Here is a 57,671-nt window from a genome sequence, read left to right on the forward strand (position 1 = left end):
ATTAAGCATGTGAAACGCCCCTTCACTTATAGTTATTTAATCAATGTTGCAGTCGATACTGCGACCTAAGGTCTCGCTGCAGCGATATAATTGCCTGTTGAAAGCGGGGCTTATACTAGGGAGCGGTTATTGCAAAGTGATGGACAAAAGAAGACCTTTTTGTGGTACTTATAATACACTAATGTGACTTTATAACGTTTTTGTAGAGAGGTATCCGCATCCGCTATATCAAAATAGAGGCGCTGAGTTTAGCTAAATATCAGCCATAGCAACGGCATTTTTTTGCTGGTTTTTTACCTTGTACATGGCTTGATCGGCGGCAATCACTAGATCTTGTAAGGTGGTACCGTGTCCAGGGGAAGTGGCGATACCTATGCTGGCGCCGACACTTACTCGCTCGCCACTGTCCAACTGTGTGGCTTGGCTGAGCGCCTCTCGGAGTTTGTCGGCAAGGTGCAGCGCTGGTGTTTGTTCAAGCGCATCGAGAATGATGACAAACTCATCACCACCCCAACGAATACATACATCCTCTTTGCGCACATGGTGTTGTAGTTGTGTTGCCACATGGCAAAGGATGTCGTCGCCTGCGTCGTGGCCATACACATCATTGATCGGTTTAAAGCCGTCAAGATCAATCAACATCAAGGTAATGTCTTGGTCGTTATCAAGGCGTTGTTGCGCCGCCTGTTCGCCTCCTAGGCGGTTAAATAAGCCTGTTAAACGGTCTGTGGTGGCTGCTTCGTTAAGCTCAGCGACCATTTTTTTGTGGCGAGTAATATCATTAATAAAAATCTGTAGGTAGGTATCTTGTTCCTTACCATAGCTGCGAGTAACAAGAATATGAGCCCAAATGCAATCTTGTTGGCAGTCAGTGCATAGCTGGTACTCACCGGTGGCAATATCATGCTGATCTAAGGAGTTGCGAATAGAGCGGATAATTTTTTCAGGCTCATTAAAAGTACGCGCCACAAGTTGATACAAATCCTTTTCCAAAGGAATACCGAGGCGGTTAAACAGCCGCTCTGTGGACGCGTTATAAAGGATGATATTGCCTTCGCGGCGGGCGAGGATCATTGCTGACGCCGCATGCTCGAATAATAAGCGTAGCCGACCTTCTAGCTTTTGTACCTCAGAACGCAGTGCCCGCTCTTGGTTAAAGAGCCGCTCCGTTTGCGCAAGCATAGCGTTAATACTGTGGGTAATTTCGCCTATTTCACTGGCGTTGTGCGCGAATGGGGTGTGCAAGCGATTATCGCCGCCGGGGGTGATGCCCTTAAGCTGAGTGTTAAGTCGCGCCATTGGCTTGGTAATTATAAAATAAGCCAAAATCGTAAAGGTGAGTAATACCGCGAGGGTTTGAAAGACCAATAGTTGCGCACTGGATTGCGCTATCGACCGTGCTCGCTGTTCTATCATGGACCAGGCCGGTAATAGACGCATTTGTCCGACCGCCTCATTGGCAAAAAAGGGATTATACAAGGTGAAAGTTTTTGCTTGCTGCCAATCACCTTCGCCTTGACTGGCTAATGGCTGAGTGCCTTGGATTTGCGCGGCAAGAATACTGTCGTTCTTTAACAGGCCACTGATAACTTCGATTGCTAAGTCTTCGTCTTGCAAGTAAGCGGCAATAGAGGCAGTGCTCGAGACTGTCATATGCAGCTGAGCAATAGCAAGGTTGGCTTTCTCTACCTCCTGCTGGTAGACGCTACGGTAATAGTATTTCACTGCGATAACGCCAACGATTAACGAAGTGAGTACAAGCGCAATGGCTAAGCGCAGGATCAGGCTATGTTTATTGAACAAGAGTATAAACTACCTTCACGTCGTTAGTGACTTCTTTAAGCTTTACATAGCCGATGGCATTGTCAATTTCTCGGACCCTTTTTATTACCTCAGCGCTGCTTGCCATAGTTAAAGGCGGTTTTGCATGGCCACTGAACTTGACCCGTGACCAATAAGCATTAATGCTGCCAATCGGACGCTTAGTTAGACCTTGATAGAACTGCTCACGCAGCAACGAATCCGGTTGCATGTCCAAAGGTGCGGCATGTTCCCCAGAGGGAAAAGCGATAAGTCGACCCATATACAAGTCAACTAACTGCTTGGTGGTTAAACTTTGCGTAGGGTTTGCCTTATTAACTATAACGGCTATTTTTTCTTGTCCGTACGCAACAGCGCTCAATAAAGCGTAAAGTGCGCACGTGATGATGAAGGCTCTCATACTAGAACACCCAATCAATCGTCGCGCTTACAACGGTGAACGATTCTGGCGTAGAAAACACCTCGCGGCGCAGCATAAATTGGTTATCGCTGCTGTCTAAATCAATGTACTCGAGCTGCAGTTTAGCCGCCATATCAGCGCGAAAATCATAGCGAGTGCTGAGCGAAGTTGTTGACTGATCGTTGACGTAATAGTTAAAGCCGCGCTCAAGCTGAAAATGCAGTTCATCGGCGAGGGGGTTTGTTAGTCGTGGTTTATCAATCTGCTGGCGCTTGCCATGCGTCACTGAGTAACCCAGTTGCACCGTGAAATCTTGCCACCTTGTGCCGAACACGACATAACCGTTGTGCAAATGTGAGAGAATGTCTGAATCAGCACTGACACGGGCAATTTCCGATTGCACATAGTACTGACCGTTATCGTACTTTGCGCCTAAGGTCACGTACTGCAACCGTGTATCCACCGTTTTTAAACGCTTGGCAATATCTTGTGCTTGAGGCCAGATTTGTTCAGGCACACTTTGCGCCAGCTCGCGTAGTTGGGCGTAATGGTCGGGCTCATTATCGATATAGGCTTGGGTATAATTGGCTCGCCAAAGCCAGTTACCTTGCTCTAGTGTGAGCGTAGCGCCAGCGATATCATCAAGAGCTATTCGCCATTGAAAATCGAAATTTGTAAGGTAATCCTTTGACTTGCCGTAATACCAGCGTGTGGAGAACATTCCCTGATCGGTGGCGTGGGCTGAAGATAGTTCGATACCATCAATGCTGCGATGGGGAATAAGGCCATAAAACTCAATGGGTGCGTGGGTCGCTGTATAGGCATAGCCTATGTTGCGATAAGGACTCATCATAAACAAATCAAACGCAGTACGCCCGGCTTTGATGGTCCAGTTTGGCTTTGGTGAGTAACTTAAAAAGGCCAGTTGGGTAACATCGCCAAGGCTATAGTCGGGGTGGCTTTTCAGTACCCATTGGCCGGTAAAGCCCCACTGAGTATTAAACTGCTTGTGTAACTGAATGCCTAATCGCGACAACGAGGAAAAGTCTAATTCAGAGTTTGTTTTACCATCGGTTACCGATACATCAGTACGAAACCCGTATTGCTCGGATTCATTATAGCTTACGCCGACAGTGGCAAAGCCGCTAAGTTGAGCGGGCTGTGCCAGTGCTGCCGCGCTACTAATAAGCAATGAAAAACCACTAAGTGAACGAAATAAGCGCATGATGCCTCTGAAATTTAGCCATAAAAAAAGGAGCCTGATGTGGGCTCCTTGCTTACGAATCGCGGCGAATTATAAGAAGGTTAGCTGCAACTGGCAACTAAGTGGTCAGTCCTGTTTGCTATTTGAGCACCTAAGTTGATTAAAAATAATGCACTATGTACTTGAATTGAATGATGATTCCACCTAGCCTGAGAGCCTAGAAAAAAATATAAGAAAAACCCATGCAGTTAGTCAATTATGCGCAGTATGTAAAGGCTTTAGGGCCGGGAATATTAATGGCGACTGCCGCCATCGGCGGCTCACACCTGGTTGCTTCGACCCAAGCCGGGGCGTTATTTGGGTGGCCGTTGTTATGGCTGATCATCGCCGTGAATGCGCTTAAATACCCTTTTTTTCGTTTCGGCGTGCATTACACCTTGGCGACCAACGACAACCTAGTCGAGGGTTACAAAAAGCAGGGGCCTGGGTTTTTCTATAGCTTTGTAGCCTTGAACCTGATTGCTGCCATCGTTAATACTGCCGGGGTACTGCTATTAACGGCGGCGCTGGCCCATTATATGCTCGGTGGAGCGCTTGGGTTAACGGCGTTATCAGCCCTGATACTGTTGTTTTGTCTGATATTGCTATTGTTAGGCCATTATCGCGCCTTAGACAGCGTGGCTAAAGTAATTATGGCGGTACTGGCGTTGAGCACGCTAGGTGCATTGGCCATTGCCTGGGTGCAAAGCGGCGGTGCACCGATGGCGATGAGCGCAGAGTTTCAAGCGCCCGATATATTCTCGCTGGCGGCGCTGAGCTTTATTGTAGTGATGATGGGGTGGATGCCCGCACCTATCGAAATCTCTGCGCTTAACTCATTGTGGCTGCAAGCAAAGCGGCGCAATACCACGATAACTATAAACACTGGTTTATTCGACTTTAACTTGGGGTATGTGGTCACCGCGCTCTTGGCAGTGGTATTTTTTGCCTTAGGGGTGTTGATACAATACGGCAGCAGCAGTGAGATTGCTTTGGCTGGGGTCGCGTTTGCACAGCAGCTCATTGATATGTATACGCAAACCATAGGTGAGTGGTCGCGTTGGCTGATTGCCGCCGTGGCGTTCTTATGTATGTTGGGGACCACGCTTACGGTGCTAGATGGGTATGCCCGCACGCTGTTTACCAGTGCCAAGCTAATGAATCGTCAGTTGCTACCACGTCATCTCCACTCCTGGCTGATACTGCAAGCGGGTGCCGGGATGGCAGTGATCTTATTTTTTAAAAGCAACTTAAAAGAAATGCTTACCTTTGCCATGACCCTTGCCTTTTTAACCACACCGGTATTTGCATGGCTTAATATGCGTTTGGTCAAACAGGCAAACATCAATCAGCCAACTTGGTTAAAGGCGTTAAGCTGGTTGGGCATGGCCTATTTAATTAGCTTTAGCCTGGGTTTTGTCGCCCTACAGTTTTGGTCGAGTTAAACACTGATGGATTTGCGGAAAAAATAACGTGCTTTTTCTAATCTAGATGTTATTCCATGTTGCCACAGCTAAGTGAGCGCTTTAATTGCTGCACTAATACCATCAAGGGTGAGCGGAAACATGCGGCTTTGCTCGTTACTTGCCATGAGTTGGTCTATCATCTCGATGGAGTGGTAATAACGCCAATGCGATTGTGGCTGTGGGTTGAGCCAAACCACTTTGTCAAAATGTTGGGTAATACGCTGTAGCCATAACGCGCCAGGCTCTTCATTCCAGTGCTCAACACTGCCACCGGGGTAGGCTATCTCATATGGACCCATGGTGGCATCACCGACAAAGATGACTTTGTAATCGCTGCCAAAGCGCTGCATCAGGTTGTGGGTATCAATGACTTGGTCGTGACGACGGTCATTGTCTTGCCATAGGTGTTCATACACGCAGTTGTGGAAGTAAAAGAACTCCAGGTGTTTAAACTCACCATGAGCGGCGCTGAACAACTGTTCGCATAGGTGAATATGGTCATCCATGGAGCCGCCAATATCGAACAGCATAATGACATTTACGGCGTTATGTCGCTCGGGTGCCATTTTTACATCCAACATGCCCCCTTGTTTCGCCGTTGCCCGAATAGTCTCAGGTAAATCTAAGGTATCGCTGGCTCCGGTACGGGCAAACTTACGCAGTTTTTTCAATGCCAGCTTCATGGTCCGAGAGCTGATATCTGCGCTACTATCGAGGTTACGATACTGGCGTTTATCCCACACTTTTACCGCGCGGCGCTGCCGTGACCCTGGTTGGCCAATGCGAATACCCTCGGGGTTATAGCCAAAAGCACCAAAGGGCGAGGTGCCGCCGGTGCCTATCCATTTATTACCACCGGCATGGCGTTTTTGTTGTTCTTCAAAGCGTTTCTTTAATTCTTCCATGAGCTTATCTAAACCGCCCATGGCCTCTATTTGTTCTTTTTCTGCTGCGCTTAAGTGTTTTTCAAACTCTTTGCGTAGCCACTCATCTGGAAGCGTATGCTGGGCTTTCAGCGCCTCAAGTAAATCGACATCTTCTATGCCTTCGAAATAGTCGGCAAAGGCTTTATCAAAACGGTCGAAATGAGTTTCATCCTTGACCATAACAGTGCGAGCAAGGTGATAAAAACCTTCGGTATCGGCAAATACCACGCCCGCTTTGAGGGCCGCTAACAAATCCAGCAACTCGCGCAGGCTGACTGGCAAGCGATACTTACGTAGCGTGAAGAAGAACTCAATTAACATTAGCGGCGGCTCATAAACGCAAGCTTTTCAATTAACGACACATCCTGCTCGTTTTTAAGCAGGGCACCAAATAATGGCATTAACCCGCCTTTATCTGCGCTTTGTTGCAGCACCTCGGGGCTGATGTCTTCAGCCATTAACAGTTTAAGCCAGTCGAGAAGCTCGCTGGTGGAAGGTTTTTTCTTTAAGCCATCGACTTGGCGCAAACCAAAAAACACCTCTAGCGCCTCACGCAATAGCGTTTGCTTAATGTTGGGGTAGTGAACATCGACAATTTGCTGCATTTCATCAGGACTTGGAAAGTCGATGTAGTGGAAAAAGCAACGGCGTAAAAAGGCATCGGGAAGTTCTTTTTCGTTGTTGGAGGTGATAATGACAATGGGGCGTTGTTTAGCGACTACGCGCTCACCGGTTTCATAGACAAAGAACTCCATCTTATCGAGCTCCAGCAGTAAATCGTTCGGAAACTCGATGTCGGCTTTGTCGATTTCATCAATTAACAGCACCGGACGCGGACCTTGTTCATCGCTTGCAAACGCTTGCCATAACTTCCCTTTAACTATGTAATTGCCGATATCATGGACACGCTCATCACCTAGTTGCGAGTCACGTAGGCGAGATACCGCATCATATTCGTAGAGCCCTTGCTGCGCTTTGGTGGTGGACTTTATATGCCACTGAATCAGTTCACTGCCTACGCTTTTAGCGAGCTCTTCAGCCAATAAGGTTTTTCCTGTTCCGGGTTCGCCTTTGATCAGCAGCGGTTTTTGTAGGGCAATAGCCGCGTTGACAGCTTGTTTTAAGGCGCTACTGGCAATGTAGTGGTCGGTAGAATCGAAATGCACGGAATAATCCTGTTACTGGTCTGACATCAATGTACTTAGTCTGCCATAGTTCGATTTGTACACCAAGTCATGCTGTGACAGCGCTCGCTAACACAGGTATAATGGCCGATATTGTTTCGCGCTGCGATAAGTTGCCATATTGAATGAATTACTTGTGTTTGGATGAATACGCAAAGGCTTGGGTGTTTAAGCACCAAGAGCTATTGATAGCCCCACAACAGTTGGCGCAGATAAAACCGATGACGCCAACCCGTTCTGCGGTGCTGTGGTCGACCTTTATCAGTCGGGATAAGGACCACCCGGATTTCTTTAGCGAAGATGATTGGCTATGCCAAGCGCAGCACTGGCAAGCGCAAGAGGTGTTTTGGGAGCAGGCATTCGAAGATGAAACAGCAATCCCTGAGCAGATTCTTAGTCATTTAGATTGGCAAGACAACACCACAGTCTATTTTTGTAATAGCCGCGATGAAGTTATCGAAACTCGGTTTGATGTGTTTAAACAACATTGGCAAAACTTTATGTTTTTAGCTGATGGCAGCATTTTGATCGGCAAAAAACGCCCTCAAGTGGTGCAATTCATGGAAACAGGTTTTGCCCGCCTAGGTGAGCAACCTAAATAGCGCGAGTATCTTGAAGCATCGGACAGATATCATGCTTCTCAAATTTTGCACAACTATGGTATAAACTTAACCTCTACGACTAGGAGGTATTGTGCAGCAACCGTCATCGCAGCAGGCCGATTTATTTGCGCTGGATCAGCAGCGGGTGCTCTATGCTGAGTTGTGTAATGCCTTTTATGCTCGAGAACTACAGCGCTTAAGCCAGCACCTTGAACCCAGCGGTGATGCGGCTCGTGTGGCGCGTATGCTAGCCAGCTTACCTTATTATGTCGAGCGCGCGGCGTTTCACATCGTTCGTGGTCATAGCCCGTTAACCTTAGATGGGCAAAATGGCAGTTGGATTGCCAAGCAGGCCACTAAGGCGCCAGTACCAGATAGCGAGAAAAATCATGCGTTTTATAGCCGCTTTGCGCAAATTGGCATGTTAGTCCCGGTATTGGTGGCGCAACAAGGGATGCAGTATGTAATGCTCGATACGCTTGATCAAGTCAGTAGTAACCGAGTGCATTGCAATCAAAGCGGATGGTTTGATTTGCAGGGTCAGTATCAAGATAGCCGCATACAACATCAAAAAGTGACGCTGTTATGGCCTGGCAAGAAGCATTTTACGCCGGCCTGCTGTGGCCATCGTTGGCAGCAATATAAGGTCACATCGCCGCGCACATTAAGCTTGCGGGAAATGCTGTTAACAACACGAATAAACTGGAAAAACTTCAGGCAACCATTGCCTGTAAAGGATACATAATGCGCCTATTTCAATTAGGCCTCGTGGCTTTGTTTTTTTACTTACAGTATCTGTTATGGTTTGGTCATAATGGCATTGAGGATTACACCCGACTGCGTAAAGCGGTCGCCAGCCATGAGCTTACTAATCAACAATTAAGTAAACGTAATAAACTGCTTGAGGCAGATATCCAGGACCTGAAGTTGGATTTGGAGGGGGTAGAAGAGCGGGCCCGCCACGAACTGGGGATGATCAAACCCGGTGAGGTGTTTTACCGCGTTTTACCGAGCAAGCAATCGCTTAGAAAAGAATAATAGTTACTGAATTCATATGACGACACAACCTCGCATTGTTGCCATCGTTCCCGCTGCGGGAGTGGGCTCCCGAATGCAATCAAGCACACCCAAGCAATACATCGAACTGCAGGGCAAAACAGTCTTAGAGCACACCCTGAATAAGCTTATGAAAGTAGGCGAGATCAGCGCCATTAAAGTGGCCATCAGTGCAGCTGATGATTACTTTTCCACGCTCGCCATCAATAAACAGGTTATTAGTACCGTCGCCGGAGGCCGTGAGCGCGCAGACTCGGTGTTGGCGGCGCTGGATGCCATAGAGCAACAAAGCCCTGATTGGGTCTTGGTGCATGATGCGGCACGTCCTTTAGTGTGTGCACATGACATCGAGAATCTGATAGCGCAATGCTGCGCTGCAAAGCAAGGTGGCATTTTGGCCGCCAAGGTGCGCGATACGATAAAGCGCGGCTGCAATAGTGAAGATGATGGCGAGTTTATCGACATGACCATACCGCGAGAGCATTTATACCAAGCGTTGACGCCGCAATTCTTTCCTTATGAGCTTTTGCGCCAAGCGCTGCGCGATGCGCTTGCTGCGGGTGCAAACATTACTGACGAAGCATCAGCCATGGAGTGGGCTGGACATCCGGTACGCTTAATCACCGGACGCAGTGATAATTTCAAAATAACCACGCCAGAAGACTTACAGTTAGCAAACTTTCTTTTGGCTCAACAAGTAACGGAGTTTGTATGATCCGCATTGGTCATGGCTATGATGTACACCGCTTTGGTGGTGAAGGGCCACTCGTTATTGCCGGCGTGAGCATCGATTATGAGCAAGGCTTTATTGCCCACTCCGATGGCGATGTTGCCATTCATGCCTTATGTGACGCCTTACTCGGGGCGTTGGCATTGGGGGATATCGGCAAACATTTTCCTGATACCAGTGCCGAATTTGCTGGTATTGATAGCCGTATACTGCTGCGTCGGGTGATGCAGGAAGTGAATAAAAAGGGCTATGCGGTGGGCAATGTTGATGTCACTATTGTCGCTCAAGCACCGAAAATGCGCTCTCATATTGATGCTATGCGCCAATGTTTAGCCGATGATTTACAGGTGCGCATGGATCAAGTCAATGTTAAGGCAACGACCACTGAAAAGCTCGGTTTCGCAGGGCGCAAAGAAGGGATAGCCAGTCATGCGGTGGCACTGTTGGTCGAATCGTCATGAGTGACGCAGTATCACCCTGGGAGCAGCCTTTAGCTGAGCTAAACTATTTATACGGCAAGCCAAGCGCAAAAGCGCTGTTTAAAGAGCACGCCGAAGACTTTATGGTCGACGAAGAGCTTGGATTTGAGCTCGATGGTGAAGGTGAGCATGTTTGTATTCATATAATCAAACGTGGTGTTAATACACAGGCGGTCGCCAAAGCCATTGCCAAGCTTGCACAGGTGGCTCCTAGAGAGGTGGCTTACGCCGGGCAAAAAGACCGCCAAGGTGTGTGTAGCCAGTGGTTTAGTGTTCCTGTTCCGATAAAAAAGCATATCGACTTCAGTGCCCTAAATGATGAGTCAATCTTTGTTACTGAGCAGCAACGCCATGGTCGCCGTTTGCGTCTCGGTTGTCATCGGGGGAATCACTTTAAAATACGCTTGCGTGAGGTAGATGAGCCATTAGCGGTGCTTAGTCGTATTAACGCCGTGCGTCAGGGAGTGCCCAATTACTTTGGTGAGCAACGTTTTGGTCATGGCGGGCATAATCTCACCATGGCGCAGCGGATGTTCCAAGGTGAGCGTATCCGCGATAAAAAGCTGCGCTCGATGGTGATCTCCGCCGCCCGGTCTTACATTTTTAATCAGATCGTTAGTTTGCGAGTAGCCGAGCATGGTCTTGCCAAAACCCTGCAACATGAAGTGTTTATGCTAAGTGGCAGTAACGCCTTTTTCACTGATGCCATTACTCCTGAGAACATCACCCGCTTAGTACAAGGTGATATTGAGCTGTCTGCCCCCATGGTGGGTAAGGGTGATAAGGCACTGGTGGCGCAAGAGCGTCAATGGTTGGCACCATTTAATGAGTGGTGCGCGGGGTTGGCGCAATTAGGGCTTAAAGGGGAGCGCCGTATGCTGCGTCTTTACCCTGAAAACTTAACTGTCGCAGCGCCAAGCGAGAATGTCATAGAGCTGAGTTTTAGTCTAAAAAAAGGCTGTTTTGCTACGGCGTTACTCAGAGAGCTGGTTGACTATCGACAAAGTGAGAACAGTATTACAAGGAATCACGATGAGAATATTGCTAAGTAATGATGATGGTGTGCATGCCAAGGGAATAGCCGCTTTATATCAAGCGTTGCAGCAAATTGCTGAGGTTGATGTGGTGGCACCCGATCGAAACTGCAGTGGTGCCAGTAACTCATTGACGTTAATAAACCCTCTGCGTGCCCACAAGCTAGATAATGGTTTTATCAGTATCAATGGCACGCCGACCGACTGTGTACACGTTGCTTTGAATGCATTGTTGGAGCAGCAACCGGACTTAGTTGTCGCGGGCGTAAACCATGGTGCTAACTTGGGTGATGACACCCTTTATTCTGGCACAGTTGCCGCCGCCACCGAAGGCCGACACATGGGCTTACCAGCCATTGCCGTGTCGCTTGTAGGACCAGAGTGTGAGCACTTTGAGACGGCAGCACAAGTGACGGTTGATATAATCAAAAAGCTTAAGAGCCACCCATTACCGAAAGACCAAATTATTAATATCAATGTTCCTGATGTGCCTTACCGTGAACTTAGAGGCATTAAAGTGACGCGATTGGGTGCTCGTCATAAAGCGGAAACCATGACCGCACAGCGTGACCCTTGGGGGCGTAAGGTGTATTGGTATGGCTCGCTAGGCCCTGAACTAGATGCGGGGGCGGGCACTGATTTTGATGCAATCCGTCAAGGCTATGCCGCAGTAACGCCAATGAGTGTAGATATGACCGCTCATGAAAGCATTACTCCCTTGCAGGAATGGCTGTTGGAGTCTGGTGATGATCGGTAATCTGCAACGCAGTGCAAGTTCATTGGCAGAGTTGTTAGCCAAAGAGGGAGTGACTGATCAGCGCGTGCTTGAGGTTATAGCACACACCCCTCGGCATGTATTTATAGATGAGGTGCTAAAACATAAAGCCTATCAGAATACCGCTTTACCAATCGGCCAAGGGCAAACTATTTCGCAACCCTTTATCGTCGCGCAGATGACCGCACTGCTGCGCCAGCATGGCGTGAGCTCTAAGGTGTTGGAGATAGGTACCGGTTCTGGTTATCAAAGCGCTATATTGGCACAGCTGTTTGACAAGGTGTATTCGGTAGAGCGTATCAAGGCGTTGCAGTGGCAAGCAAAACGCCGCTTGCATCAGCTTGATTTGTATAACGTCAGCATGAAGCATGGTGACGGTTGGCAAGGCTGGGCATCTCAAGCGCCATTTCAGGGCATTATAGTGACTGCCGCAGCATCCAGTGTTCCCGAGCAGCTGCTCCAGCAGCTTGATGACGATGGTGTGATGATTGTGCCAATAGGCGATGCTGAACAAAAGCTAATGGTATATACTCGCCATGGAAATCAATTTAATCAACAAGTTATGGCCGATGTGCGTTTTGTGCCCTTGGTACCTGGCGACATAATATAAGGAAGTTTTCTTGCAGTTATTTACCCCTTTGTACGATGCCGCCTTGCGTTGGGCCGCTCACCGACATGCTGAGCGCTACTTAGCAGGGATGAGCTTTGCCGAATCGGTATTTTTCCCCGTTCCCCCTGACGTTATGCTGGCACCGATGTGCTTAGCGAAAACTTCACAAGCTTGGCGTTTCGCTATTTTGACCACCTTAGCCTCTGTTATTGGCGGAGTATTAGGTTATCTTCTTGGTTTTTGGTTATTTGAACCCTTAGTTGAACCATTTATCCATTCTATGGGTTGGCAAGATAAATTTGCCCAAGCACTCGCTTGGTTTGAACATTATGGCGTGTGGGTGGTGTTTATAGCTGGCTTCTCGCCGATACCTTACAAGGTCTTTACCATAGGTGCCGGTTTATTGCAGATGGCCTTTTTACCTTTCTTGTTGGCATCGGCAGTAGGCCGAGGTGCACGCTTTTTTCTTGTCGCTGCATTGATGAAGTGGGGAGGGGCGCGTATGGAGCAGAAACTGCGACAATACGTGGAAGTGCTTGGTTGGCTTGTAGTTAGCTTGGCCATCGGTTTATATTTGGTTTACCGCTAAGCTATGCAAGGGCGCTTTATGCAAGTGAAATACACCAGTTTGATAGTACTGGTTTGCTTGTTATTGAGCGCTTGCTCGTCTCGAAATACACCCGCACCGGTTTCTGTCTTAGACACTGGTCGGGCCAAAGTGTCACGAAAAATTCATATCACCGGGGAGCACTATCGTGTGCAAAAAGGCGATACCCTCTACGCCATTGCTTTTAGTGCTAACAAAGATGTCCGGGAAATCGCGCAAATCAATGGTATTAAGCCGCCGTACACTATTTACCCAAAGCAGTTGATTTACATCGAGTCGCAATGGCTAAAAAAGAAAAAGCGAGAAAAATATCGTAACTCGAGTAAAAAGTCTACAAAATCAACACAAAAAAATAACAAAAAATTAAAGAAAGAGGTTGCGAAGCCGATACAACGGGAGTATGTTCGAAAACAACCTAGTAAAAAAACTGTTAGCAAAAAAGTACGTTCTGCTAACAAGTCAGCTCAAACTTTGAGCTGGCAATGGCCAGCACAGGGAAAGGTCACGCAGCGTTTCTCTAACAAAGAAAATGGCTATAAAGGGGTGCAGATAGCCAACCGAACAGGGACTTCTGTTCGCGCTGCCGCTGATGGTGTGGTCGTGTATGCGGGTGATGCGCTACGGGGATACGGTAATTTAATCATAGTGAAACATAACGATGATTATCTTAGTGCGTACGCACACAATTCGCGTTTACTAGTACAGGAAAAACAGGATGTCAAAGCTGGGCAAAAGATTGCCGAGATGGGCAGCTCTGAGTCCCCTGTTACCGCTCTTCGTTTTGAAATCCGGTATCGAGGCAAAGCAGTCAATCCGAGCAAGTACTTACCCTAGCTTTACAAGCACGAAACAGTAGTAAGGTGTTTGGGATTTTTACCGCGCTACACCGGAGGGTACTCTGATGGGTCACACTGCAAAACTTGAAACCACACAAGACAACGCCACTGATACAAATGTTATCGACGAACCAAAGGAAGAACTCCTAGAGCAAGTAGAGGAAAGTAATGCTGAGGAAGAGATCTTTGCCAAGGACGATAATGTTAAAAACCTCGATGCAACGCAACTTTACCTAAGTGAAATTGGCTTTTCGCCGCTGTTAAGCGCCGAGGAAGAAGTCTACTTTGCACGTAAAGCCCTACGCGGCTGCGAAGCATCAAGAAAACGCATGATTGAGAGCAACCTACGCCTGGTTGTGAAAATTGCCCGACGTTACAATAATCGTGGTTTAGCGCTACTCGATCTGATTGAGGAAGGTAATCTGGGGCTGATCCGCGCCGTGGAGAAGTTTGACCCAGAGCGCGGTTTTCGCTTTTCAACTTATGCAACATGGTGGATACGACAAACGATAGAGCGTGCGATAATGAACCAGACACGCACTATTCGCCTACCGATTCACGTGGTTAAAGAGCTTAATGTTTACTTGCGTACGGCCCGTGAACTGACGCAGCAACTGGATCATGAACCAACGGCAGAAGAAATTGCAGAGCGTTTAGACCGACCAGTAGAAGACGTGACTAAAATGTTGCGTTTAAACGAAAAGATTTCTTCCGTTGATACCCCGATTGGTGGTGACAACGATAAAGCATTACTGGACATTATTGCCGATGAGAAGGGCAGTGGTCCCGAAGGGGAAGTGCAAAGTAAAGATATCAACGATCATATCGTGCATTGGCTTGATGAGCTAAACCCTAAACAGCGGGAAGTTTTGGCTCGACGCTTTGGTTTATTAGGATACGAGCCATCCACCCTTGAGGACGTAGGCCGAGAAATTGGCCTCACCCGAGAGCGGGTAAGACAAATTCAAGTGGAGGCATTGCGCCGATTAAAAGATATGCTCCATCATGAAGGGCTTAACACCGAGAGTCTATTTGAACAAATGTAATGACTGATTACCCACAAGCCGCCTTTTAAAGGCGGCTTTTTATGCACTTAATTAGCAGGGCAACATACAAAAGGCCTCGCAGCCCAAGGGCTTTCCCAGATACTCCAACACTCATTGTTAACATACCCATTGGTGGTGAGATAAATTCAAGCTCACTGCAGTCCCTTCTGTTGATATTCGCCGATTGTTAATAATGATTTTATTCAACACATAAAATACACAATTGATTAACATGTTTGTTTTGGTTAGTCTGGACCTGATTAAAAAACAAACGAGGTGATTTATGAAATCCAATCGGCGATATATACCTGCTGTGGTGGCAGCACTCATGGCGGCGCCTAATATGACTTGGGCCCTAGACTGCAGCCCACTGACGGTATGGAATAGCGATGATGCCTATAACAGTGGTGCTCAAGTTGTATACCAAGAAAAAGCATATGAAGCGAACTGGTGGACGCAAAATCAAGACCCAGCCACTCACTCAGGAGACTGGCAGCAATGGCGTTTACTGGGTCAATGCGATGGTGCCAACCAAACGCCAATAGTCGAGCTTACTTCGCCTCTTAATAATAGTTCTTTTGGTGAAAATGACAGCGTTGTCTTGAAGGCGCAAGCAAGCGACAGTGATGGCAGTGTCAGCGCCGTTGAGTTTTTCATCAATGGAGTTTCACTGGGTGTCGATAGTGCTGCTCCATTTGAGCTAAATTGGCAAGCCTTGGCCGGAGAGCATACTCTGCTCGCTCAGGCGCGAGATGATCAGCAAGGCGAGGGCGTCAGCGCTGAAGTACAAATTTCGGTGCTTCCCGCTGACGGGAATGCTGCGCCGATAGTGACGTTAACTGCACCCACAGCGCAAACCCAAGCGCGTAGCGGTGAGCAAATGACCTTGAGCGCGAATGCCGATGACAGTGATGGTGTTGTTACGGCGGTAGATTTTTATGTTGATCAAGTACAAGTTGGCAGCGATAGCAGTGCGCCCTATTCTATACAATGGCAGGCCGAGTCGGGGCTTCATCAGTTTCAAGCCAAAGCCACCGATGATGTCGGTGCCCAGAGTATGAGTGCCAGTGTGCAAGTCAACGTCGATGCGGCCGCAGCTGGCATCTGTCAAGGCACGCCTAGTTATGTAGCAGGCACCAGTTATAGCCAAGGGGATACCGTCGAAAATGTGAATCACGCCTATCGCTGTGACGTCGCTGGTTGGTGCTCTTCAAGTTCGGCTTGGGCATATGAACCTGGAGTCGGCCAGCACTGGCAGGATGCTTGGACCGACCTTGGTATTTGCGCAATTGCTCCGGATATCACCATTACCTCGCCCAGTGCTAATGCCACATTATTACAAGGGCAAAGTACGGTGATTAGCGCCGATGTAAGCGACAGTGACGGCAGCGTCAGTGCGGTTGAGTTCTCTGTTGCAGGCAATGTGATCGCCACAGATACGAGCGCGCCTTACCAAGCGACATGGCAAGTGCAAGGGCTCGGTGAAACGGCGGTGACGGTTGCCGCGAGTGATAATGAAGGCAACCTTAGCGAGCAGTCGGTGCTGGTCACTGTCACTGATCAGCCCTTGGTGGTGAGCTTGAACTCTCCTGCCAGCGCAGAGCAGCTGCGCTTAGGTCAAAGCCTGACACTGGCTGCTGATGCAAGTTCAGCGCTCGGCAGTGTTACCGAGGTGAGCTTTGCTGTGAATGGACAAATCGTTGGCAGTGACAGCAGCGCCCCTTATACGCTGAATTATACCCCCGCGAGTTTAGGCCAGTATGCAGTGAGCGCCCTTGCCAATGACTCTCAAGGTAACAGCGCACAAAGCACGGCCGCGACAATTAATGTGATTGACACCCCAGCGGGGAAAAAACACAAGCTCATCGGTTATTGGCATAACTTCGTTAATCCGGCAGGCTGCCCTATTCCCTTGTCCGATATTTCCAGTGCTTGGGATATCATCGATATTGCCTTTGCCGAGAATGACCGCAATGCCACGGGTAAAGTTGTCTTTCACCCCTTTGAAGAGGACATTCGTTCCGATTGTCCGCCGATAGACCCGGTTAAATTTAAGCAAGACATAAAAGATTTACAAGCACAAGGAAAGGTCGTGGTATTGAGTCTTGGCGGCGCCGAAGGCACGATTACCCTAGAGACAGATAGTGACGAGGCGAACTTTGTCGCCAGTTTGACTAACATCATCAATGAATGGGGCTTTGATGGCCTAGATGTCGATTACGAGAGTGGTTCCAACCTAGTTCATGGCTCACAGATCCAAGCGCGGTTAGGGCGTGCCTTGAAGCAAATTGAGCAAAACATCGGGGGCGATATGTATCTTACAATGGCTCCGGAGCACCCTTATGTACATGGGGGCATGGTCGCTTACTCTGGCATTTGGGGGGCGTATATTCCGCTCATTGACGATGTGCGTGATACCCTGGATTTACTCCATGTGCAACTCTACAACAATGGTGGCCTACCTAACCCCTATGAGCCGGGCTCGGCACCTGAGGGGTCGGTCAATATGATGGTCGCGCATGCAAAAATGTTGATAGAAGGGTTTACCCTTGCTAATGGTCAGCAATTTGCGCCGCTGCGTGATGACCAAGTTGCTATCGGTCTGCCGTCTGGGCCGCAATCGGCTAATTCAGGGCAAGCACCCACGCAAAACATTATTGATGCGTTGGATTGCTTAACCAAGGGGCAAGCATGTGGCACCATTACACCCAGTAACCCGTATCCACACTTTGGTGGGGTAATGACCTGGTCGATAAACTGGGATAAGTACGATGGTTACAATTTCTCTGGTCCCATTGGCGATAAACTCACTCAAATGAACAATGGCCAATAACCCTGAGATATGAAAAAAGCCCGCTTAATTGCGGGCTTTATTGTTTCTATAGCAGCTCTTTTAACCGGTATAACAACTCATGAGCCTGACGTGGGCTCAGATCGTCGGGGTTAATATTACTGAGCTCATTCTCAACCTCACTGGGCTCGGGCTCCGCCAATAAATCCAGCTGCGCTTGTGTGCTCGAGGTGTTGGCGTTAATTGCTGGTTGTTGCTCTAATTGTTTGAGCTTGCGCTTAGCGCTGTTGATCACCGCCTTAGGCACGCCCGCTAATGCTGCTACCTGTAAGCCAAAACTCTTACTTGCAGGGCCTTCTAAGACTTTATGCATAAAGGCAATGGTATCGTTGTGTTCAATGGCATCTAAGTGCACGTTTACTAACCCTGATTCACGCTCGGCAAGCTCTGTAAGCTCAAAGTAATGGGTGGCAAATAAGGTTTTGGCATTAATTTTGTGAGCCAAGTAATCTGCCGTGGCATAGGCGAGCGACAAACCGTCATAGGTACTGGTACCGCGACCAATCTCATCCATTAACACCAGCGAGTGGGCTGTGGCATTGTTTAAAATGGTGGCTGTTTCGGTCATCTCAACCATAAAGGTTGAGCGGCCAGAGGCGAGATCATCGCTGGCACCGATACGGGTGAAAATACGATCGACCAAGCCGATTTTCGCCTGTGCCGCTGGCACAAAGCTGCCAATATGAGCCATTAACACAATCAGTGCCGTTTGGCGCATATAGGTTGATTTACCGCCCATATTCGGGCCGGTGATCATCAACATACGGCGCTGATTATTGAGCTCCACCGGGTTGGCGATAAAGGGGTCTGTCATCACCTGCTCAACCACAGGGTGGCGCCCTTCACTGATGGCGATGCCGTCGCCTTCGTGCAGCTCGGGTTTTGCGTAGTTAAGCGTTTGCGCGCGCTCTGCTAGGTTATTCAGAACGTCTAATTCACTTAATGCCGCCGCCAATTGTTGCAATGCATCCAGGTGCGGGGCAATGAGGGTGAATAGCTCATCATAGAGCTGCTTTTCCAGCGCCAGCGCTTTAGTTTGGCTACCTAGCACCTTATCTTCGTGCTCTTTGAGCTCGGGGATAATATAGCGCTCGTTATTTTTTAGGGTCTGACGGCGGATATAGTGGCTTGGCACTAAGTGAGAGTTGGCGCGGCTGATATCGATATAAAAGCCATGCACCTTGTTGTAGCCAATTTTCAAAGTACTAATACCGGTGCTCTCGCGCTCTCGCTCTTCCATGGCGGTGAGCACATCGGTGGCCCCTTGCGAGAGATTACGCCAATGGTCGAGCTCATCGTTGTAACCCTCAGCAATGACTCCACCATCGCGGATCAACACCGGTGGGTTATCAACAATGGCGCGTGTTAGTAACTGCAGTAGTTCATCATTGGGATGACTGGCGGTGGCAATTTGTTTTATCCGCTGGCACTGACTGGTCGCTAACATATTCTGTAACTCAGGCAGTTGCTCCAGCGCTGCGCGCAAGCGAGACAGATCGCGTGGGCGCGCATTGCCTAGCGCTAATCGGGCAACGATACGCTCAACATCGCCTACAGCACGCAGCAGTGGCTGCAACTCCATATGCCAGGCTTGGTCGATGATGGTGCTAATGGCATTAAGACGAAGGTTGAGCTCCTTGCGACAGCGAATAGGGTTGTGAATGCGACGTTTCAATAACCGCGAGCCCATGGGGGTTGCGGTTTTGTCGAGCACGGCCGCGAGGGTGTTTTCCAGACCGCCACCAAGATTTTGCGTCAACTCAAGATTTTTGCGGGTGGCGCTGTCGAGTACCACGGCCTGCGTATCTTGCTCGAGACTAATGCCCTTAATATGGGGCAGGGCGGTACGTTGCGTGTCTTTGACATACTGTAATAGGCAACCAGCGGCAGTCAGTGCTAACTTTGCTTCATGAACACCAAAGCCAATCAAGTCTTGGGTGCCAAATTGCTGACATAATGCGGTAACGGCAGTATCTAAATCGAATTCCCATTCCGGACGCCGACGAGTGCCTTTAATATGCTCTATAAGCGCCATATCAGCAAAGGTTTCTGGATAGAGCAGCTCGGCCGGGTTAAGGCGTTGCAAAGTGGATTTAAATGCGTCATTGTCAGCACATTCAACGACATTAAAGCGTCCGGAATTGATATCTAAATAGGCAACGCCAAAACGGCCTTGTGGGTTTTTATACACACTGACTAATAAGTTGTCTTGACGCTCTTTTAATAGCGCTTCGTCGGTGATGGTGCCCGGGGTGACAATACGCACGACTTTGCGCTCAACCGGGCCTTTGCTGGTTGCCGGATCGCCCACTTGTTCGCAAATGGCCACCGATTCACCGAGCTGTACTAGGCGAGCGAGGTAGTTTTCCACCGCATGGTAGGGGACACCAGCCATGGGAATAGGCTCGCCGCCGGCTTTGCCACGATAGGTCTGTGATATATCAAGCAGCTCGGCGGAGCGAATGGCATCATCAAAAAACAGCTCATAAAAATCGCCCATACGGTAAAACAGCAAAATATCGGGATGTTGCGCTTTTATTCGCAGGTATTGCTGCATCATCGGGGTTTGTTGTTTTATATTATCTTCACTGTAGAGATTTGCTGACATGCACGCACTCGAATAAGGATGGTTATGAATTTACAGCACCAGTCAACGAACAATACGAAAACCCTTGCTGCCCAGCTCGGCGCTATTCTAGCGGATAAGCAGATGATGATCACTACCGCTGAATCATGCACCGGGGGTGGCATTGCTTATGCCATTACCGATACCCCCGGCAGCTCGCGCTATTTTGCCGAAGCGATGGTGACTTATTCCAATGAAGCTAAGCACGAGCGCTTGGGCGTGAGCAAGCAAACATTGGCCGATTATGGCGCGGTAAGTGAACAAACCGTGCGTGAAATGGCTATTGGCGCAGCCCAAGCCGCAGAGGCTGATGTGGCGGTGGTCACGTCAGGCATTGCCGGTCCCGACGGCGGCAGTGATGATAAACCGGTAGGACTGGTGTGGTTTGCGGTGTTCTTTAATCAGCAGGTGAGCGTGCAACAGCAGGTATTCAGCGGCGATCGCGCGTACGTGCGTGAGCAAGCAATAGCTCATGCTCTGGCGATGACGGTAAAAATTATAGAATCTGCTTGATACTGTAATTCCATACAGTATACTAAGACACATTAAGCCAGCGTGTGGCACAGAACGATTTTGGAGAACAGCATGAACGATAACAAATCAAAAGCCTTAAGTGCAGCGGTTTCGCAAATTGAGCGTCAATTCGGTAAAGGCTCAATTATGAAGCTCGGTGATAGCCAGGCTTTGGATATTGAAGCCATTTCTACCGGCTCACTGGGAATCGATATCGCTCTAGGTATAGGTGGTTTGCCGACCGGGCGTGTTGTTGAAATTTATGGCCCAGAATCGTCAGGTAAAACAACCCTTACATTGCAAGTTATTGCTCAAGCTCAGCGCGATGGTAAAACCTGTGCTTTCGTCGATGCCGAGCATGCCCTAGACCCTGTCTACGCCGAAAAGCTGGGTGTTAACGTTGAAGAGCTACTGGTTTCGCAGCCGGATACTGGTGAGCAAGCGTTGGAAATTTGTGACATGCTAGTACGCTCAGGCGCGGTTGATGTGGTCATTGTTGACTCGGTAGCTGCACTGACACCAAAAGCTGAAATTGAAGGCGAAATGGGTGACAGCCACGTTGGCTTGCAAGCGCGTTTAATGTCACAGGCGCTGCGTAAGTTAACGGCAAACATCAAACGCTCAAACACCTTGTGTGTGTTTATCAACCAAATCCGTATGAAGATTGGTGTGATGTTTGGAAACCCTGAAACCACCACCGGTGGTAATGCCCTGAAGTTCTACTCGTCTGTACGTTTAGACATTCGCCGTATAGGTTCAGTGAAAGACGGTGATGAAGTGATCGGCAACGAGACCCGCGTCAAAGTAGTGAAAAACAAAGTGGCGCCGCCATTTAAGCAAGCCGAGTTTATCATCATGTATGGTGAAGGTATCTCCAAAGAGGGTGAGCTGATTGATTTAGGTGTGAAGCACAAGCTCATTGAAAAGTCTGGTGCTTGGTATAGCTACAACGGCTCTAAAGTCGGCCAAGGTAAATCTAACTCTATTAAGTTCTTAAAAGAGAATGTTGAGATTGCCAATGAGATTGAAGGTAAGCTACGGGAAATGTTGCTGCTTAAAGCAACCATTAAACCTGAAGACGGTGAAACCAACCCGCTAGCTGCCGAAGCGCAGAGCGAGTAAGACAGCAAAGTACTGAATAAGAGTAAGCGAAACCAGCCTAAGGGCTGGTTTTTTTATGGCTGGAGTTTCATCGCTAGCACACCTGCCATAATTTTTAGCCAGGCTTTAAGACTAATAACCAGGCATAAAAAAACGCCAAACACAGAGTTTGGCGTTCTACTGTTTAACTAAGACAGGGAATTAAAGCTGCCAGTTAATAGAGAAGGCATAGTGACGCGGTGCACCGTAGTAGCCCTGGGCCCAGTAAAGGCTGTGCAGGTACTTTTCATCGGTCACGTTGTTAATATTAAAGGTGGCACTGATGCGCTCAGTCACTTGGTAAGTGGCCACTAAATCAAGTAGGCCATACGCACCTTGTGTCGTCACTGTAGGAATAGTGCCATTGCTTTGCACTCGTGACGTTTTGGCTTGCCAGCGATAATTGGCACCAAAGCTTAAACCCTCAATTACAGGGACCTGATAATTCAGCGCCACTTTAACTTGGTCTTTTGGGGTGTAATCACGAACTAGCTTACCTTCATTGGCGTCATCACCGGCTTCAATATCTACATGGCTATAGCTGAAGCTAGCACTTAAGTCATCAGTGAGACGACCACTGAGTTCAAGCTCGTAGCCATCGCTATTGATCCCTTCAGCAGCGTAGTAAACCGTGTTGTCAGGAGTTGAAAGAGCGGTATCAGGCAAGGCAATACCGTCTTGCAAAGCATCGAAAATAGCAAAAGTGGCAAACAACTGACCATCTAGCAACTGTGCTTTAATCCCCAGCTCTTTACTCTCACCGGTGATTGGGTCTAAAGCCATGCCGGTTTGATCTTGCTCTGATTGTGGCGCAAAGGTTTCAGTGTAGCTGGCATACACGGTGTAATTCTCTGCAAAGTCGTAGACAGCACCAATATAAGGAATAAACTCTTCTGAGCTGTTCACTTTGGAATTACCGTAAGATAGGCCCTCAGAATCCCACTCGGTATAACGACCGCCAGCAAGAATGGCTAGAGGCTCAGTGATTTTGAAGCGTGCCGACGCATAAGCAGATTTTTGGTCAGCCTCGACCTTAGAGCCGTTGTAAGCATCCTCGAGTGTTGGAATAGGTGCGTTACCTTCAAAGTCCTCCAGTGGTGGCATCGCCGGGAAGCCATTGCCTGTGGTGTAGTCGTAAAGTGAACTATCTTGGTAGTTCATATCGGCGCTACTGACACCAAACACTAAGTTATGAGTTTGTCCAAACAGTGAGAAATCACCTGTGGCGTATAGATCATAAAGGTTTTGCTGATCTTTATAGTCGTATTCACTGGCGTAGCCGGTTAATCCCAGCCCGGTTTCAGCACTTGGGGTGCCGTAGACATAAAACAACTCGGAGTCTTGATCATTGGTCATGTGCGCGTAGCGAGCGCGTATAAACCAAGAGGTGCCCAAACTTTGCTCAAGTTCAACAAAAATATGTTCGTTATCGTTATTCCAATAAGACCAATCAGCGGCCGTGCTTGTGGATACGTCGAAGTCAGTCGCCGTGCCATCATCATAAAACAGTGGCAAGGCTCCCCAAAGAGGGCTATCGGCATCTTTTGACTGACGAATATAATTCACTGATACCTTAGTGCTGTCAGTGAGCTGACCTTCATAGGCGATATAACCCAAGGTTAAATCTGTGGCGTAGCGGTCCAAGTATGAATCTGAGCGCTGCTTAGTGACCACTGCGCGCATTGCGTGGTTATCAGTTAAGGCGCCAGAAACATCCACCTCTAAACGGTTTTTATTCCACGAGCCAACAGATGCAGAGGCACTGGCTTGAGTCGTATAGGTAGGCTTTTTCAGTACCATGTTAACGGTCGCTGCAGGAGTACCCGCGCCAGTCATAATACCGTTGGCACCACGGACAATCTCAATGCGATCGTAAATAGAGGTATCAAGGGTACCATGCACATCACCACCATCTTGAGGGATACCTAAACCATCAACTTGGAAGTTAGTGATATCAAAACCACGGGCTTTAAAGTAAGTACGGTCTGTTTCGATTTGCTCAACAGTGACACCCGGCGTTGACTCTAATACAGCGTTAATATCGTCCAGTGAAAAGTCATCCATTAATGCACGAGACACCACAGAGATAGACTGGGGCGTTTCTTTAATGGTGATGCCGAGTTTAGAAGCCGAGTCCGCTTGTTCGGTGATATAGTTTTTATGGTGCTGACCATACACGGAAACACGTTCAATATCTTTGTCTTTTGCTTGCTCAGCAAAAGCTGAAGTACTCAGGGCAACGGCGCAAAGCGTTGCTATTTTACTTAAAGTGAAGCTTTTCTTAGACATAATCTTTTAGCACAGAGAGTTAAAAATCGTGCATAGACTAATCTAAGTGAGAATGATTTGCAAACACACTTTTGTTGCGAAAAATAAAAAGCCGCTCTCAATAAGCGGCCAAAAGTCATCCTATGTCTGCAGAGCAAGGCTCTCGTTTAAAGTTTAAGCCCTACTAAAACGCATATTTTGCAGAAAACTGTAAGCGGTCTAAGTCACCATCGGCGCCGCTTTCGGTTTCTCGCTCTGCGTGTTTAAACTCAACTCCGAAGGTGAGTTTCTTAACCGGCGAGTACAGTAAGTTGGCACTGTAACTGACGCTGCTTTCAGTAGGGTCGCCACTGAAGGCGAGTAAATCGGTATTGTTATCAGCACTGAAGAACGAATAAAGGAAAGTCGATCTGAAGTGATTATTCCAATGGTGTTGATAGCCAATAAACCCTGAGGTTGAGTCAATGGCATCGAGTTCATCACCATCGAATACCGCTCCATGGGCGACGTTAAGGCCGACATAACGACCCAATCCTTTGCCTTGAGTCAGCATAAACTTAAGGTTGTCAGAGCCGAGATTCACGCGCCCTGAAACACTTACCCCAAATGAGGTTTCGTCTTCATCAAAGCCGTTTTGCTTGTATGTTAGCTGACGCGCCAACGCAGTAACAGCAATATGGCCCCAGTCCGCTTTGTGATTATAGCGGGCAGTGAAATCAGGCATGCTGGCATCGTCGGTTTCTACTCGAGCACCATTGACGGTGATAGAGCTTTCTGGGTTTTCGGCCGAAAATGCCCAATTACCCACGCTATAACGGACTTGTGCCTGACGGGCGAACACCGTACCCTCCGCTGGGCCAACGAAATCAAGTGTTTCTGGTAGCGCGCTGACGTTTTGAAAGTTAGACCACGCTTGGCCGATTAGCCAGCCATCATAGCTGATGTAGGCCTGGCGGATGCGCGGTGAGTAGGAGTTGGTGACGCGCTCATTACCACCAATGGAGGCGATAAAGTCGAGCTCGATTTTAGTTTTTACTGTTTTTCCGTTACTCACTTTGGTACTGGTACCAAAATTGAAACGAGATTGGCGGGCATGCATATCAAATACTGCATCGGTATCTGCGTCTGGCCCGACGGGGGTGGTACTGGGAACATAAAAGTCACGGCCAATACTGTCGCCAGAAATGGTGCCAGCGGAGTAATCACTCCACATGGCATCAACTTTGACGTAGCCGCCATAGCTAATATCGGTGTCGCCAATCGTGGCCGCGTGAGCGCTACCCACTACCGAGCCAAGCGCAGCGCACACCGCCATAAATGTTTTTGTTAGTCGTTTTTGTGTTGTCATAATGAAGTTGTCCTGTTGCAAGCTAGCTATGAAAACATGGTCGTTGCCATGATTTTGAGCAATTACCTATTGGTCTTACGACTAAGGTATAGCCGAACTCTGAGTATGTGGTTAGTTAACTTGCTGAGTGTAGGCAGGTTTGTGGCCAATTTGTGGGATTTCATACTAAGGTCTAATACTGAAACATTCAGCCCTGAGTAATGCTGTGGGCAAGCCTACAGGCAACAAAAGATATGGAGACGGTTATGTCACAGAGCATTTATCCGGTTTTTGATAACATCAAAAACAACGCACTAGTCGATAACGAAAAATACAAAGCACTATATCAGCAGTCCATAGATGACCCCGAGGGCTTCTGGGCCGAACATGGTAAGCGTTTGCACTGGTATACCCCCTATACAAAGGTAAAAAATACCTCTTTTGATAAAGGCCATATCAGCATTAAGTGGTTCGAAGACGGGCAACTCAATGCATCATATAATTGTATTGATCGTCATTTAGAACACAAAGCCAATAAGACCGCATTGATTTGGGAAGGAGATGACCCGAGCCAAAGCGAGCATATTAGCTACCAGCACTTGCATGATGAGGTGTGTAAACTGGCTAATGGCCTGCGCAAACTAGGCGTTAGTAAGGGCGATCGTGTGGCTATTTATATGCCGATGACGCCGCAGGCTGTCTACGCGATGCAAGCATGCGCGCGTATTGGTGCCGTGCACTCGGTGGTGTTCGGTGGTTTTTCGCCTTCTGCAATCGCCGATCGTATCAACGACAGCGGCGCTAAAGTGGTGATCACCTCAGATGAAGGTCGCCGTGGCGGTGGCACCGTGCCATTGAAAGCCAATGTCGATGAGGCTGTGAGCCAAGAGTCAGTGACTACGGTCGAGCATGTTATTGTGCATCAACTTACCGGGGGTGACGTGCAGTGGCACAGTCACGACCTGTGGTGGCACGATTTAGTCGCCGATCAGCCTAGCCACTGCGAGCCAGAGGTGATGGACGCTGAAGATCCTTTATTTATTCTTTATACCTCGGGCTCCACGGGTCAGCCTAAAGGGGTCGTGCACTCAACTGGCGGTTATTTGGTGTATACCTCTATGACCCATGAATATGTATTCGATGTGCATGATGACGATGTCTACTGGTGTAGTGCTGATGTCGGCTGGATTACTGGTCACAGCTATATCGCTTATGGGCCTTTGGTTAATGGCTGTACACAAGTAATATTTGAAGGTGTGCCGACCTACCCAAGTGCAGGGCGCATGGGGGAAGTAGTCGATAAGCATCAAGTGACGATTCTGTACACTGCGCCTACAGCCATTCGCGCGCTGATGGCAAAAGGCGATGAACCCACCGCCAGTTCAACACGCTCATCATTGCGGGTATTGGGTTCGGTGGGCGAGCCCATTAACCCAGAGGCCTGGGCATGGTATTACGAAAATATTGGTAATAGCCAATGTCCTATTGTGGATACTTGGTGGCAAACCGAAACTGGCGGCATCATGATCACGCCGCTGCCGGGTGCAACCGATATGAAGCCTGGCTCAGCGACACGACCTTTCTTTGGTATTGCCCCAGCACTTTACGATGCCGAGGGAAATAACCTTGAGGGTGCGGTTGACGGTAACCTTGTTATTCTCGATAGCTGGCCGTCGCAAGCACGCACGGTGTACGGCGATCATGAGCGTTTTGAGCAAACCTACTTCTCAGCCTATCCTGGGGTGTACTTCACCGGTGATGGTTGTCGTCGTGATGAAGATGGCTATTATTGGATCACCGGCCGCGTAGATGATGTACTTAATGTGTCAGGTCACCGCTTAGGTACCGCAGAAATTGAAAGTGCCTTGGTGGCGCACGAGGCTGTCGCCGAGGCTGCCGTGGTTGGTTATCCACATGACATTAAAGGGCAGGGGATTTACGTTTACATTACCCCAAATGATGGCGTGCAGGTTAGCGATGAATTGACTAAGGAAGTGCGGAACTGGGTGCGTAAAGAGCTTAGCCCCATTGCCTCTCCGGATATGATTCAATGGTCGCCGGGACTACCTAAAACCCGCTCAGGTAAAATTATGCGTCGTATTTTGCGTAAAATTGCTGCCAATGAGCACCAGCAATTAGGCGATACCTCGACGCTGGCGGATCCTGGCGTGGTGGACGATCTCATTGAAAACCGTCTAAATCGTTAATTAGGCGTTAAGAACTTGATTAACGAACGATTCTAAACGTAGACTATCGGCTGTCATCAAGCGATGACGGCCGATTTTTTTAGGAGCACAGCATGAGTCAGTTTTTAATCGCGGACGATCACCCATTATTTCGTGAAGCATTAAAAGGGGCACTGACAAAGCAGTTTACCCCCCTAGAAGTATTTGAATCTGATACCTTCGACAGTACCTTGGCGGTACTCGATGAGCAGCCAGAGCTAGACATTTTATTGCTGGATTTGCATATGCCCGGTAATGGCGATTTGTATGGCTTAATTCGCATCCGTGAAGATTATCCTGACCTTCCTATCGCTGTGGTTTCTGGCAGTGAAGATTTACACATAGTATCAAAAGTGATGGGCTACGGTGCCATGGGCTTTATTCCCAAATCATCTTCGGCACAGCAAATTGCTGATGCTATATCGCACATGTTGGAGGGCGATACGTGGCTGCCTGAAGAGATCAAAGACAAGGTCGAGGCGATCAGCGGTGAGGATAAAGAACTGGCGGCTCAGGTCGCTTCATTGACACCGCAACAGTATAGAGTGTTAAGCTACTTGCACGAAGGTTTGTTGAATAAACAAATTGCTTATGAGTTGAATATTTCTGAGGCGACAGTGAAAGCGCACATTACGGCGATTTTCCGCAAGCTCGGTGTCTATAATCGTACCCAAGCGGTGTTAATTGCCTCAAAGCTACAGTTGGAGCCTCTTGAAAATCAAAGCGAATAATCGCCACTGGAGGAACTATGAGCGCAATTACGGATCTGCATACGTTGTTAGCTAATCTTGAGCCACAATTACAGCCCCAAGAGTATGTTTTTTGCTGTGTACCGGGGTTGTTATCTGATTATACTCAGCTTAATCCCCTTGCTGCGTTTAGTGAAAAAGAGGGTATGACACTGGTACTTGAAGCCAATGCGGCGCAACAAGCCGGTTTTGATAGTGCCACCACCTACCGGCAAATCACCCTAAATGTTCATTCTGCTTTAGACGCAGTGGGCCTCAGTGCTGCCGTTGCGGACACCTTAGCCGCAGCGGATATCAGTGCCAACATTATCGCTGCGTTTTATCATGATCACGTGTTTGTCCCCAGTAACAAGGCCGAGCAGGCGTTATCGGCACTGCAAGCGCTGAGCGCCGATAACCAGTAAAGCTTAGTCAAATACCACCGTTCGGTTACCATTTATGAAGAGCTTGTGCTCGGCTGCAAGCTCAAGTGCCTTACAAAATACCTGCTTCTCTACGTCGCGGCCTTTTTTAGCCATACTCAAGGCGCTGTCAGCGTGAGTCACCGGAGTGACCTGTTGCATAATAATGGGGCCTTCATCAAGTTCATCAGTAACAAAGTGGGCTGTGGCGCCAATGATTTTAACGCCACGCTCAAACGCTTGATGGTATGGCTTAGCGCCAATGAAAGCAGGCAAGAAAGAGTGGTGAATATTGATTATTCGGCCACTAAAACGGGCGACAAATTCGGGGCTAAGAATACGCATGTATTTGGCAAGGCCAATCATATCCGGGGCATACTCGGCGATTTTATCGCCAACTAAAGCATCATGCTCGTCACGGCTTAGGCCTTCATGGCTAATACAGTGAAAAGGCACATTGAACCCAGCGGCTAAAGGCGCGAGGTCGGGGTAGTTGGCAATCACTGCCTGCACTTCAATATTTAATGCCTGCTCGAAGCACTTAAGCAATACTCCACCAAGGCAGTGCGCTTCTTTGGTGGCCAGCAGCACTACCTTGGTTGCTTCACCGCCATGCAGGGAAAGCGTAGAACCACTGGGCAGCGATGCCTGCAATTCGGCTAGTAAATCAAGGTTATCAAAGTTTCCGTCCAGCTCTGTGCGCATAAAGAAACGCCCATGCTGCTTATCAACAAATTCGTTGTTGCGGGTAATATTCAGGTTATGCTCGAAACACAGCCCGGTAATTTTCGCGATTAACCCCTCTTCGTCGGGGCATTGCGCCAATAGTACTTTTTTCATTCCTCATTCCTAATGTGTGAACACATTAGGCATTATGCCCTAAAGAGAATGATTTAACAGTGCCTTTAACTTTGCGGGTTTTACTGGCTTAGAAAGATAGTGAACACCCGCTTCTTTCGCTTTTTGTTTTACTTCGTCATCGCGTACTGCGGTAATTAAAATAGCCGGTATGGGGCCACGCAGGGCGCGTATTTTTTCGATAAGACTTAAGCCGTCTTCATCATGACCAAGTTGATAGTCCATTAGAATCACATCGATAGCCCCCCCGTTTTGCACCCATTCGAGTGCTTGCTCGCCACTGGAGCAACCTTGGCTGTTGGCACCCCACTTATTTAGTAAGTGGGTCATGGCGGTGATGTTTTCAGCTTCGTCATCAACGACCAGTACATCATAATGAGCTTGTGCGCGGGCACCGGTGTGTTGCTCTGTAGGGCTGCTGATCCGCTGCGCGTTGCCATAAGGAACTTCCACCTTAAAGCAGCTCCCTTGGCCTAACGAGGAGCGCATTGTCAGCCGGTGTGAGAGCAGCTCTACCATGCGCTTGACAACGCCGAGGCCGAGGCCCACGCCTTTATTATCGCCAGATTCAACGCGATAAAAGTCGTCGAATATCTTTTGTTGTTCACGCTCGCCGATGCCCAGTCCGGTATCCCATACCTCAATACTTAAATGGTGTTTACGGCGACGACAAGCAATAAGCACCTTGCCGCGCTCGGTATATTTAACGGCATTAGAAAGTAGGTTTTGTAGAATTCGGCGTAAATAAGTGATGTCGCTATGAACCACATCATTGCGCGAGCGCAAGGTAATTTCGAGGCCCTTATCGGCGCATAAAATGGCGTATTCATTGACCAGCGGCGCTAATATATCATCGATATGAAAATGCTTGGGACTGGGGGTCATCGCGCCTTGGTCGAGTTTGGCAATATCGAGCAGGGCTGACATCAAATGTACGGTGCTATCGAGGCTATCGCCGAGTTTATCCAAGCTGCTGGCGTTATGCGGGGTTAATGTTTGCTCATCAATTGCCGCAAGGTAGAGGCGCGCCGCATTCAACGGCTGCAAAATGTCATGGCTGGCTAGAGCGAGAAAGCGGGTTTTACTGTCATTGGCGCGCTCAGCTTCTTGTTTGGCTGCTTTTAGGGCTTGCTCGGTTTGCTCCCTGCTGGCCATTTGTGTTTTCAGATCTTGGTTGATTGCGCGGATCTCTTGCGTGCGCGCTTCAATGCGATTCTCCAAGTCCATGTTCACTTCTTCCAGCGCGTTTTGTGTCGCCATGTGTGCGGTAATATCTGAAAAACTGGTCACAAAACCACCGTCTGGCAGTGGGTTTCCTATCATTTCATACACCTGACCGCTGCGCCGATGGCGAATGAAGTGATGTGAGCTGCCATTACGCAGGTGGCGGACGCGCTTTTCCACATGATGCTCAATTTCCCCCGGGCCGCACTCGCCACGTTGCGCATTGTAGCGAATCACTTCTTCAATCGGTTGGCCCTGTTGTAAGAAACCTTCGGGATAGTTAAACATTTCGGCATAACGCTTGTTCCACGCGACTAAATTTAAGTCTTTATCGACCACTGAGATGCCATGACTGAGGTTCTCTAAAGAGGTAAAGAGTAAGTTTTGGTTAAACCGCAACGCCTGGGTGGTTTCATCAAAGAAGTTGACCACCTCCTCAAAGGCTAATTGCTTACCGCTGGCCACAGTTTGTATCAATGCTTGCGCCGATGATGCCCCCAGTACCCCGGTAAGAGCGCGCTCACAATAAGCGATAAATTCGTTAGAGGGTTGGGCATTATTGTCATTGAGCTCGTCGTTGGCTTGATAGTGGCTTAATACTTGGCTACTGCGCTGGGCGCCTAAAAAGGTTTGTAGCAGCACCTTAAAGTCATAGACCGTGGCATTAACGTGTTTGTTTAGCCGCTTGGCGAAGTTAAGCTGCTCTTTGGGGTTCACAAAAGCGGCGGCCTGAATACGGTCTATCAATCGCTCCTGAGCTCCAAGAGAGAAGCTGATATAACAACAAATGTTAGCGAATAACGCTATCAACGTTCCTTGAGTAATCAATTCTTGCTGCGCGGTGCTATCTAACACTGTGGGAGTGTTCATAATGGGCAGCATTAAAAACAGCATCCAGCAGATCACCCCGGCAGTCAGCCCGGCATACACGCCATATGCATGTCCTCGGCGCCAGTATAAGCCGCCAACAATAGCCGGAAGCAACTGAGTTACCAACGAAAAAGCAACCAACCCCATAGACGCTAACGTTTCGCCGTGACCAAATACTTGTTGGTACAGGTAGGAAAGCAGCAGGATGGCGGCAATAGTAAAGCGCCTGACTAACAAGATGCGGGCACGATAACTGCGGCTAATCTGGTTGCGGCGAAACTTACGCTTGAGTATCAGTGGCAGCACCACATCGTTAGACACCATGGTGCTTAGGGTCAGTGTCGCCACTACAATCATCGCGGTCGCGGCCGATAGTCCACCGATAAACACGAAGGTAGTGAGTAACCAGTGTCCAGTACTTAACGGAAAGGCGAGAACAAAGCTATCAGCACTGTGCCCGTGGCCGATTTGCGGCATGATGGCGGCGCTAGCAATGGGTAGGATCATAGCGCCAATAAGCAAAAGGTATAGCGGAAAAGCCCAGCGTGCGGTCTTTAAATGACGGATATCCTGATTATCAACCACGGTGACGTGGAACTGACGTGGCAAGCAAATGATTGCAGCGGCGGCCATCAAGGTTTGACCGATAAAGCCAAAGCTGAGCATATCGGAGCTTTGCCAATGCTGCCAGATTGCGTCGAGGGAGACAGAACCGGGCAACGAATAAAGGGTATACACCGCAAGGCCTGCAACGAAAATGAGTGCCAGCAACTTTATCAAGGATTCAAACGCCACCGCGAGCATCAGTCCCGAGCGGTACTCGGTGACATCGACCTTGCGGGTACCAAAGAAAATGGCAAAAACGGCCATGATTAGCGCACCACTAAGCGCCAGTATAGTGCCGGATACCTGAGCCCCGCCGGGGAGTAACAAAAAGCTGCTGGAAAGTGCTTTGAGTTGCAACGCAATGTAAGGAATGGTGGCCATCAGCGCGATAAACGTGACTAAAATAGCGCTCAGTTGGCGCTTGCCATAGCGCGCAGAGATAAAATCGGCAATGGTGGTGATATTTTGTTTTTTACTGACCAATACCAGTTTGCGTAAAAAGCCCTGACAGAAAATAAACAATAACGCCGGGCCCAGCAAAATAGGCAGGTAGCTCCAACCGCTGCTTGCCGCTGTGCCCACTGAGCCATAATAAGTCCACGAGGTGCAATAAATCCCCAAAGACAGTGCGTACACAAAGGGGTGGTGACTAATGTATTTGGCCCAAGGCGTGGTTTTGTCGCCCCAATTTGCCAGCCAAAACAGCAAGGAGATGTACACCAAGGATACGAAGATAAGAGCGAGGGTCATAAGCCGCAGCGTTATTGTTATTAGTAGCAAATACCATAGCAAACCCACAGCCTATTTAGCAGTGATTTTTAAGTGCTCAGCGCATGCGACTTAAGGTTATTAGACTAATGTATTAAGCCTTTGTTCACCTTCGAGAAACGTCCTGAGTTTATCTATATCAAATTCTAACCCTATGAAAATTATAACTTTATTTTAAATCGTGTTCTCGGTGTTATTGACGTTAAGTTTTTGTTACGACTAAGGTCTGAATTTCCTCTGGCGCTGGCGTTGCTAGATTCAAAAGTGATGATAACAACCAGTCATACTTTTAGTGTGACGTGAAGGGGATACAAAAATGGCTTTTAAAGATGCAGATCACGCTAAAGCCTATTGGAACGAAAACCTCAGTCTAGTGTTTAAATTGCTAGTGGTGTGGTTCGTGGTTTCATTTGGCTGTGGCATTTTGCTAGTCGACGTACTCAATGAGGTGCGTTTCTTCGGGTTTAAACTGGGTTTTTGGTTCTCGCAACAGGGCGCCATTTATACCTTTGTGGTTCTTATTTTTGTCTACGCACACAAAATGAATGCGTTAGATAAAAAATACGGCGTAGACGAATAAGGAGCGCAGTGATGGATGTTCAAACGTTAACTTTTTTAATTGTTGGCCTTAGCTTTGCCATGTACATCGGTATTGCTATTTGGGCTCGAGCGGGCTCAACCAACGACTTCTATGTAGCTGGGGGCGGCGTACCACCTTTGGCAAACGGAATGGCAACCGCTGCAGATTGGATGAGTGCTGCGTCGTTTATCTCTATGGCGGGGATTATTTCTTTCGCCGGCTATGATGGTGGCGTGTATCTAATGGGCTGGACCGGCGGTTATGTGTTACTTGCGCTGTGCCTTGCGCCTTATCTTCGTAAGTTCGGTAAGTTTACCGTGCCGGACTTTATTGGCGATCGCTATTACTCACAAGCGGCGCGTATGGTGGCCATCTTCTGCGCTATCTTCATCTGCTTTACTTATATCGCAGGGCAAATGCGTGGTGTGGGCGTAGTGTTCTCACGTTTCCTTGAAGTAGACATTGAAACCGGCGTCTACATTGGTATGGTAATTGTGTTCTTCTATGCTGTATTGGGCGGTATGAAAGGCATCACTTACACCCAAGTAGCGCAGTACTGTGTACTTGTTTTTGCTTATTTGGTTCCGGCAATCTTTATCTCACTGATGATGACTGGTCACTTGCTGCCACAGACTGGCTTTGGGGCGACACTGAGTGATGGCTCGGGAGCTTATATGCTCGATAAACTCGATGGCCTCAGTACCGAGCTCGGGTTTGCGCAATACACCGAAGGCTCCAAGAGCATGATTGATGTGTTCGCTATTACTGGCGCCTTAATGGTTGGTACTGCGGGCTTGCCTCATGTAATTGTTCGCTTCTTCACTGTACCTCGAGTGCGTGACACCCGCATCTCTGCGGCTTGGACTTTAGTGTTCATTGCCATCGTGTATACCACAGCACCGGCAGTTGCGTCTTTTGCGCGTGTTAATATGATTGACACTATCAATGGCAAAGATGGCAGCGGAACGCTCTACAGCGAAGCCCCAACGTGGATTAAAAACTGGGAAAAAACCGGCTTAATCACGTTCAATGACAAAAATGATGACGGCCGCATGTACTACTCAGCAGGGGATGTTAACGACCCAAGCAGTGCCAATGAGGTGAGTGTAGACCGCGACATTATGGTACTTGCTAACCCCGAGATCGCCGATTTACCGGCCTGGGTTATCGCCTTGGTTGCAGCCGGTGGTATTGCTGCGGCATTGTCGACCACTGCGGGTCTATTATTGGTGATTTCAACCTCGGTGTCCCATGACTTGTTGAAGCGTACCTTGAAGCCAAATATCAGCGACAAGCAAGAGCTTTTGGCAGCGCGATTAGCGGCAATGGTGGCCATAGGCATCTCCGCTTACTTTGGCATCAATCCGCCCGGGTTCGTGGCATCGGTGGTGGCCTTCGCCTTCGGCTTGGCAGCGGCTAGCTTCTTCCCTGCGATTATCATGGGTATCTTCTCTAAGCGTATGAACAAAGAAGGGGCGATTGCCGGTATGGTAACGGGCATCGGCTTTACCGCTGCGTACATCATCTACTTCAAGTTTATCAGCCCCGACCTAAATAGCGCCGAGCATTGGTTGTTCGGTATCTCCCCTGAGGGCATTGGTTTGCTCGGTATGGTAGTGAACTTTGTGGTTGCCGTTGTGGTTCAGCGTATGACTGCTGAGACACCTGAAGAGATTCGCGAGATGGTCGAGGGGATCCGTAACCCGAAAGGATCAGGTACCGCTCACGCGCACTAATGTGTGAAGCACACAAACAAGCCCGGCCTTAGACCAAGGTCGGGCTTTTTTTGTCGCTGTTTTCAGCCTAGATTTATGCTATATGCAGGATGCGGTGTTTATCTATGGTTGGCCAACACGCTAAGAAGTAGGTAGACACAGCAGTGATCAGTTGAGGTGTGGATAGTGAGCCCACAGCATCAAGATATTATCGATTTTGTCATTGAACAGGCCCCGTTTAATACGTTAGAGCGCTCTGCCTGTGAATACTTTTGTCATCACCTTGAAGTTATTTATGTCACGCGAGAGAACCAGCATCAGTGGCTTGATTCTGACGACCCAAAACTCTTTCTTATTCGCAGCGGTAGCCTAGAAATCGTCGCTCCAAGTGGAGAGGCGGTCGCGCGCTTAAGTGCGGGTGATTACTTCGGCTATCCGTCGCTACTCAGCGGTGAGGCCATTAAAAACCGTATCGAGGTAAAGCAGGAGGCTCTGGTATATATTCTCAGTCAATCCAGCTTTGATTATTTGCGTCGCGAATATAAGCCCTTTGAACAGTACTTTGTCCGTGCGCATTCGAATCGCCTATTGTCATCGAAATACCAACACCACAGCGATAGCTGGTCAGAACGTAAAATAGCCGAGCTGATGACTCGCCAAGCCGTTACTCTGGGACCTGAGGCCAGCATTAGGCAGTGCGCCCAACTGATGAGTGACCAGCGGGTGTCATCGATTATGGTAACCCATAACGAAGACACCAAGTTGCTCGGGGTGGTCACCGACCGTGACTTGCGCACTCGAGTTCTGGCAGCGGGGGTGGACCCTGAGCAATCTTTGCAAGCCATTATGACCGCCCACCCTAAATACATTTTCGAGAATAACCGGGTATTTTCGGCTATGCATTTAATGCTCAAGCACAATATTCACCATTTGCCGGTACTTAACGAGGCGCATCAGCCGGTGGGCATGGTGACCGCGACCGACTTATTACGGCAGCAAAAAAGCGATCCCGTGCAGCTCATCGGTCGCATTTATAAGGCGGCGGGGGTTGCCGATTTAAAACGCTATGCCGGTGAGGTACCGAGTCTACTCGATAGCTTTGCTTATCATATCGAAGACACCACCTTGGTGGGTAAGCTACTTAGTGGTATTAGTGATGCGTTGACCACGCGATTGATTCAATTATACCAACAACGCCATGGCGATGCGCCTAAGCGTTTTAGCTGGATTTGCTTCGGCTCACAAGCACGGGAAGAACAAACGCTGCACTCTGATCAAGATAATGGTTTGCTGTTGCCCGACCAATTGAGCGATGCTGAGGCTGATTATTTTCGCGGCATGGGCGAGTTTGTGTGTGAGCAGCTCGATGTTTGCGGCATTGTCCGCTGTCCAGGGAACATCATGGCCAGTAATCCGCAATGTCGGCTATCGATATCGGCCTGGTTAGATAAGTTTGCTCGCTGGCTTGGCAGTCCCACGCCCGAGGCCATGCTCAACTGTAAAATCTTCTTTGATATTCGCTTTATCACCGGCTCCAGTGATTTGTTTGCGGCATTTACAACGTCACTTGGCAAGCAAAACCGCGATCAGCTTTTTTACCGGGCTCTGGCCAGTGAGCTGAACCAAAATTCGGTGCCTATCGGCCTGTTCCATCAACTAAAAACGCAAACCGACGCCCAGCATCACAAGTTTATCGACCTGAAAAAGCGCGGTATTGTAATTATTAACGACATTGTTCGCCTGTATGCACTGCAAGAGGGTATCCGCAGTGCCAATACCCTAGAGCGCTTGGATGCGCTGATAAAAACTCGGCAGTTATCGAAAAAAGACATTTTTGATTTAAAAGACTGCTGGCGCTATTTAACGCAATTGCGTCTTAAAGCTCAGCTGGATAAAGAGCCGGTGCCGAGTAACTGTATTAATCCCGATACCTTAACGTCGCTCGAGCGCCACCAACTTAAGGAGGCATTTTACTTGGTGCGCCAAGCCCAGCAGGCGGCGAGTTTTAAGTTCGCACGAGGGAGTTTGTAATTATGACCCACGCGTGGTGGCAAAAGCTCAAAGCGATGTTTGGGCAAGACCATTTTGGCTTTGCCGATAGTTGGCATCGTCATCGATATGTGGTGGTGGATTTAGAGCTGACTGGCTTAAACCCTAAGGAGCATGAAATTGTATCCATGGCGTGGGTGGTGATCGAAAATCAACGTATTTGCCCGCGCCAAAGTGCCCATATGTTGCACAGTGGCGTGTCGCAGCTAGCGCAATCGCCTATTTATCACGGTATCACCGCGTCGCGTTTAATCAGCGAGGGCGATTCCATGGCGGCGATACTGACCGCTTTTGATGCTGTCTGCGAAGACAGTATTTTAGTGTTCCATAATGCTTTGCTCGATGAGCGTTTTTTGCGTTGCGCTTACAAACAGCAGGGGCAAAAGTTTCGTTACTTGACGTTGGATACCCTGAAAATTGAGCAACGCCGTTTAGCGCGGCAGGGCACGGAAGTGGCGCTTGATGCATTATCGCTCAGTGCCTGTCGGCGTCGCTACCAGTTGCCGGTTTATCGGGAACACAATGCGTTGAGCGATGCGTTGGCCACTGCGGAACTGTTTCTTGCCCAAGTTAATCACATGAGTCGGCAGCAAAGGCTGCCGCTCAGCGCGTTGATTACTGCTGGTTAATTAAAGGTAGTTCGGCTTGTTGCCATTTTAAGAAATCACCCTCTAAGTGGTATAGCTGGGTAAAGCCTTGCTTTTTGAGCGCCTCCAGAGCAATACCTGCGCGACGACCACTGCGACAATACACCACAATGGCTGTGTCTTTGTTGAGTGTGGCGCCATCTTCAACAATCTCGCTATGGGGGATGTTTACCGCGCCTTTGATATGTCCTTGCTGATACTCTTGTTTTGAGCGCACATCAAGCAGCGTCATTGGCGTGGCACTGAACCTATCCGCCATCAGTTGTTGCTGCGTAATCGTCTGTGCTGACTCAGCGTGCAGTGCGGGTGCAAAAACCAGGATGCACAAGGCGAAGGCCAGCGATACCCCGAATGCAGTGAGTTGTGATGCGATTGTTTTTATCATAATAGCCCCTGTTGTTGGCGTGATTAGTCGTTTACAAAGCGATGACACCAAGTGTGTATGACCTATTCCACTTTGGCACAACGCGTATCGTTAAGGGTGATCATAGTCGCGAGCATCCACTGGCTGCAAGGTTTTCAGCTCCCCGCCAGCACAATCACCATTTATGTATACGGCTACCACCACCGTGTTGAGCACATGTTTCCCTTGATTAGCCATCGCTTGGTATTGTTGTTTCGTGTTAATATAGCCCCATTTAAAAGCATATAGCGGCTGATTCTGAGCAGCGGCTTGTTATACTATCACAGTTGTTTTTTATAAAAGAGTGAGTCGTCGTGGCTGAAGTAAGAGCTAGGGTCCAATTAAATGTGGGCAAAAACAGTGATATCCCGGCAGAAATTGTCTCATTTTCTGGGCTAAAAGATGGCCAAGAGCATGTTGCACTAATTTTTAATGAGGCGGACAAGCATCAACAGACACCGCTTATTCGCATGCACTCTGAGTGTTTAACCGGCGACGTTTTCCACTCCAGTCGTTGTGACTGCGGTGAGCAGCTCAATGAAAGTATCGAATTAATGCACCAACAGGGCGGAATATTGTTATACCTGCGTCAAGAGGGGCGAGGCATAGGGTTGTACAATAAGCTCGACGCCTATGTTTTACAGTCTCAAGGTATGAACACCTATGAAGCCAACAATCACTTGGGCTTTGCTGATGATTTGCGAGAGTTTTCCGATGCGGTACTCATGCTTAAGGCGTTGGCTGTGACGCAGGTCAAACTGATGACTAATAATCCTAAAAAACTCAGTGCGTTAGCTGATAATGGCATCGATGTGAAAGCTGTCGTGGGCACGTCGGCGCATATTAAGGTGGGCTTAACGGGAAACCAAGCATACTTAGAAACCAAAATTAAGCATGGCTCGCACATGCTCGATATCAAAAAAATACAAAAACCATAAAGCACGACGCAAAGAAAGAGGAAACGCAGTCATCATGGCTATAGAAATTCGCGTACATAGCGCCAAAGCCGGCGGGCGCTGGATAAAGCAGGGATTGGATATCTTTGCCAAGCAGCCTTTCACTTTTATGTTTATGTACCTGCTCATTGCTGTTTTAGGGTTAGTTGGGCTGGTGGTACCGCTGTTGAAAATTCCAGCCGCGCTGGCGACGCCTTTTCTAATGGCTGGTTTTTATCAGTCAGCACTTGCGCGCCAGCAGGGGAAAAACGTTGCCTTTGCCGACATCATCGATGTGTTTTCACAAAAAGGCCGACGTATGGGCTTGTTTCGGGTCGGCTTGTACCAAATGGGTGCGGGGATCTTACTAGGCTTGCTAGCTAGCGTGTTATTTGCGGATATGGCTGCGGTGGTGAGTGACCCGAACATGAACCCAGAGCAGGCGCTACAACTATTAGCACAAAGCCTGTCATTTCCTTCGTTAGCCTTGTTTTTGGTAATAACCAGTATTTACCTGTGCGCCTTCGCATTTGCCATACCATTAGTGTTTTTTGGCGGCCACACGTCGATGTGGGCGGTGATGAAAGCCAGCTTGATGGCGTTTTATCATAATGCCGCAGCGATGACGGTGTACGGGCTTATTATGGGTGTTTTGATGCTGTTGTGTGCAGTATTGTCCTTTATTCCTCTTCTGGTTCTAATGCCGATTTGCTACATTAGCCTTCTGGTGGCGTTTCAGGCGATTTTTGCGCCGCAACTGGGCGAGCAGAATGCACCCACAGCGAAGCATGTTAATGCCATTAGCGACACCACCGACAATGGTCGGTTTGACGCCTAATGGACGATAGCGAAAAGCAAAAGCAAAAAAATTACGTTCTGTGGCTGTTAGGACGACAGGACTACAGCCGCAAAGAATTAGAGCGCAAGTTAAGCCAGCGCCAAGTGCCGCAGGCGTTTAGCTGCGAATTACTGGACTGGTGTGAGCAACATGGGTTCTTAGATGACAACCGGTTTTGTGCCGGTTTTGTCCGTCGCGCTGCGGACAAGCGCCATGGCCCGCGACGCATTATGGCTGATGCGCAGCAAAAGGGGCTGGCAAAAGAGCAAGTTAGCGAAGCCATCGATGCCTTAGACATAGATTGGTTTGAACTCGCTCTAGAAGCTTATACCCGGAAGTTCCGGACAACAGATAAACAATTAGATTACAAAGAAAAAGCTAAGCGCATGCGTTATTTAACAGCGCGTGGGTTTGACTACCAACAGATAGAATTTGCACTTGCAAGTGAAGCGAATGACGAGTGAGAAAAACGCAATGCAGCATTTGACGACCGCACAGCTAAGACAAAAGTTCTTAGACTATTTTGCCAAGCACCAACACCAAATTGTGCCTTCGGCTTCATTAATCCCTGGTACTGATCCAACGTTGTTGTTTAACAACGCCGGCATGGTGCCTTTTAAAGACGTATTTTTGGGCGCAGAGAAGCGCCCCTATACGCGAGCGACCAGCGCCCAACGTTGTGTCCGCGCAGGTGGTAAACACAACGACTTAGAAAATGTTGGTTACACTGCCCGTCACCATACCTTTTTTGAAATGCTCGGTAACTTTAGCTTTGGCGATTATTTCAAAGAGCAAGCTATTCAATTTGCCTGGACTTTTTTGACCGAAGAACTCGGTTTGCCTAAAGAGAAACTTTGGGTGACGGTGTTTACCGAAGATGATGAAGCCGCCGATATTTGGATTAACAAAATTGGCGTGCCAGCTGATCGCGTCTCTCGCATTGGTGAAAAAGATAACTTCTGGTCCATGGGCGATACCGGTCCGTGTGGTCCGTGCTCGGAAATTTTCTACGATCATGGTGAAGAAGTCTGGGGCGGTCCACCAGGGACGCCTGAAGAAGATGGCGACCGTTATATTGAGATTTGGAACTTGGTTTTCATGCAATATAACCGCCATGCCGATGGCACGATGGAAGCCTTACCTAACCCATCTATTGATACAGGCATGGGTCTTGAGCGTATCGCCGCCATTATGCAGGGCGTGCATTCAAACTATGAAATTGACCTATTCCAAGCGTTAATCCAAGCGGCAGCAAAAGTGACGAATGCGCAGGATTTAGAAGATAAATCATTGCGGGTTATTGCCGACCATATCCGTTCGTGTGCGTTTTTGGTGCTAGATGGTGTCATGCCTTCGAATGAAGGACGCGGTTACGTGTTGCGTCGTATTATTCGTCGCGCTGTGCGCCACGGCAACAAACTGGGGGCAAAAGGCACCTTCTTCCACCAACTGGTTGGTGCGCTGATTGAACAGATGGGGGATGCATACCCTGAGCTTGCCAAACACCAGAGCATTATTGAAAAAGTACTGCGTATTGAAGAAGAGCAATTTGGCAAAACTCTAGAACGCGGCTTGGCTATTTTGGAAGAACACTTAAGCGCCCTAGAAGGCGATGTTATTCCCGGCGATGTGGTATTCAAGCTCTATGATACCTATGGCTTTCCAGCGGACTTAACCGCTGATGTCGCTCGTGAACGTTTTATGACCATTGATGAGCGTGGTTTCCAGCAGTGTATGGATGTGCAACGTAAAAAAGCACAACAAGCTGGCAAGTTTGGCGCTGATTACAACACGCAACTGCGCTCTGATAAGTCGAGCGACTTCAAGGGTTATGAAGCCGAGCATTACAGCGGCACAGTGGTCGAGTTGTTCGCTGCTGGCGATCAGGTATCGGTATTGGAAGATGGTCAAGAAGGTATCGTGATACTTGATCGTACGCCATTTTATGCTGAGTCAGGCGGTCAGGTGGGTGACACCGGCGTGCTGAAAGCCGGTAATGGAGAGTTTATTGTTACCGATACACAAAAACTTGGCAATGCCATTGCGCACTACGGCAAAGTAAGTGGGCAAATGGGGGTGAACGATAAAGTGGATGCGCGTATCGATGCTGAGCGCCGTGACCGCATTAAGAAAAACCACACTGCAACCCACCTTATCCACGAAGCGTTGCGCCAAGAGTTGGGTGAGCATGTAAACCAAAAAGGCTCCTTGGTTGAGCCTGATCGTATGCGTTTTGATTTCTCTCATTTTGAGGGTGTCACGCGTGAGCAACTACAACGCATCGAACAACAAGTGAATATTGAAATTCGTCGTAATTTTGCTTTGCAAACTGAACTGATGGCCATTGATGAGGCAAAAGCGAAGGGCGCTATGGCGTTATTCGGCGAGAAATATGACGATGAAGTACGTGTCGTGAGCATTGGCGACTACTCTATCGAGCTGTGTGGTGGTACCCACGTGCAGCGCACTGGCGACATCGGTTTATTTAAAATCGTCTCAGAGGCAGGTATTGCCGCTGGTGTACGCCGTATTGAAGCGGTCACCGGTGATGATGCATTGAATTATGTTGCTGAGCAAGAGAACAAACTGGCGCAAATAGCGGCATTACTCAAAGCGGATAATGCCTCGGTGCTTGATAAAGTATCGGGTTTAATTGAACGTAGTAAAGGCCTTGAAAAGCAGGTGGCGCAGCTTAATGACAAGCTCGCCAGTGCAGCGGGCGCCTCGTTGCTTGATAGTGCTATTGATGTAAACGGCGTTAAGCTGCTTGTGGCGAACGTTGCTGGCACCGAGAGCAAAGCGCTGCGTGGTATGGTTGATGACCTGAAGAACAAAATGGGTTCAGGCATTATTGCTTTAGGCGTTGCGAACGGCGAAAAAGTCAGTTTAATTGCTGGCGTCACCAAAGATCTTACTGGTCAGTTTAAAGCCGGAGAGTTGGTTAACCATATGGCGGCACAAGTCGGTGGTAAAGGTGGCGGTCGCCCTGATATGGCACAAGCCGGTGGCTCGCAACCAGAGCACTTAGATAGCGCACTGGCCAGTGTTCAAGCATGGGTGAGTGAACGTGGATAAACAACAGGCGCGTATTTATTCGTGGCACTGTTAGTTCAAAAGTTTGGCGGCACCTCGGTAGGCTCAATTGAGCGTATTGAGGCCGTCGCCGATATCATTATTCGCCAACGTCAGCAGGGCCACCACATTGTGGCTGTGGTGTCAGCAATGTCAGGCGAAACCAATCGATTATTAGCGTTAGCTGAGCAAGTTGATAGCTCCCCCAGTCCTCGTGAACTTGATGCATTAGTCAGTACCGGAGAGCAAGTAAGTGCCAGTCTTCTAGCGATGGCACTGATCCGCCGAGGCTACCCCGCCATCAGCCTGTTGGGCGATCAACTGGGTATTCGCACCGACAACCTCTTTACCAAAGCACGTATCAATGACATCAACAGTGCCCGCTTACGTCAAGAAATTGAACATGGTCGCATTGTTATCGCAGCAGGGTTTCAAGGCCGTGATTTGGAGGGAAATATTACCACTCTGGGGCGCGGCGGTAGCGACACTTCGGCAGTGGCCATTGCCGCTGCGATAAATGCTCAAGAATGTCAGATCTATACCGACGTTGACGGCGTATATACGACTGATCCTCGTATCGAACCTGGGGCATGGAAGCTGTCGAGCGTGTCAGTGCAGGTCATGCTAGAGATGGCTAGTTTAGGTGCGAAGGTATTGCATATTCGTGCAGTGGAAGCCGCTGCGCATTATAAAATGCCATTGCGAGTGTTATCCAGCTTTAGTGTTGGGGAAGGGACGCGCGTTGATTACGAGGATGAAGGTATGCAACAACAGACTGTTTCGGGAATTGCCTCCAAGCGTGAGCAAGCGCTTATCTTTATAAATGATTGCTCAAACGATGGTTCTACTTTAGCAAATATAGTGGAACTCTTGGCTGAAAAAGGCATCGAAATAGACATGATTAACCAAGTTAATCAAAAAGTTGGAAAAGTAGACTATGCTATAAGTGTACCCAGCTTAGAGTTGCAACAAGCAATGAGTTTATTGCAAGAAAGTGATGCTTTAAGCGGGGCCAAAATAGATAGTCGTGACGACCTCGCCATGTTGTCTATAGTTGGCGCAGGGATAAAAACGAACACGCCAATTACGGGGCGATTTTTTCGCGTGTTAGCCGATGAAAATATTGATGTAGTCGTCGCTAGCTCAGGAGAAATAAAGCTTTCAGTTCTTATTGAACGAAAGTACTTGGAATTGGGCGTACGTGCATTACATGCGGCTTTTTTAACGGCAAGTGAATAATCGCTTTTAAGTTTTACTTACTTTTAGAGTGATTATTCTTTAGAATGCCGGAGACGGAATTTTTTACTAATTTGGAACTATGGGAGCAAGCGAATGCTAATTCTTACTCGTCGAGTTGGTGAAACCTTAATGATTGGTGATGAAGTCACAGTGACTGTTTTAGGCGTTAAGGGTAACCAAGTGCGTATCGGTGTAAATGCACCAAAGGATGTGTCTGTTCACCGCGAAGAGATTTACATGCGAATCCAAGCCGAAAAATCGGACTCAAATCCGGGCAACGCATAAATAAACGAATTCATAAAAGCCACTATCAAGTGGCTTTATTTTTATCAAAGATAAATGCAATCACTTCCTCATTGAGCACTCGTGCGGGAAAATAGTGCCTAGCTCCCTTATCGGTGACAATAATTATTCCCTTCTGCGTACTCAATACTTCTTTAATTTGTGGCCATGAGTATTGCTTCTTATGGGCATTAATCTCGGTACTAATTCCTTGCTCATCAACCCGTAACGTCACTTCATTTCCAGCAGCTCTTGTTAATCGCTGTCGTGCCACCCACCAAGGTTGCTGATATTTGTAGGCAACCACTTCTAAAATAGCTAAAGCAAACAAAAAATAACCAAGGTAGTTATTTTGCAACTTAAACATGCTAAAAAGAGTAAGTCCTACGAGTAAGAGCACCAGTGGATATTTGAGTTGGCGGCGATGGCTGAAGGGCAAAGACTGCTCAAAGCTTTCGTGGTAGTAGTCTTTATCTAAAATATAGCTAGTGTGGTAATTCATAGTACTCGTTATACGAACTTGATTAATATAGAGGCAGGTATGCGCACGATTTTTATGGCATTAACGGCCGCGCTTTTAAGCGCTACGGTTGGCGCCCAACACCAATTTTTGGTCTTTGGCGATATGCCATATTCTCCTATCGATGAAGCGCTGCTCACCCCACCTGCAGGGCCATTATATCAAGGCGTGCGGCAAACCCCACATCATTTTATTGTCCACGTCGGGGATATTAAGGCTGGAGCTGTCGCTTGCACCGATCATGTTCTGCGCGGCAACTACCAGCTGTTATCTAATCTTAGTGAACGGCCCTTTGTCTACACACCGGGTGACAATGATTGGACCGACTGCGATAGGAAAGAGCTTAGCACACGCTATGATGAGCTAGAGAGGCTAAGCTTTATACGGAAAGAATTCGCTGTTCATACAGTCGCCTTGCACGATTATGAACGCCAGCCTGAGCTGCCCGAAAACCAGGCTTGGCGTATAGAGCAAGTGCAGTACCTAACCGTGCATGTGGTAGGTACCAATAATGGTCGTGCGCAAATTCTTAAGTCTGATAAAAAACAAGCGCTGCAGGCTGTTAAAAAGCGAGATCAGCATAATATTCAATGGCTAAAACGCCATGCTGATAAAGACCTAACCGCCATGGTTGTCTTTTTTCAAGCGGATATCTTTCGCTCAAGTAGCGGTCAGGGAGTGTGCAGTGACAATAACCGAAAATGTGATGGCTTTGCTGTCTATCGTCAGTACTTAGATAAGCTCGCTCAACACAGTGATTATCCTATTTTAGTGGTGCATGGCGATACCAGTGAATTTTGTTTTTCACAGCGTCAGTCGCAGCTTTGGCATCTTAATGCACCTGGCGATTTTCAGGTTTTAGATATTGCTCATGTAACCGTTAATGTAGATTCAGCACAGCCTTTTCAGGTGTCCCCCTTATTGACAACTAGCGCCATTCCTCGCTGTGAAGATGACGGTTAGCTGCTGCGGCAGGTAAGCATAAAAAAGCCGCGCTAGGCGCGGCTTTTGTTAACACTGCGAATTAGAACTGGAACCTTAGGCCCAGTTTAAACTTGCGACCAAGCACGTCATAGTTACTTGGGAACGTGTTACCCGAGTTAGAGCTGGTATCACCTGCCTCATTGCCCACAACCGGTGGATCTTTCTCGAACAGGTTATCTATACCCAAACTTGCGGTGATATTATCGGTAAGGTGATAATTGGCATACAAGTCAAAGTAATCGTAGGAATCGATACTTCTAAACTCTGGGAAGTAATCGTCGGCAACGACTGGCTCTGCGTCAATGCCATCAATGTGACGCCATTGCAATGACAGGGTAAAGTCGTCCATCGCCCACGTAGTACGCTGCACCCAGCGCATCTCCGCGAGGGGATCACAGCTGGCACTGTAATACCCTTTACAGTCGATAATTCGCGCTGTATCAGAGCTTTGCGATTCTTGAGTTAGATACTTGTTGATGGTTCCTGAGAACTGCAGCTCACCCATGTCCTCAAGTGGCACGAAGAAATTGAAGCCCAGTTCAACCCCTTCAGCGGTCAAGTTCTTGAGGTTGGTAGTGAATTGTTCAATCCCGGCACCAGCGACGGTTAAATCGCCACCCACACGTTGTATTTTGGCACACTCTTGTGCATCACCTAACTTGTAACAGGCATCGAGGATTTCTTGTGCTGAAAACTCGCCGATGATGTCATCAATATCAATATCATAGTAATCTAAACTGATAGTGAAGTTTTGCAAGGTATCGAACTCTGGCGTCCAAACAATACCTGCTGTAAAGGTGCTTGCTTCTTCAGCGTCAGGTGGATTAAGTGGATCGCTTCCGGAGATCACTTGCACTTGACCTGATATCACATCTTGCACGTTACCCACTTGCGCATCGGTCATGCCAGTGGAAATACACAGCTGGCGCAGTTCAGCGCTGATGTTACCGGCGTTGGCAACCGAGCAGGGGTCGCTAGTCGCGTTATCAAGGCCAGTTACCACAGGAGAGGCGATTTCACCCACGTTCGGAGCTCGCGTCGCTTGCTGTTGCATAACACGTACTAATACACTGCTAACTGGGCGCCAGTTGAAACCAAGCTTCCAGGTTTCATTAGAGCCCACGGTATCGTAGTCTGCCCAACGGAAACCAAACTCCACATCAAGCGTATCAGCAAATGCCATACCGTCTAAGACTGGCAAGTACCCTTCCATGAACAGCTCATCAACACTGAAGCCACCTTCAATAGGCAACTGGTTACCTCCAGCACCGCCCTGACAGCTCGCTGGTGCAAGTTTCAAACATTCATCAGGCTCAAATAAGCCTTTTTCTTTGCGGTACTCGTAACCAAAGCTCATTGATAGCGGTGCGCCGGCGCCCGGCACTTCAATAAACTCAATCGGACCATTGATGGTCGCAGTTGCAATACGCTGGCTGTACTTTTGCTGCTGCAATGCAATAGCTGTAGCATAACCGGCCATTTCATCGGTAATGGTGCCAAAGCCACCAAACAGGTTGATGGGTACGCAAGTTGGGTCGCCGTTTAAGCAGGTGACACCGTCTTCGGTTTCAAGGGCATTTTGGATGTTAGTTAGGTTGGTGTAGCCACCGCGTACGGTGGTACGGTTGGACTCACCATATTGGAAACTAACATCATACTCCCAGTCGTCAAACACATAACCTTTCACGCCAGTGACAAACTGGAACAACGAGGTGTCATAGCGCTCTGTACGGGGGCCGAGTTCGAGTGTACGCCGACGTAACTGCACAGTTAAATAGTCCTCAGAGTCGACGACGCCATTGCCGTTGACATCATTCCAGTTACTGTCACTTAAGAGACCATCAGCGAGCGCGTTGTTGCCCGTATCAATCATAAATTGCTGCGCTTGATCGCCAATTAACGGGTTAAATAGTGGCAATTCGAAACTAGCACCAAATGTGCCTGATGGCGCAACCTGTGTATCTACCGAGATCGAGCTGTAAGTGAGTGATGAATAAACTTCATGATCGTCGGTGAGGTTGTAACGAGCGAGAGCCGTACCTGAATAGCGCTCGGACGGTGTCTGATAGAAGTTGTAGGGGTTGAAGTTGAACACGCTACAGGTATCGGCAGCAAGTGTGCCATCATTTCTAAATTGGCCTGCGGTACCCGCTCCGACAATACCAAAGCGTGTGGGCATGGCCGTTGTAGAACCACCACTTTCTACTGAGTTAGGGGCCTCACACTCAGAGGGCGCTGGAACGGGCGGTTGACCATTTAGGAATTGCTCATAGTTAGCGCCTGATGCGGTTTCGATACCAAGTAAACCCAACGGACGATCGCCAAGGAGCACTTGGTCACGCTTCATCCAGTCCAATGAGAGTACGACGTTACCTCTGTCATCAGCGAGGTTAGAGCCGATGGTAAGCGATATATTACTTTTATCGCCGTCACTTTCGTCTGTTTGCTGGTGCGAGGTGTCTAAGGCTATCCCTTCAAAATTATCCTTAAGGACAAAGTTAACCGCCCCGGCAATGGCATCAGAGCCATAAACGGCCGAAGCACCACCAGTAACTACATCGATGCGCTCTACCAGTGCTGAAGGTATCACCGAGGTATCTACCGAACCGTTGTAGTTATATGGGATCATTCGCCGGCCATTAACCAGTATCAATGAACGCTGAGAACCTAAGCCTCTTAAGTTGACCGTTGCTGCACCGCCAGAGCCGTTGTTCACGTTACTGCCGTCACCGGGAATAGTGGATGGTAAAGTACGAAGAATTTGCTCTACTTCAGGTTCTTGTTGGAAGCGCAGCTCTTTCTCGCCAATGGACGTGATGGGGCTGGCTGAGACAGCGCCAGGCTGGCGAATACGACTACCAGTGATGGCAATGACCTCAATATCCTTGGCTTCTTCATCCCCCGCAGCAAGTGCTTGAGGCATAACGAATGAAGAAATACCTACGCCGAGCGCTACTTGTAGCGACAGCGCCAGTTTAGATTTTAACATTGTTTTTCTCCCTAGTTATTAGTACGACTAATACTTCAGGGCCAATCAAACTGCGGTTGTTCCTATTTAGCGTCATAAGCTTAGTCCGATTTGTTCAAACCTGCCAATGACTTAGAGTCAAAAAATAGAGCAAAAACCCTCAACGTAAACAATGTTAAATCAATCTTGGTATGACCAATTATCTGTTTTGAGGTTCTCAACATCATTTATGGCTAATGAAGATGATTTTTTCTCGTATAGATTTAATTTATATCCGCTATTTTTATTATCTATAAAGCTAAAATAACGGCATTGTTGGCGGTTTTTAAGTCTCCTTCCAAGAATTTCAAGGTTATAAACATTGGTATTACCAATTTACACTTATGTAGACATTCTCTTTTTTTTTGATATGGTGTTGGTTAAATATCAATAAAAAGTAACTAAATTTGCACTGGGGTGAGCATGGATATTACAGCATTGTTAATTGAAGCCGCTTGGCTTATGGCCACCGGTATGGTGGTGGTCTTTGTATTTCTACTCATATTGATAGGCGCTTTACGCCTAATGTCATATATCTTTGCCGATACAGAACAAGCACAAGCCAATCAACAAGCTAGCGCCACTACCACGCATCACAGTAAGCGCCCTTCAAAGGCGCATATTGCAGCTATTGCTGCGGCTGTGCATCAGTATAAGAAGCAATAATAAGGGTCAATTATGTCTAAATTAAAGCTTACCGAATTAGTACTGCGAGACGCGCATCAATCTTTATTAGCAACACGCATGCGCTTAGAGGATATGCTCCCGATCGCTGATAAGCTTGATCAGGTTGGGTTTTGGTCAATGGAGTCATGGGGTGGGGCCACCTTTGACTCCTGTATACGCTATTTAGGTGAAGACCCTTGGCATCGTATCCGCGCCCTGAAAGCGGCGATGCCTAATACTAAACAGCAAATGCTACTGCGTGGTCAGAACTTACTCGGTTATCGCCATTACAGTGACGATGTCGTGACTAAGTTTGTCGAGCGCGCTCACGCCAATGGCGTTGATGTGTTTCGTATCTTTGATGCGATGAATGATGTGCGTAATTTAGAGACGGCAATCAAAGCCGCTGTAAATATTGGCGCCCATGCGCAAGGCACTATCTCTTACACCGTTTCACCAGTCCACACGCTGGATATGTGGCTAGATCAGGCCAAGCGCCTTGAAGATATGGGTTGTCATTCTATTTGCATTAAAGATATGGCGGGGCTGTTAAAGCCCTATGATGCCGATAAGCTGATCCGTGGCTTAAAGGAAACCGTGTCTTTACCCATTGCTATGCAATGCCATGCGACCACAGGACTAAGCACTGCAACCTATCAAAAGGCCATTGATGCCGGCATTGATATGCTTGATACGGCAGTTTCTAGTATGAGTCAAACCTATGGTCACAGCGCCACCGAGACCTTGGTTGCTATTGTAGAGGATACCCCGCGTGATACCGGTTTGGACCAAACGTTACTCGAGGAAATTGCGGCTTATTTTAGGGAAGTACGTAAGAAGTATGCGCAATTTGAAGGTAGCTTGAAAGGCGTTGATGGCCGCATCCTATTAGCGCAAGTACCCGGTGGCATGCTCACAAATATGGAAAACCAGTTAAAAGAGCAAAACGCAGGCGATAAGTTAGACGAGGTACTCAAAGAAATCCCCAAAGTCCGCAAAGACTTAGGTTACTTACCTTTGGTCACCCCCACCTCACAAATTGTTGGCACTCAAGCCGTGTTGAATGTGCTTACCGGTGAGCGCTACAAATCTATTACTAAGGAAACCGCAGGCGTTCTTAAAGGTGAGTATGGAGCAACACCCGCACCGGTAGATAGCCAATTGCAACAGCGTGTTTTAGAAGGTGCAGAGGCAATTAGTTGCCGTCCTGCCGACCTCATTGAGCCTGAGCTAGACAAGCTGACGGAGGAACTAGATGCTCATGCGAAAGAGCAGAACCTCGAGTTAGCAGACCAGGTGGTTGATGACGTTTTAACCTATGCACTATTCCCGCAAATCGGTTTAAAATTCTTAGCGAATCGAAATAACCCTGATGCTTTCGAACCAGCGCCCAGCGCCGAGCCGGAGCAACCAAAGGCTGTGGCAAAGGCGGCACCGACAAAGCAAGGGCCAGAGCGTTATAGCATTAGTGTCGACGGTCAGGCCTATGATGTTGTCGTCGCCCCCGGTGGTGAGTTGGAGAGTGTGCGTGCTGTTGAGGGTGAAGGTGAAAACCCACCGCAGTCGGCTGCGATTAGTGGCGGGGAAACGCTGAATGCACCGCTAACAGGCAACGTCTTCAAGGTTCTAGTCAAACCTGGTCAGCACGTGAGTGAAGGTGATGTGGTTATGATCATGGAAGCAATGAAGATGGAAACTGAAGTGCGCGCATTGCACGGCGGTGAAGTCAGTGATGTGTTAGTGCGTGAAGGTGACTCAGTGAGCGCTGGCGATGCCTTAATTGCATTGGTTTAGGAGGGGGTATGGAAGGAGTATTAAATCTCTGGCATGCCACCGGCATTGCCAACTTTTCCGTCGCTCAACTGGTGATGATCTTAGTCGGTTGTGGGCTGTTATATTTGGCGATAGCGCGTAATTTTGAGCCATTACTATTGGTGCCAATTGGCTTCGGGGCAATATTAACAAATATCCCCGTGGCTGGTATGGCAGACCCTGGTGGCATTCTGTATTACGTGTATTACATAGGCATTGACTCCGGCGTCTTTCCGCTGCTTATCTTTATGGGGGTGGGGGCACTTACCGACTTTAGCGCGTTGATCGCGAACCCGCGAATGCTACTTCTGGGCGCTGCGGCGCAATTTGGTATTTTTGCGACCTTGTTTGGTGCTATTGCTTTGAACTTTGTGCCGGGCTTTGAATTCACACTCAAAGATGCATCTGCTATCGCCATCATTGGCGGTGCCGATGGCCCGACTGCTATTTTCTTAGCCTCTAAATTAGCCCCGGACTTGCTCGGTGCTATCGCAGTGGCGGCGTATTCTTATATGGCATTAGTGCCCATTATCCAGCCACCCATCATGCGAGCATTAACCTCCGAGCAAGAGCGTAAAATTGAGATGCCGCAGTTACGAGCGGTTTCAAAAAAGGAAAAAATTATTTTTCCACTTATGGTTCTGGCGTTAACTGCGATGTTTTTACCGGCAGCAACGCCGTTGGTGGGAATGTTCTGTTTGGGCAACTTAATGCGTGAGTCAGGTGTCGTCGATAGGCTCAGTAGCACAGCGCAGAATGAGCTGATCAATATAACGACTATTTTCCTTGGCCTAGCAGTGGGCTCAAAGCTAGCTGCTGAGCAATTTCTGACGGTGGAAACCATTGGTATTCTAGCGTTAGGGGCTTTGGCATTTTCTATTGGCACGGCGTCAGGTGTATTCATGGCAAAAGGGCTGAATAGATTATCGTCATCACCCATTAACCCCTTAGTAGGGGCAGCTGGTGTATCTGCTGTGCCTATGGCTGCTCGCGTGGTCAATAAGGTTGGCTTGGAAAACAACCCACATAACTTTTTATTGATGCATGCCATGGGGCCAAACGTTGCTGGCGTTCTTGGTAGCGCTGTGGCTGCAGGTATTTTACTGGCTTTGGTGGGCTAACCTCTGCCGAGAAATTTATCTATTTAGGCACTTCCTAGCCATTTGCGCGTCCTATTCGAATTCGGTGGGGCGCGCTTTTTTATGGCTGAGGCCAGTTTCACAGTTTTGCGATTAAGTGTTATAAGTGCATGCTATAGCATGAGCTGAGACTAACAAAGCAGTCCATGGCTAGCCATAACAGTCAAAATAGGGAGCGGCTATGAACGCTATTATCATCATCATTGTATTATTTGTTTCGCTGGCTATTTTGGTGCCGTTACTAGAGCGCTACCAACATCAGTTAGGGCTCAATAAAATGATGCGCTTTCGCAAGTATATCTTGCCACTCGTTGGCATAAGCTTAGTGGTGCAATTGCTTTATATGTTATTTAGGTAAGGACTTGTGATATAGCAGACATAAAAAAAGCACCCTAAGGTGCTTTTTTATGTCGATGATTAGTTCATCGCCAGCTGCATTTCTCGCTCTCTAACCAGCTGCGCAAGCAGTGTATCGGCTACTGGTTTGAACTTGGCTAATTCGCCAGCGGGAAGCGGCTCAGACTTTGGCAGTTCAACGGTACGAGGATTACGATGTACACCGTTTACAAGGAACTCATAGTGTAAGTGGGGGCCGGTAACGCGACCGGTGGCTCCGACAGTGCCAATAAGCTGACCTTGTTTCACTTTTTGGCCATTTTTTACTTTGCGTTTATTTAAGTGCAAGTACTTAGTTACATAGGTATTGCCGTGTTTAATGAACACATAATTACCATTAAAACGGCTGTAACCTGCTTTAATAACTTTGCCGTTACCAGCGGCTACCACGGGCGTACCTGTGCGCGCGGCGTAATCAATACCACGGTGTGGCTTCACCGTTTTAGTTACTGGGTGGAGGCGACGCGGATTAAAGCTTGAACTGATGTATTTAAAATTAACTGGCGCTCGTAAGAAGGCTTTTTTCATACTTCGACCTTCAGGAGTGTAGAAGTTGCCATCAGTGTGGCGCACAGCGGCATAACGTTCGCCTTGGTTGATAAATTCAGCAGCGATGATTTTCCCTGTGCCAATATACTCGCCGTCAACGTGGTGTGTTTCATACAGCAAGCTAAACTGATCGCCTTTACGCAGATCGTTGGCAAAATCCACGTCCCAGCCAAAGATGGTGGCAAAGTTCATAATTTGTTTCTCACTTAGCCCAGCCGAGATACCGGCTGTCCATAGGCTGCCATTGACTGTACCAGACGCTGTTTTAGTGAGGGTTTCAATTTCTTTGGAATCGATAGAGGTGTCGTAGCGTCCCTCTTCGTTAAGCGTAACAAACAAGGTGTCGGTTTTGCTCAGTACATATTTGAGCTGCTGCAACTCACCCTTGTCGTTTTTTGCAAAACTTAACACTTCACCTGGGTGAATCTTGGTTAGTTTTTTCGTTTCTTCATTGGTATTAACCAATTTATACAAGGTTTGCGCGGAGAAGCCTGCACGTTTAAAAATCAGGGCAAGGTTGTCACCGTTACGTACTTGGTAATCGGTGTGCTCATAGGTTGGTAAAGTCTGAGCTTGCTCGGGGGAGTTCAAATCGGTGATTTGTTCGTCTTCCTCAAGCTTAACTTGAAGCTCGTAACGCTTACCCACTTCCAATGGCTTTGCGTCGTTATCCTTTGATGCTGTGGCTCTTTCCGTAGGTATCAACATCAGGGCAATAATCGTGACAAGAAAGCCCACAATGAGCAATTTGTGTTTTTTGGGGAGCTTGTGAACCACGTTTACCATAACCTACCTTTTTCTGCTGTTAAGGAAAACAAATCTAACCAAAGGCTGAGCATATACGTTATAAAGGGCAAATACCAGTATTTTGTGCATTTAAACCCGGCGCGAATTGCGCTAGAATCGCGCGGTTAGCACATTTTTTTATCGGAGAAATAAATGACAGACTTGCAGACAGCGCTGGCAGAAATTAAACGCGGTGCTGAGGAAATTTTACTTGAGGAAGAACTCGCTGAACGCCTTAAGTCAGGGAAAAAGCTACGAATTAAAGCTGGGTTTGATCCTACAGCGCCAGATTTACATTTAGGTCATACGGTGCTTATTAATAAGCTAAAAACGTTTCAGGACCTTGGCCATGAAGTGATCTTTTTAATTGGTGACTTTACTGGGATGATAGGCGATCCAACGGGTAAAAATGTGACTCGTAAACCTTTGACCCGTGAAGATGTGTTAGCTAACGCCGAAACCTATAAAGAGCAAGTCTTTAAAATCCTCGATCCAGAAAAAACCACCATTGCATTTAACTCGCAATGGATGGAAAAGCTAGGCACCGCAGGAATGATAAAGTTAGCAGCTCGCCAAACCGTAGCACGCATGCTCGAGCGCGATGACTTTAAAAAACGTTATGCAAGTGGTCAATCCATCGCCATTCACGAGTTTTTGTATCCGTTAGTGCAGGGGTGGGATTCAGTCGCACTTGAGGCCGATGTTGAGCTTGGTGGCACCGATCAGCGTTTTAACCTGTTGATGGGCCGTGAACTGCAAAAAGACGAAGGGCAAAAGCCGCAAACAGTGCTAATGATGCCATTGCTTGAGGGCACTGATGGCGTGCAAAAAATGTCTAAGTCTCTGGGTAACTACATAGGAATTACTGACTCTGCTAACGATATGTTTGGCAAAATGATGTCTATCTCCGATGATCTTATGTGGCGTTACTATGAGTTGCTAAGTACCAAGTCACTTGAGCAAATTGCGGAGTTGAAGGAGCAAGTCAGCAATGGCGCGAATCCGCGTGATATCAAAATTGCCTTAGCGAAAGAGATCATTGCGCGTTTCCATGATGAGCAAGCGGCTGAGCAAGCTCACGCAGATTTTACTAAGCGTTTCTCTAAAAATGCGTTGCCTGATGATATCAACGAGCTAACCATTGAATGTGATGGCGACGAGATGATGATCACCGCCTTGCTTAAGGAAGCTCAGCTTGTGGCTAGCACTTCAGAAGCGATTCGCATGATTAAACAGGGTGCTGTGAAAATTAATGGCGAAACCAAGGTAACCGATAGCAAGCAAATGGTTGCTAAAGGCAGCACCGAAGTTTACCAGGTTGGTAAACGTCGCTTTGCAAAAGTGACTCTAGCCTAAGCCCTGATGCTACAGAAAAAGCCGCTTAAAGCGGCTTTTTTTACGCCCACGCTATGTGGCTAAGGGCTATAACCGCCAGCCAAAGCATGTTAACACCGTCAATATATTTCAATGTTGCTTTGATTGTTTTGTCATCAGGCAAATGATCTACACCAATGCGCATGCGCTCAAAACGATGGCCTTGATAAAAGGCTGGCCCGCCAAGCTGTACTTGCAGTAATGTACTGAAAACACTGAGAGTAAACCCGCTAACGCGGTGATAAAAGTGCCGGCCATATATCCGCAAGTAACGCCATAGTTTACGCTGTTGGGTCATCATCGCCAGCGGTAGCAAGTACATTACTAGGGCCGCTACACAGCAAAGAGTTAGTAACCATTTACTGGCGTAGAGATAAGGACTCGATGGCAAAGCATGCTTGCGCATGGCCGTGTGCAGAGTCCACGTTAAACTGTAGGCGAGGGCAGCTATGCCGCCAAATAAACAATACAGCAACAGTGGTGCAAAGTAGGTATGAAGCATGCGCAGCACCACACTCTCAATGCAAGCTTTGGCGACCCCCTGACTATTCAAACGCTCACAATCACGCACTACAATAGTTGCTAGTAGTGCCCGAGCGAGTGATTTACGCTGCTGCTTTAATGCCAAAGCAATACGCGTGCTTTTGCTGCGGATTGTGTGGGAGTCTAGGCTCAGGTAGAGCAAGAGCGCAGATAATGCCTCTGGGTAGTAAACTAAATGGGAGAACAGCGCGATTAATGTCAGCGGCAACAACACACACAGAGCCAGTGACAGTATGGCTATCAGTAGGTGGTAGCCAACACTATCTTGCGGATTGAAAGTGCGTTTAACTAAATTGTTGAAGCCCAGGCGCGCCAGGGTAAAAGGGTGATACCAAGGAGAGAGCGGCAGCCAACGCTCGCAAGCAATGGCTGCAAGTAATAACAGCAAACTAAGCTGAGCACTTAGCGCCTCAACCAGCATCTATAGAGTGACACCATCAAGTTTTGTTAGCATCGCCATCACCATAGCCGATGAATTCTTCGATGCGACTTCTAAGTATTCTTCGAATGAATGCGGCGACTCTTTGCCGGCGATATCAGACAGTGAGCGGATAACCACAAAGGCCGTATCAAGTAAGTGGCAGGCTTGAGCGATTGCGGCGCCTTCCATTTCCACGGCAAGCATCGCTGGAAATTGTTTGCGTGTTGCATCAATGCGTTCAGGATCACACATAAATGAATCGCCTGTACACACTAAGCCAACCAACGACTGACACTGTTGTAGTTGTGAAATTGATTGCTCGGCCACTTGTATCAACTGTGGGTGGGACTCATAAGCCGCTGGCATTTGTGGTACTTGGCCATACTCGTAACCAAATGCGGTAACATCGACGTCATGGTGGCGTAGTTCGCTGGCAATAGCTACATCACCCACTTCTAAACGCTGGTCAAAAC

The 57,671-nt window shown here is 48.2% G+C and carries 51 protein-coding genes (2 of these 51 cut by a window edge); 34 read left to right on the top strand and 17 right to left on the bottom strand.

Features of this window, described 5'->3' with window-relative positions; all coding sequences use genetic code 11:
- From MHM89_RS12850 to MHM89_RS12865, 4 genes are all read right to left on the bottom strand, one after another.
- Positions 1 to 9: the start of an alkaline phosphatase PhoX gene (locus MHM89_RS12850; protein WP_239408985.1), read on the bottom strand. The gene continues 1,851 nt to the left of window position 1, outside the view; 9 of the gene's 1,860 nt are visible here — the first part of the coding sequence; it begins with the start codon at positions 7 to 9; its stop codon lies off the left edge, out of view.
- A gap of 243 nt (positions 10 to 252) precedes the next feature.
- Complete coding sequence (locus MHM89_RS12855) at positions 253 to 1,803, bottom strand: sensor domain-containing diguanylate cyclase (protein ID WP_239408986.1); 1,551 nt, start codon at positions 1,801 to 1,803, stop codon at positions 253 to 255.
- Complete coding sequence (locus MHM89_RS12860; protein ID WP_022946452.1) at positions 1,793 to 2,221, bottom strand: hypothetical protein; 429 nt, start codon at positions 2,219 to 2,221, stop codon at positions 1,793 to 1,795. Before MHM89_RS12860 ends, MHM89_RS12855 begins: the two co-directional genes overlap by 11 nt.
- A gap of 1 nt (position 2,222) precedes the next feature.
- Complete coding sequence (locus MHM89_RS12865) at positions 2,223 to 3,446, bottom strand: porin (protein WP_138587917.1); 1,224 nt, start codon at positions 3,444 to 3,446, stop codon at positions 2,223 to 2,225.
- 221 nt (positions 3,447 to 3,667) lie between these two features.
- Here MHM89_RS12865 and MHM89_RS12870 point away from each other — a divergent pair, with 221 nt between their 5' ends.
- Entirely contained in the window at positions 3,668 to 4,909 is a 1,242-nt protein-coding gene (locus tag MHM89_RS12870) for a divalent metal cation transporter (protein WP_239408987.1), read from the top strand.
- Between the two features lie 68 nt (positions 4,910 to 4,977).
- Here MHM89_RS12870 and MHM89_RS12875 read toward each other — a convergent pair whose 3' ends face one another.
- The gene (locus MHM89_RS12875) at positions 4,978 to 6,177 is read right to left on the bottom strand and encodes a VWA domain-containing protein (RefSeq protein WP_022946456.1); all 1,200 of its coding nucleotides are present in this window, start codon (positions 6,175 to 6,177) and stop codon (positions 4,978 to 4,980) included.
- The gene (locus MHM89_RS12880) at positions 6,177 to 7,022 is read right to left on the bottom strand and encodes a MoxR family ATPase (RefSeq protein WP_138508969.1); all 846 of its coding nucleotides are present in this window, start codon (positions 7,020 to 7,022) and stop codon (positions 6,177 to 6,179) included. The genes MHM89_RS12875 and MHM89_RS12880 overlap by 1 nt, the downstream gene beginning before the upstream one ends.
- A 143-nt stretch (positions 7,023 to 7,165) precedes the next feature.
- Between MHM89_RS12880 and MHM89_RS12885 the strand changes: the two genes are divergently transcribed.
- From MHM89_RS12885 to MHM89_RS12940, 12 genes are all read left to right on the top strand, one after another.
- Positions 7,166 to 7,642 carry a DUF2947 family protein gene (locus MHM89_RS12885; protein WP_151172330.1) on the top strand — a complete coding sequence of 159 codons (477 nt, stop codon included), beginning with the start codon at positions 7,166 to 7,168 and terminating at the stop codon, positions 7,640 to 7,642.
- 91 nt (positions 7,643 to 7,733) lie between these two features.
- On the top strand, positions 7,734 to 8,387 hold the full coding sequence (locus MHM89_RS12890; RefSeq protein WP_045978504.1) for a hypothetical protein: 654 nt from the start codon (positions 7,734 to 7,736) through the stop codon (positions 8,385 to 8,387).
- The gene (gene ftsB / locus MHM89_RS12895; RefSeq protein ID WP_022946460.1) at positions 8,387 to 8,680 is read left to right on the top strand and encodes a cell division protein FtsB; all 294 of its coding nucleotides are present in this window, start codon (positions 8,387 to 8,389) and stop codon (positions 8,678 to 8,680) included. The genes MHM89_RS12890 and ftsB overlap by 1 nt, the downstream gene beginning before the upstream one ends.
- Positions 8,681 to 8,696: 16 nt before the next feature.
- Positions 8,697 to 9,413 carry a 2-C-methyl-D-erythritol 4-phosphate cytidylyltransferase gene (gene ispD / locus MHM89_RS12900; RefSeq protein ID WP_239408988.1) on the top strand — a complete coding sequence of 239 codons (717 nt, stop codon included), beginning with the start codon at positions 8,697 to 8,699 and terminating at the stop codon, positions 9,411 to 9,413.
- Positions 9,410 to 9,889: a 2-C-methyl-D-erythritol 2,4-cyclodiphosphate synthase gene (gene ispF, locus MHM89_RS12905; protein ID WP_239408989.1), complete on the top strand. Its 480-nt coding sequence runs from the start codon at positions 9,410 to 9,412 to the stop codon at positions 9,887 to 9,889. The genes ispD and ispF overlap by 4 nt, the downstream gene beginning before the upstream one ends.
- Positions 9,886 to 10,959 carry a tRNA pseudouridine(13) synthase TruD gene (locus MHM89_RS12910; protein WP_138508972.1) on the top strand — a complete coding sequence of 358 codons (1,074 nt, stop codon included), beginning with the start codon at positions 9,886 to 9,888 and terminating at the stop codon, positions 10,957 to 10,959. The genes ispF and MHM89_RS12910 overlap by 4 nt, the downstream gene beginning before the upstream one ends.
- The gene (gene surE / locus MHM89_RS12915; protein ID WP_239408990.1) at positions 10,940 to 11,698 is read left to right on the top strand and encodes a 5'/3'-nucleotidase SurE; all 759 of its coding nucleotides are present in this window, start codon (positions 10,940 to 10,942) and stop codon (positions 11,696 to 11,698) included. The genes MHM89_RS12910 and surE overlap by 20 nt, the downstream gene beginning before the upstream one ends.
- Positions 11,688 to 12,326, top strand: coding sequence for a protein-L-isoaspartate(D-aspartate) O-methyltransferase (locus MHM89_RS12920; protein WP_239408991.1), 639 nt, complete (start codon positions 11,688 to 11,690; stop codon positions 12,324 to 12,326). Before surE ends, MHM89_RS12920 begins: the two co-directional genes overlap by 11 nt.
- Before the next feature lie 10 nt (positions 12,327 to 12,336).
- A complete protein-coding gene (locus MHM89_RS12925; RefSeq protein WP_045978509.1) occupies positions 12,337 to 12,915 on the top strand; it encodes a YqaA family protein in 579 nt (192 codons plus the stop codon).
- 3 nt (positions 12,916 to 12,918) lie between these two features.
- On the top strand, positions 12,919 to 13,767 hold the full coding sequence (locus tag MHM89_RS12930; RefSeq protein ID WP_022946467.1) for a peptidoglycan DD-metalloendopeptidase family protein: 849 nt from the start codon (positions 12,919 to 12,921) through the stop codon (positions 13,765 to 13,767).
- Between the two features lie 67 nt (positions 13,768 to 13,834).
- Complete coding sequence (rpoS, locus tag MHM89_RS12935; protein ID WP_022946468.1) at positions 13,835 to 14,815, top strand: RNA polymerase sigma factor RpoS; 981 nt, start codon at positions 13,835 to 13,837, stop codon at positions 14,813 to 14,815.
- Between the two features lie 283 nt (positions 14,816 to 15,098).
- The gene (locus tag MHM89_RS12940; RefSeq protein ID WP_239408992.1) at positions 15,099 to 17,648 is read left to right on the top strand and encodes an Ig-like domain-containing protein; all 2,550 of its coding nucleotides are present in this window, start codon (positions 15,099 to 15,101) and stop codon (positions 17,646 to 17,648) included.
- A 46-nt stretch (positions 17,649 to 17,694) separates the two neighbouring features.
- Here the strand turns inward: MHM89_RS12940 and mutS are convergent, their stop codons facing one another.
- Positions 17,695 to 20,274 (bottom strand): DNA mismatch repair protein MutS, encoded by a 2,580-nt coding sequence (mutS, locus tag MHM89_RS12945; RefSeq protein ID WP_239408993.1) that lies wholly within the window; start codon positions 20,272 to 20,274, stop codon positions 17,695 to 17,697.
- Between the two features lie 24 nt (positions 20,275 to 20,298).
- Here mutS and MHM89_RS12950 point away from each other — a divergent pair, with 24 nt between their 5' ends.
- Complete coding sequence (locus MHM89_RS12950) at positions 20,299 to 20,805, top strand: CinA family protein (protein ID WP_130148967.1); 507 nt, start codon at positions 20,299 to 20,301, stop codon at positions 20,803 to 20,805.
- A gap of 72 nt (positions 20,806 to 20,877) precedes the next feature.
- Positions 20,878 to 21,927 carry a recombinase RecA gene (gene recA, locus MHM89_RS12955; protein ID WP_045978513.1) on the top strand — a complete coding sequence of 350 codons (1,050 nt, stop codon included), beginning with the start codon at positions 20,878 to 20,880 and terminating at the stop codon, positions 21,925 to 21,927.
- A 180-nt stretch (positions 21,928 to 22,107) separates the two neighbouring features.
- Here the strand turns inward: recA and MHM89_RS12960 are convergent, their stop codons facing one another.
- Positions 22,108 to 24,234, bottom strand: coding sequence for a TonB-dependent siderophore receptor (locus tag MHM89_RS12960; RefSeq protein ID WP_239408994.1), 2,127 nt, complete (start codon positions 24,232 to 24,234; stop codon positions 22,108 to 22,110).
- A 163-nt stretch (positions 24,235 to 24,397) separates the two neighbouring features.
- Positions 24,398 to 25,528 (bottom strand): DcaP family trimeric outer membrane transporter, encoded by a 1,131-nt coding sequence (locus MHM89_RS12965; RefSeq protein WP_239409094.1) that lies wholly within the window; start codon positions 25,526 to 25,528, stop codon positions 24,398 to 24,400.
- Positions 25,529 to 25,806: 278 nt separating this feature from the next.
- Between MHM89_RS12965 and acs the strand changes: the two genes are divergently transcribed.
- The 3 genes from acs to MHM89_RS12980 all read left to right on the top strand — a co-directional run bounded on the left by acs (position 25,807) and on the right by MHM89_RS12980 (position 28,918).
- On the top strand, positions 25,807 to 27,747 hold the full coding sequence (gene acs / locus MHM89_RS12970) for an acetate--CoA ligase (RefSeq protein WP_239408995.1): 1,941 nt from the start codon (positions 25,807 to 25,809) through the stop codon (positions 27,745 to 27,747).
- A gap of 92 nt (positions 27,748 to 27,839) precedes the next feature.
- Positions 27,840 to 28,496 carry a response regulator transcription factor gene (locus tag MHM89_RS12975; RefSeq protein ID WP_151172338.1) on the top strand — a complete coding sequence of 219 codons (657 nt, stop codon included), beginning with the start codon at positions 27,840 to 27,842 and terminating at the stop codon, positions 28,494 to 28,496.
- A 17-nt stretch (positions 28,497 to 28,513) separates the two neighbouring features.
- A complete protein-coding gene (locus tag MHM89_RS12980) occupies positions 28,514 to 28,918 on the top strand; it encodes an ACT domain-containing protein (protein ID WP_022946948.1) in 405 nt (134 codons plus the stop codon).
- Positions 28,919 to 28,921: 3 nt separating this feature from the next.
- Here the strand turns inward: MHM89_RS12980 and purU are convergent, their stop codons facing one another.
- Both purU and MHM89_RS12990 read right to left on the bottom strand, forming a co-directional pair.
- A complete protein-coding gene (purU, locus tag MHM89_RS12985; protein WP_022946947.1) occupies positions 28,922 to 29,755 on the bottom strand; it encodes a formyltetrahydrofolate deformylase in 834 nt (277 codons plus the stop codon).
- Positions 29,756 to 29,794: 39 nt separating this feature from the next.
- Complete coding sequence (locus tag MHM89_RS12990) at positions 29,795 to 33,223, bottom strand: PAS domain-containing hybrid sensor histidine kinase/response regulator (protein WP_239408996.1); 3,429 nt, start codon at positions 33,221 to 33,223, stop codon at positions 29,795 to 29,797.
- A gap of 334 nt (positions 33,224 to 33,557) precedes the next feature.
- On the opposite strand from MHM89_RS12990, the gene MHM89_RS12995 reads away from it, so the two are divergent.
- From MHM89_RS12995 to MHM89_RS13010, 4 genes are all read left to right on the top strand, one after another.
- On the top strand, positions 33,558 to 33,821 hold the full coding sequence (locus MHM89_RS12995) for a DUF4212 domain-containing protein (RefSeq protein ID WP_022946945.1): 264 nt from the start codon (positions 33,558 to 33,560) through the stop codon (positions 33,819 to 33,821).
- Between the two features lie 11 nt (positions 33,822 to 33,832).
- Positions 33,833 to 35,557 carry a sodium:solute symporter family protein gene (locus MHM89_RS13000; protein WP_022946944.1) on the top strand — a complete coding sequence of 575 codons (1,725 nt, stop codon included), beginning with the start codon at positions 33,833 to 33,835 and terminating at the stop codon, positions 35,555 to 35,557.
- A 165-nt stretch (positions 35,558 to 35,722) separates the two neighbouring features.
- A complete protein-coding gene (locus MHM89_RS13005; RefSeq protein WP_239408997.1) occupies positions 35,723 to 37,567 on the top strand; it encodes a DUF294 nucleotidyltransferase-like domain-containing protein in 1,845 nt (614 codons plus the stop codon).
- A gap of 2 nt (positions 37,568 to 37,569) precedes the next feature.
- Entirely contained in the window at positions 37,570 to 38,214 is a 645-nt protein-coding gene (locus MHM89_RS13010; RefSeq protein WP_151172343.1) for a 3'-5' exonuclease, read from the top strand.
- Here MHM89_RS13010 and MHM89_RS13015 read toward each other — a convergent pair.
- On the bottom strand, positions 38,201 to 38,617 hold the full coding sequence (locus MHM89_RS13015; protein ID WP_239408998.1) for a rhodanese-like domain-containing protein: 417 nt from the start codon (positions 38,615 to 38,617) through the stop codon (positions 38,201 to 38,203). The two genes, MHM89_RS13010 and MHM89_RS13015, sit on opposite strands and share 14 nt — an antisense overlap.
- 332 nt (positions 38,618 to 38,949) lie before the next feature.
- Between MHM89_RS13015 and ribA the strand changes: the two genes are divergently transcribed.
- The 6 genes from ribA to csrA all read left to right on the top strand — a co-directional run bounded on the left by ribA (position 38,950) and on the right by csrA (position 45,004).
- Positions 38,950 to 39,573: a GTP cyclohydrolase II gene (ribA, locus tag MHM89_RS13020; RefSeq protein ID WP_022946939.1), complete on the top strand. Its 624-nt coding sequence runs from the start codon at positions 38,950 to 38,952 to the stop codon at positions 39,571 to 39,573.
- Positions 39,574 to 39,607: 34 nt separating this feature from the next.
- Positions 39,608 to 40,408, top strand: a complete 801-nt coding sequence (locus MHM89_RS13025; RefSeq protein WP_239408999.1) for a BPSS1780 family membrane protein — start codon at positions 39,608 to 39,610, stop codon at positions 40,406 to 40,408.
- Positions 40,408 to 40,872, top strand: a complete 465-nt coding sequence (locus MHM89_RS13030; RefSeq protein WP_022946937.1) for a regulatory protein RecX — start codon at positions 40,408 to 40,410, stop codon at positions 40,870 to 40,872. The genes MHM89_RS13025 and MHM89_RS13030 overlap by 1 nt, the downstream gene beginning before the upstream one ends.
- Positions 40,873 to 40,882: 10 nt before the next feature.
- Positions 40,883 to 43,483: an alanine--tRNA ligase gene (gene alaS / locus MHM89_RS13035; RefSeq protein WP_138587896.1), complete on the top strand. Its 2,601-nt coding sequence runs from the start codon at positions 40,883 to 40,885 to the stop codon at positions 43,481 to 43,483.
- Positions 43,484 to 43,504: 21 nt separating this feature from the next.
- On the top strand, positions 43,505 to 44,719 hold the full coding sequence (locus MHM89_RS13040) for an aspartate kinase (protein WP_022946935.1): 1,215 nt from the start codon (positions 43,505 to 43,507) through the stop codon (positions 44,717 to 44,719).
- A 93-nt stretch (positions 44,720 to 44,812) separates the two neighbouring features.
- Positions 44,813 to 45,004 carry a carbon storage regulator CsrA gene (gene csrA / locus MHM89_RS13045; RefSeq protein ID WP_022946934.1) on the top strand — a complete coding sequence of 64 codons (192 nt, stop codon included), beginning with the start codon at positions 44,813 to 44,815 and terminating at the stop codon, positions 45,002 to 45,004.
- Between the two features lie 25 nt (positions 45,005 to 45,029).
- On the opposite strand, the gene MHM89_RS13050 is transcribed toward csrA, so the two are convergent.
- Positions 45,030 to 45,503 carry a YcxB family protein gene (locus tag MHM89_RS13050; protein ID WP_239409000.1) on the bottom strand — a complete coding sequence of 158 codons (474 nt, stop codon included), beginning with the start codon at positions 45,501 to 45,503 and terminating at the stop codon, positions 45,030 to 45,032.
- Between the two features lie 39 nt (positions 45,504 to 45,542).
- On the opposite strand from MHM89_RS13050, the gene MHM89_RS13055 reads away from it, so the two are divergent.
- Entirely contained in the window at positions 45,543 to 46,484 is a 942-nt protein-coding gene (locus MHM89_RS13055) for a hypothetical protein (protein WP_239409001.1), read from the top strand.
- Positions 46,485 to 46,545: 61 nt separating this feature from the next.
- On the opposite strand, the gene MHM89_RS13060 is transcribed toward MHM89_RS13055, so the two are convergent.
- The gene (locus MHM89_RS13060; protein WP_022946931.1) at positions 46,546 to 49,494 is read right to left on the bottom strand and encodes a TonB-dependent receptor; all 2,949 of its coding nucleotides are present in this window, start codon (positions 49,492 to 49,494) and stop codon (positions 46,546 to 46,548) included.
- A gap of 441 nt (positions 49,495 to 49,935) precedes the next feature.
- On the opposite strand from MHM89_RS13060, the gene MHM89_RS13065 reads away from it, so the two are divergent.
- From MHM89_RS13065 to MHM89_RS13080, 4 genes are all read left to right on the top strand, one after another.
- The gene (locus tag MHM89_RS13065) at positions 49,936 to 50,178 is read left to right on the top strand and encodes an OadG family transporter subunit (RefSeq protein WP_022946930.1); all 243 of its coding nucleotides are present in this window, start codon (positions 49,936 to 49,938) and stop codon (positions 50,176 to 50,178) included.
- Between the two features lie 12 nt (positions 50,179 to 50,190).
- Entirely contained in the window at positions 50,191 to 51,972 is a 1,782-nt protein-coding gene (oadA, locus tag MHM89_RS13070) for a sodium-extruding oxaloacetate decarboxylase subunit alpha (protein WP_239409002.1), read from the top strand.
- An 8-nt stretch (positions 51,973 to 51,980) separates the two neighbouring features.
- A complete protein-coding gene (locus tag MHM89_RS13075) occupies positions 51,981 to 53,111 on the top strand; it encodes a sodium ion-translocating decarboxylase subunit beta (protein WP_022946928.1) in 1,131 nt (376 codons plus the stop codon).
- 199 nt (positions 53,112 to 53,310) lie between these two features.
- The gene (locus MHM89_RS13080; protein WP_022946927.1) at positions 53,311 to 53,487 is read left to right on the top strand and encodes a hypothetical protein; all 177 of its coding nucleotides are present in this window, start codon (positions 53,311 to 53,313) and stop codon (positions 53,485 to 53,487) included.
- Positions 53,488 to 53,546: 59 nt separating this feature from the next.
- On the opposite strand, the gene MHM89_RS13085 is transcribed toward MHM89_RS13080, so the two are convergent.
- Positions 53,547 to 54,860, bottom strand: a complete 1,314-nt coding sequence (locus MHM89_RS13085; RefSeq protein WP_022944145.1) for a peptidoglycan DD-metalloendopeptidase family protein — start codon at positions 54,858 to 54,860, stop codon at positions 53,547 to 53,549.
- Positions 54,861 to 55,013: 153 nt separating this feature from the next.
- On the opposite strand from MHM89_RS13085, the gene tyrS reads away from it, so the two are divergent.
- Positions 55,014 to 56,216, top strand: a complete 1,203-nt coding sequence (gene tyrS, locus MHM89_RS13090) for a tyrosine--tRNA ligase (RefSeq protein WP_045978528.1) — start codon at positions 55,014 to 55,016, stop codon at positions 56,214 to 56,216.
- Between the two features lie 40 nt (positions 56,217 to 56,256).
- On the opposite strand, the gene MHM89_RS13095 is transcribed toward tyrS, so the two are convergent.
- Together MHM89_RS13095 and mtnN are read right to left on the bottom strand one after the other, a co-directional pair.
- Positions 56,257 to 57,198 carry a cobalamin biosynthesis protein gene (locus tag MHM89_RS13095; RefSeq protein ID WP_239409003.1) on the bottom strand — a complete coding sequence of 314 codons (942 nt, stop codon included), beginning with the start codon at positions 57,196 to 57,198 and terminating at the stop codon, positions 56,257 to 56,259.
- Positions 57,199 to 57,671 carry the 3' portion of a 5'-methylthioadenosine/S-adenosylhomocysteine nucleosidase gene (gene mtnN, locus MHM89_RS13100; RefSeq protein WP_022944142.1) on the bottom strand. 235 nt of this gene lie beyond the right edge of the window, so 473 of the gene's 708 nt are visible here — the last part of the coding sequence; the start codon falls outside the window, past its right edge; its stop codon occupies positions 57,199 to 57,201.

It is taken from the genome of Pseudoalteromonas sp. CNC9-20, assembly GCF_022347875.1.
In the GTDB taxonomy this organism is placed as follows: Bacteria; Pseudomonadota; Gammaproteobacteria; order Enterobacterales; family Alteromonadaceae; genus Pseudoalteromonas; species Pseudoalteromonas ruthenica.

Excerpts from the sequence above, each read along its gene's own strand:
- MHM89_RS13025 (WP_239408999.1), top strand. The coding sequence starts at position 39,608 with ATGGCTATAGAAATTCGCGTACATAGCGCCAAAGCCGGCGGGCGCTGG.
- MHM89_RS12990 (WP_239408996.1), bottom strand. The coding sequence starts at position 33,223 with ATGACCCTCGCTCTTATCTTCGTATCCTTGGTGTACATCTCCTTGCTG.
- MHM89_RS12930 (WP_022946467.1), top strand. The coding sequence starts at position 12,919 with ATGCAAGGGCGCTTTATGCAAGTGAAATACACCAGTTTGATAGTACTG.
- MHM89_RS12920 (WP_239408991.1), top strand. The coding sequence starts at position 11,688 with ATGATCGGTAATCTGCAACGCAGTGCAAGTTCATTGGCAGAGTTGTTA.
- MHM89_RS12960 (WP_239408994.1), bottom strand. The coding sequence starts at position 24,234 with ATGTCTAAGAAAAGCTTCACTTTAAGTAAAATAGCAACGCTTTGCGCC.
- oadA (WP_239409002.1), top strand. The coding sequence starts at position 50,191 with ATGTCTAAATTAAAGCTTACCGAATTAGTACTGCGAGACGCGCATCAA.
- purU (WP_022946947.1), bottom strand. The coding sequence starts at position 29,755 with ATGAAAAAAGTACTATTGGCGCAATGCCCCGACGAAGAGGGGTTAATC.
- alaS (WP_138587896.1), top strand. The coding sequence starts at position 40,883 with ATGCAGCATTTGACGACCGCACAGCTAAGACAAAAGTTCTTAGACTAT.
- MHM89_RS12860 (WP_022946452.1), bottom strand. The coding sequence starts at position 2,221 with ATGAGAGCCTTCATCATCACGTGCGCACTTTACGCTTTATTGAGCGCT.
- MHM89_RS13080 (WP_022946927.1), top strand. The coding sequence starts at position 53,311 with ATGAACGCTATTATCATCATCATTGTATTATTTGTTTCGCTGGCTATT.
- tyrS (WP_045978528.1), top strand. The coding sequence starts at position 55,014 with ATGACAGACTTGCAGACAGCGCTGGCAGAAATTAAACGCGGTGCTGAG.
- MHM89_RS13010 (WP_151172343.1), top strand. The coding sequence starts at position 37,570 with ATGACCCACGCGTGGTGGCAAAAGCTCAAAGCGATGTTTGGGCAAGAC.
- MHM89_RS13085 (WP_022944145.1), bottom strand. The coding sequence starts at position 54,860 with ATGGTAAACGTGGTTCACAAGCTCCCCAAAAAACACAAATTGCTCATT.
- MHM89_RS13060 (WP_022946931.1), bottom strand. The coding sequence starts at position 49,494 with ATGTTAAAATCTAAACTGGCGCTGTCGCTACAAGTAGCGCTCGGCGTA.
- MHM89_RS13030 (WP_022946937.1), top strand. The coding sequence starts at position 40,408 with ATGGACGATAGCGAAAAGCAAAAGCAAAAAAATTACGTTCTGTGGCTG.
- recA (WP_045978513.1), top strand. The coding sequence starts at position 20,878 with ATGAACGATAACAAATCAAAAGCCTTAAGTGCAGCGGTTTCGCAAATT.
- MHM89_RS12875 (WP_022946456.1), bottom strand. The coding sequence starts at position 6,177 with ATGTTAATTGAGTTCTTCTTCACGCTACGTAAGTATCGCTTGCCAGTC.
- MHM89_RS12995 (WP_022946945.1), top strand. The coding sequence starts at position 33,558 with ATGGCTTTTAAAGATGCAGATCACGCTAAAGCCTATTGGAACGAAAAC.
- MHM89_RS12865 (WP_138587917.1), bottom strand. The coding sequence starts at position 3,446 with ATGCGCTTATTTCGTTCACTTAGTGGTTTTTCATTGCTTATTAGTAGC.
- acs (WP_239408995.1), top strand. The coding sequence starts at position 25,807 with ATGTCACAGAGCATTTATCCGGTTTTTGATAACATCAAAAACAACGCA.
- ispD (WP_239408988.1), top strand. The coding sequence starts at position 8,697 with ATGACGACACAACCTCGCATTGTTGCCATCGTTCCCGCTGCGGGAGTG.
- MHM89_RS13095 (WP_239409003.1), bottom strand. The coding sequence starts at position 57,198 with ATGCTGGTTGAGGCGCTAAGTGCTCAGCTTAGTTTGCTGTTATTACTT.
- rpoS (WP_022946468.1), top strand. The coding sequence starts at position 13,835 with ATGGGTCACACTGCAAAACTTGAAACCACACAAGACAACGCCACTGAT.
- mutS (WP_239408993.1), bottom strand. The coding sequence starts at position 20,274 with ATGTCAGCAAATCTCTACAGTGAAGATAATATAAAACAACAAACCCCG.
- MHM89_RS13065 (WP_022946930.1), top strand. The coding sequence starts at position 49,936 with ATGGATATTACAGCATTGTTAATTGAAGCCGCTTGGCTTATGGCCACC.
- MHM89_RS12870 (WP_239408987.1), top strand. The coding sequence starts at position 3,668 with ATGCAGTTAGTCAATTATGCGCAGTATGTAAAGGCTTTAGGGCCGGGA.
- MHM89_RS12950 (WP_130148967.1), top strand. The coding sequence starts at position 20,299 with ATGAATTTACAGCACCAGTCAACGAACAATACGAAAACCCTTGCTGCC.
- MHM89_RS13075 (WP_022946928.1), top strand. The coding sequence starts at position 51,981 with ATGGAAGGAGTATTAAATCTCTGGCATGCCACCGGCATTGCCAACTTT.
- MHM89_RS12980 (WP_022946948.1), top strand. The coding sequence starts at position 28,514 with ATGAGCGCAATTACGGATCTGCATACGTTGTTAGCTAATCTTGAGCCA.
- MHM89_RS13000 (WP_022946944.1), top strand. The coding sequence starts at position 33,833 with ATGGATGTTCAAACGTTAACTTTTTTAATTGTTGGCCTTAGCTTTGCC.
- MHM89_RS12975 (WP_151172338.1), top strand. The coding sequence starts at position 27,840 with ATGAGTCAGTTTTTAATCGCGGACGATCACCCATTATTTCGTGAAGCA.
- MHM89_RS13050 (WP_239409000.1), bottom strand. The coding sequence starts at position 45,503 with ATGAATTACCACACTAGCTATATTTTAGATAAAGACTACTACCACGAA.
- ftsB (WP_022946460.1), top strand. The coding sequence starts at position 8,387 with ATGCGCCTATTTCAATTAGGCCTCGTGGCTTTGTTTTTTTACTTACAG.
- MHM89_RS13015 (WP_239408998.1), bottom strand. The coding sequence starts at position 38,617 with ATGATAAAAACAATCGCATCACAACTCACTGCATTCGGGGTATCGCTG.
- surE (WP_239408990.1), top strand. The coding sequence starts at position 10,940 with ATGAGAATATTGCTAAGTAATGATGATGGTGTGCATGCCAAGGGAATA.
- MHM89_RS13055 (WP_239409001.1), top strand. The coding sequence starts at position 45,543 with ATGCGCACGATTTTTATGGCATTAACGGCCGCGCTTTTAAGCGCTACG.
- ispF (WP_239408989.1), top strand. The coding sequence starts at position 9,410 with ATGATCCGCATTGGTCATGGCTATGATGTACACCGCTTTGGTGGTGAA.
- MHM89_RS12910 (WP_138508972.1), top strand. The coding sequence starts at position 9,886 with ATGAGTGACGCAGTATCACCCTGGGAGCAGCCTTTAGCTGAGCTAAAC.
- MHM89_RS12885 (WP_151172330.1), top strand. The coding sequence starts at position 7,166 with ATGAATTACTTGTGTTTGGATGAATACGCAAAGGCTTGGGTGTTTAAG.
- MHM89_RS12940 (WP_239408992.1), top strand. The coding sequence starts at position 15,099 with ATGAAATCCAATCGGCGATATATACCTGCTGTGGTGGCAGCACTCATG.
- MHM89_RS12965 (WP_239409094.1), bottom strand. The coding sequence starts at position 25,528 with ATGGCGGTGTGCGCTGCGCTTGGCTCGGTAGTGGGTAGCGCTCACGCG.
- csrA (WP_022946934.1), top strand. The coding sequence starts at position 44,813 with ATGCTAATTCTTACTCGTCGAGTTGGTGAAACCTTAATGATTGGTGAT.